55 protein-coding genes (2 of these 55 cut by a window edge) are annotated in these 57671 nt (G+C 37.4%); 38 read left to right on the forward strand and 17 right to left on the reverse strand.

Annotation, left to right across the window (positions count from 1 at the left end):
• Nucleotides 1–272, reverse strand: partial view of a YfbR-like 5'-deoxynucleotidase gene (locus M3627_RS05805; RefSeq protein ID WP_169358459.1) — the 5' end (the start) only. 355 nt of this gene lie to the left of the window's left edge; only the first 272 of its 627 coding nucleotides appear in the window; the start codon lies at nucleotides 270–272; the stop codon falls past the left edge of the window.
• A gap of 129 nt (nucleotides 273–401) precedes the next feature.
• Here M3627_RS05805 and M3627_RS05810 point away from each other — a divergent pair, with 129 nt between their 5' ends.
• From M3627_RS05810 to M3627_RS05820, 3 genes are all read left to right on the forward strand, one after another.
• Nucleotides 402–881 (forward strand): TraR/DksA C4-type zinc finger protein, encoded by a 480-nt coding sequence (locus tag M3627_RS05810; protein WP_251553289.1) that lies wholly within the window; start codon nucleotides 402–404, stop codon nucleotides 879–881.
• Nucleotides 882–1037: 156 nt separating this feature from the next.
• Complete coding sequence (locus M3627_RS05815) at nucleotides 1038–1427, forward strand: thiol-disulfide oxidoreductase DCC family protein (RefSeq protein WP_251553290.1); 390 nt, start codon at nucleotides 1038–1040, stop codon at nucleotides 1425–1427.
• 34 nt (nucleotides 1428–1461) lie between these two features.
• Nucleotides 1462–2454: an NAD(P)/FAD-dependent oxidoreductase gene (locus M3627_RS05820; protein ID WP_251553291.1), complete on the forward strand. Its 993-nt coding sequence runs from the start codon at nucleotides 1462–1464 to the stop codon at nucleotides 2452–2454.
• Nucleotides 2455–2489: 35 nt separating this feature from the next.
• Here the strand turns inward: M3627_RS05820 and M3627_RS05825 are convergent, their stop codons facing one another.
• On the reverse strand, nucleotides 2490–2864 hold the full coding sequence (locus tag M3627_RS05825; protein ID WP_169358463.1) for a nucleotide excision repair endonuclease: 375 nt from the start codon (nucleotides 2862–2864) through the stop codon (nucleotides 2490–2492).
• Nucleotides 2865–3249: 385 nt separating this feature from the next.
• Here M3627_RS05825 and M3627_RS05830 point away from each other — a divergent pair, with 385 nt between their 5' ends.
• Nucleotides 3250–3720, forward strand: coding sequence for a hypothetical protein (locus M3627_RS05830; RefSeq protein WP_169358464.1), 471 nt, complete (start codon nucleotides 3250–3252; stop codon nucleotides 3718–3720).
• 12 nt (nucleotides 3721–3732) lie between these two features.
• A complete protein-coding gene (locus M3627_RS05835; protein WP_169358465.1) occupies nucleotides 3733–4107 on the forward strand; it encodes a DUF3221 domain-containing protein in 375 nt (124 codons plus the stop codon).
• Nucleotides 4108–4573: 466 nt separating this feature from the next.
• On the opposite strand, the gene ade is transcribed toward M3627_RS05835, so the two are convergent.
• A complete protein-coding gene (ade, locus tag M3627_RS05840) occupies nucleotides 4574–6322 on the reverse strand; it encodes an adenine deaminase (protein ID WP_251553292.1) in 1749 nt (582 codons plus the stop codon).
• Between the two features lie 98 nt (nucleotides 6323–6420).
• Between ade and M3627_RS05845 the strand changes: the two genes are divergently transcribed.
• The gene (locus M3627_RS05845; RefSeq protein WP_251553293.1) at nucleotides 6421–7440 is read left to right on the forward strand and encodes a beta-carotene 15,15'-monooxygenase; all 1020 of its coding nucleotides are present in this window, start codon (nucleotides 6421–6423) and stop codon (nucleotides 7438–7440) included.
• Between the two features lie 72 nt (nucleotides 7441–7512).
• On the forward strand, nucleotides 7513–8121 hold the full coding sequence (locus M3627_RS05850) for an alpha/beta hydrolase (protein WP_251553294.1): 609 nt from the start codon (nucleotides 7513–7515) through the stop codon (nucleotides 8119–8121).
• A 385-nt stretch (nucleotides 8122–8506) separates the two neighbouring features.
• On the opposite strand, the gene M3627_RS05855 is transcribed toward M3627_RS05850, so the two are convergent.
• Entirely contained in the window at nucleotides 8507–10639 is a 2133-nt protein-coding gene (locus tag M3627_RS05855) for an MMPL family transporter (RefSeq protein WP_251553295.1), read from the reverse strand.
• 155 nt (nucleotides 10640–10794) lie between these two features.
• Here M3627_RS05855 and M3627_RS05860 point away from each other — a divergent pair, with 155 nt between their 5' ends.
• Nucleotides 10795–11427, forward strand: a complete 633-nt coding sequence (locus M3627_RS05860) for a pentapeptide repeat-containing protein (RefSeq protein WP_169358469.1) — start codon at nucleotides 10795–10797, stop codon at nucleotides 11425–11427.
• A 39-nt stretch (nucleotides 11428–11466) separates the two neighbouring features.
• Here the strand turns inward: M3627_RS05860 and M3627_RS05865 are convergent, their stop codons facing one another.
• A complete protein-coding gene (locus M3627_RS05865) occupies nucleotides 11467–12465 on the reverse strand; it encodes an inorganic phosphate transporter (RefSeq protein WP_251553296.1) in 999 nt (332 codons plus the stop codon).
• Between the two features lie 11 nt (nucleotides 12466–12476).
• Entirely contained in the window at nucleotides 12477–13097 is a 621-nt protein-coding gene (locus tag M3627_RS05870; protein ID WP_169358471.1) for a DUF47 domain-containing protein, read from the reverse strand.
• Between the two features lie 269 nt (nucleotides 13098–13366).
• On the opposite strand from M3627_RS05870, the gene M3627_RS05875 reads away from it, so the two are divergent.
• From M3627_RS05875 to M3627_RS05895, 5 genes are all read left to right on the forward strand, one after another.
• On the forward strand, nucleotides 13367–13879 hold the full coding sequence (locus M3627_RS05875; RefSeq protein ID WP_251553297.1) for an NfeD family membrane protein: 513 nt from the start codon (nucleotides 13367–13369) through the stop codon (nucleotides 13877–13879).
• A gap of 15 nt (nucleotides 13880–13894) precedes the next feature.
• Nucleotides 13895–15436, forward strand: a complete 1542-nt coding sequence (locus M3627_RS05880; protein ID WP_169358473.1) for a flotillin lipid rafts scaffold protein FloT — start codon at nucleotides 13895–13897, stop codon at nucleotides 15434–15436.
• 382 nt (nucleotides 15437–15818) lie between these two features.
• Nucleotides 15819–16754 carry an HD-GYP domain-containing protein gene (locus tag M3627_RS05885; RefSeq protein ID WP_251553298.1) on the forward strand — a complete coding sequence of 312 codons (936 nt, stop codon included), beginning with the start codon at nucleotides 15819–15821 and terminating at the stop codon, nucleotides 16752–16754.
• 19 nt (nucleotides 16755–16773) lie between these two features.
• Nucleotides 16774–18150 (forward strand): class II fumarate hydratase, encoded by a 1377-nt coding sequence (gene fumC / locus M3627_RS05890; protein WP_169358475.1) that lies wholly within the window; start codon nucleotides 16774–16776, stop codon nucleotides 18148–18150.
• Between the two features lie 11 nt (nucleotides 18151–18161).
• On the forward strand, nucleotides 18162–18674 hold the full coding sequence (locus tag M3627_RS05895) for a PCYCGC motif-containing (lipo)protein (RefSeq protein ID WP_169358476.1): 513 nt from the start codon (nucleotides 18162–18164) through the stop codon (nucleotides 18672–18674).
• A 121-nt stretch (nucleotides 18675–18795) separates the two neighbouring features.
• On the opposite strand, the gene M3627_RS05900 is transcribed toward M3627_RS05895, so the two are convergent.
• The gene (locus M3627_RS05900; RefSeq protein ID WP_251553299.1) at nucleotides 18796–18936 is read right to left on the reverse strand and encodes a hypothetical protein; all 141 of its coding nucleotides are present in this window, start codon (nucleotides 18934–18936) and stop codon (nucleotides 18796–18798) included.
• 69 nt (nucleotides 18937–19005) lie between these two features.
• Between M3627_RS05900 and M3627_RS05905 the strand changes: the two genes are divergently transcribed.
• The 3 genes from M3627_RS05905 (at nucleotide 19006) to M3627_RS05915 (ending at nucleotide 21668) form a co-directional block, all read left to right on the forward strand.
• A complete protein-coding gene (locus M3627_RS05905; protein ID WP_251553300.1) occupies nucleotides 19006–19704 on the forward strand; it encodes an ABC transporter ATP-binding protein in 699 nt (232 codons plus the stop codon).
• A complete protein-coding gene (locus tag M3627_RS05910) occupies nucleotides 19694–20986 on the forward strand; it encodes an ABC transporter permease (RefSeq protein ID WP_251553301.1) in 1293 nt (430 codons plus the stop codon). Before M3627_RS05905 ends, M3627_RS05910 begins: the two co-directional genes overlap by 11 nt.
• Nucleotides 20987–21287: 301 nt before the next feature.
• Nucleotides 21288–21668 carry a PH domain-containing protein gene (locus M3627_RS05915; protein ID WP_169358479.1) on the forward strand — a complete coding sequence of 127 codons (381 nt, stop codon included), beginning with the start codon at nucleotides 21288–21290 and terminating at the stop codon, nucleotides 21666–21668.
• A gap of 226 nt (nucleotides 21669–21894) precedes the next feature.
• On the opposite strand, the gene M3627_RS05920 is transcribed toward M3627_RS05915, so the two are convergent.
• Both M3627_RS05920 and M3627_RS05925 read right to left on the reverse strand, forming a co-directional pair.
• The gene (locus tag M3627_RS05920; protein WP_251553302.1) at nucleotides 21895–22161 is read right to left on the reverse strand and encodes a hypothetical protein; all 267 of its coding nucleotides are present in this window, start codon (nucleotides 22159–22161) and stop codon (nucleotides 21895–21897) included.
• Nucleotides 22162–22186: 25 nt separating this feature from the next.
• Nucleotides 22187–23356, reverse strand: coding sequence for a class I SAM-dependent methyltransferase (locus tag M3627_RS05925; RefSeq protein WP_169358482.1), 1170 nt, complete (start codon nucleotides 23354–23356; stop codon nucleotides 22187–22189).
• Nucleotides 23357–23482: 126 nt separating this feature from the next.
• Here M3627_RS05925 and M3627_RS05930 point away from each other — a divergent pair, with 126 nt between their 5' ends.
• From M3627_RS05930 to hflX, 4 genes are all read left to right on the forward strand, one after another.
• Nucleotides 23483–25159, forward strand: coding sequence for an AMP-binding protein (locus M3627_RS05930; protein ID WP_483315278.1), 1677 nt, complete (start codon nucleotides 23483–23485; stop codon nucleotides 25157–25159).
• A 365-nt stretch (nucleotides 25160–25524) separates the two neighbouring features.
• Nucleotides 25525–25647: a hypothetical protein gene (locus tag M3627_RS20770; protein ID WP_285841648.1), complete on the forward strand. Its 123-nt coding sequence runs from the start codon at nucleotides 25525–25527 to the stop codon at nucleotides 25645–25647.
• Between the two features lie 105 nt (nucleotides 25648–25752).
• On the forward strand, nucleotides 25753–26493 hold the full coding sequence (locus M3627_RS05935; RefSeq protein WP_251553303.1) for a VOC family protein: 741 nt from the start codon (nucleotides 25753–25755) through the stop codon (nucleotides 26491–26493).
• Nucleotides 26494–26508: 15 nt separating this feature from the next.
• Nucleotides 26509–27780, forward strand: a complete 1272-nt coding sequence (gene hflX / locus M3627_RS05940) for a GTPase HflX (protein ID WP_169358484.1) — start codon at nucleotides 26509–26511, stop codon at nucleotides 27778–27780.
• Between the two features lie 79 nt (nucleotides 27781–27859).
• On the opposite strand, the gene M3627_RS05945 is transcribed toward hflX, so the two are convergent.
• Nucleotides 27860–29578 carry an ABC transporter ATP-binding protein gene (locus M3627_RS05945; RefSeq protein WP_169358485.1) on the reverse strand — a complete coding sequence of 573 codons (1719 nt, stop codon included), beginning with the start codon at nucleotides 29576–29578 and terminating at the stop codon, nucleotides 27860–27862.
• Between the two features lie 133 nt (nucleotides 29579–29711).
• Here M3627_RS05945 and M3627_RS05950 point away from each other — a divergent pair, with 133 nt between their 5' ends.
• From M3627_RS05950 to zupT, 6 genes are all read left to right on the forward strand, one after another.
• A complete protein-coding gene (locus M3627_RS05950) occupies nucleotides 29712–31199 on the forward strand; it encodes a peptide MFS transporter (RefSeq protein ID WP_251553304.1) in 1488 nt (495 codons plus the stop codon).
• Between the two features lie 74 nt (nucleotides 31200–31273).
• A complete protein-coding gene (locus tag M3627_RS05955) occupies nucleotides 31274–32116 on the forward strand; it encodes a DUF6612 family protein (RefSeq protein ID WP_251553305.1) in 843 nt (280 codons plus the stop codon).
• Nucleotides 32117–32328: 212 nt separating this feature from the next.
• The gene (locus tag M3627_RS05960) at nucleotides 32329–33234 is read left to right on the forward strand and encodes an NAD(P)/FAD-dependent oxidoreductase (protein WP_251553351.1); all 906 of its coding nucleotides are present in this window, start codon (nucleotides 32329–32331) and stop codon (nucleotides 33232–33234) included.
• A 190-nt stretch (nucleotides 33235–33424) separates the two neighbouring features.
• Nucleotides 33425–34042 (forward strand): phosphatase PAP2 family protein, encoded by a 618-nt coding sequence (locus M3627_RS05965; RefSeq protein ID WP_251553306.1) that lies wholly within the window; start codon nucleotides 33425–33427, stop codon nucleotides 34040–34042.
• Nucleotides 34043–34112: 70 nt separating this feature from the next.
• Complete coding sequence (locus M3627_RS05970; protein WP_285841654.1) at nucleotides 34113–34739, forward strand: uracil-DNA glycosylase; 627 nt, start codon at nucleotides 34113–34115, stop codon at nucleotides 34737–34739.
• A gap of 83 nt (nucleotides 34740–34822) precedes the next feature.
• On the forward strand, nucleotides 34823–35632 hold the full coding sequence (gene zupT, locus M3627_RS05975) for a zinc transporter ZupT (RefSeq protein WP_169358489.1): 810 nt from the start codon (nucleotides 34823–34825) through the stop codon (nucleotides 35630–35632).
• 68 nt (nucleotides 35633–35700) lie between these two features.
• On the opposite strand, the gene thrB is transcribed toward zupT, so the two are convergent.
• Nucleotides 35701–36642, reverse strand: coding sequence for a homoserine kinase (thrB, locus tag M3627_RS05980; RefSeq protein ID WP_251553308.1), 942 nt, complete (start codon nucleotides 36640–36642; stop codon nucleotides 35701–35703).
• Nucleotides 36642–37700 carry a threonine synthase gene (gene thrC, locus M3627_RS05985; protein WP_251553309.1) on the reverse strand — a complete coding sequence of 353 codons (1059 nt, stop codon included), beginning with the start codon at nucleotides 37698–37700 and terminating at the stop codon, nucleotides 36642–36644. The genes thrB and thrC overlap by 1 nt, the downstream gene beginning before the upstream one ends.
• 174 nt (nucleotides 37701–37874) lie before the next feature.
• On the opposite strand from thrC, the gene M3627_RS05990 reads away from it, so the two are divergent.
• The 4 genes from M3627_RS05990 to M3627_RS06005 all read left to right on the forward strand — a co-directional run bounded on the left by M3627_RS05990 (nucleotide 37875) and on the right by M3627_RS06005 (nucleotide 41741).
• Nucleotides 37875–39101 carry an MFS transporter gene (locus tag M3627_RS05990; RefSeq protein ID WP_251553310.1) on the forward strand — a complete coding sequence of 409 codons (1227 nt, stop codon included), beginning with the start codon at nucleotides 37875–37877 and terminating at the stop codon, nucleotides 39099–39101.
• 229 nt (nucleotides 39102–39330) lie between these two features.
• A complete protein-coding gene (locus tag M3627_RS05995; RefSeq protein ID WP_251553311.1) occupies nucleotides 39331–39861 on the forward strand; it encodes a DNA topology modulation protein in 531 nt (176 codons plus the stop codon).
• Nucleotides 39862–39882: 21 nt separating this feature from the next.
• Entirely contained in the window at nucleotides 39883–41157 is a 1275-nt protein-coding gene (locus M3627_RS06000; RefSeq protein WP_251553312.1) for an acetyl-CoA hydrolase/transferase family protein, read from the forward strand.
• Complete coding sequence (locus M3627_RS06005; RefSeq protein ID WP_483315281.1) at nucleotides 41154–41741, forward strand: DNA-3-methyladenine glycosylase; 588 nt, start codon at nucleotides 41154–41156, stop codon at nucleotides 41739–41741. Before M3627_RS06000 ends, M3627_RS06005 begins: the two co-directional genes overlap by 4 nt.
• Nucleotides 41742–41970: 229 nt before the next feature.
• On the opposite strand, the gene M3627_RS06010 is transcribed toward M3627_RS06005, so the two are convergent.
• Both M3627_RS06010 and hmpA read right to left on the reverse strand, forming a co-directional pair.
• The gene (locus M3627_RS06010; protein ID WP_251553315.1) at nucleotides 41971–42792 is read right to left on the reverse strand and encodes a GNAT family N-acetyltransferase; all 822 of its coding nucleotides are present in this window, start codon (nucleotides 42790–42792) and stop codon (nucleotides 41971–41973) included.
• Between the two features lie 140 nt (nucleotides 42793–42932).
• A complete protein-coding gene (gene hmpA, locus M3627_RS06015; RefSeq protein WP_251553353.1) occupies nucleotides 42933–44120 on the reverse strand; it encodes an NO-inducible flavohemoprotein in 1188 nt (395 codons plus the stop codon).
• Nucleotides 44121–44345: 225 nt separating this feature from the next.
• Between hmpA and M3627_RS06020 the strand changes: the two genes are divergently transcribed.
• The 8 genes from M3627_RS06020 to M3627_RS06055 all read left to right on the forward strand — a co-directional run bounded on the left by M3627_RS06020 (nucleotide 44346) and on the right by M3627_RS06055 (nucleotide 54229).
• A complete protein-coding gene (locus tag M3627_RS06020) occupies nucleotides 44346–44795 on the forward strand; it encodes an RrF2 family transcriptional regulator (RefSeq protein ID WP_251553316.1) in 450 nt (149 codons plus the stop codon).
• Between the two features lie 39 nt (nucleotides 44796–44834).
• The gene (locus M3627_RS06025; RefSeq protein WP_251553317.1) at nucleotides 44835–45764 is read left to right on the forward strand and encodes a manganese-dependent inorganic pyrophosphatase; all 930 of its coding nucleotides are present in this window, start codon (nucleotides 44835–44837) and stop codon (nucleotides 45762–45764) included.
• 269 nt (nucleotides 45765–46033) lie between these two features.
• Nucleotides 46034–47431, forward strand: a complete 1398-nt coding sequence (locus tag M3627_RS06030; protein WP_251553318.1) for an alanine/glycine:cation symporter family protein — start codon at nucleotides 46034–46036, stop codon at nucleotides 47429–47431.
• A 496-nt stretch (nucleotides 47432–47927) separates the two neighbouring features.
• Nucleotides 47928–49454: an FAD-dependent oxidoreductase gene (locus M3627_RS06035; protein WP_251553319.1), complete on the forward strand. Its 1527-nt coding sequence runs from the start codon at nucleotides 47928–47930 to the stop codon at nucleotides 49452–49454.
• Nucleotides 49455–49612: 158 nt separating this feature from the next.
• The gene (locus M3627_RS06040; protein ID WP_251553320.1) at nucleotides 49613–50083 is read left to right on the forward strand and encodes a PadR family transcriptional regulator; all 471 of its coding nucleotides are present in this window, start codon (nucleotides 49613–49615) and stop codon (nucleotides 50081–50083) included.
• A gap of 16 nt (nucleotides 50084–50099) precedes the next feature.
• A complete protein-coding gene (locus M3627_RS06045) occupies nucleotides 50100–51842 on the forward strand; it encodes an ABC transporter ATP-binding protein (RefSeq protein ID WP_169358503.1) in 1743 nt (580 codons plus the stop codon).
• Nucleotides 51835–53649, forward strand: coding sequence for an ABC transporter ATP-binding protein (locus M3627_RS06050; protein ID WP_251553321.1), 1815 nt, complete (start codon nucleotides 51835–51837; stop codon nucleotides 53647–53649). The genes M3627_RS06045 and M3627_RS06050 overlap by 8 nt, the downstream gene beginning before the upstream one ends.
• A gap of 265 nt (nucleotides 53650–53914) precedes the next feature.
• Nucleotides 53915–54229: a DUF4288 domain-containing protein gene (locus tag M3627_RS06055; protein WP_169358504.1), complete on the forward strand. Its 315-nt coding sequence runs from the start codon at nucleotides 53915–53917 to the stop codon at nucleotides 54227–54229.
• 426 nt (nucleotides 54230–54655) lie between these two features.
• Here the strand turns inward: M3627_RS06055 and M3627_RS20775 are convergent, their stop codons facing one another.
• The 3 genes from M3627_RS20775 to M3627_RS06065 form a co-directional block, all read right to left on the reverse strand.
• Nucleotides 54656–54784, reverse strand: coding sequence for a hypothetical protein (locus M3627_RS20775; RefSeq protein WP_277347066.1), 129 nt, complete (start codon nucleotides 54782–54784; stop codon nucleotides 54656–54658).
• Nucleotides 54781–56070, reverse strand: coding sequence for a helix-turn-helix domain-containing protein (locus M3627_RS06060; protein WP_169358505.1), 1290 nt, complete (start codon nucleotides 56068–56070; stop codon nucleotides 54781–54783). The genes M3627_RS20775 and M3627_RS06060 overlap by 4 nt, the downstream gene beginning before the upstream one ends.
• Nucleotides 56071–56461: 391 nt before the next feature.
• A protein-coding gene (locus tag M3627_RS06065) for an ABC transporter ATP-binding protein (RefSeq protein WP_251553322.1) crosses the window boundary here: on the reverse strand, nucleotides 56462–57671 show its 3' portion. Its footprint extends 533 nt past the window's final position; only the last 1210 of its 1743 coding nucleotides appear in the window; its start codon lies off the right edge, out of view — the gene reads right to left on this strand; its stop codon occupies nucleotides 56462–56464.

The following is a 57671-nucleotide window of genomic DNA, read 5'->3' on the forward strand; positions in this document are numbered from 1 at the left end:
ATTTGTTTTAACTCAGGAGAAGCATGTTTTACTGGTGTTTTAATATCACCTATAAAAATCTCTGCAAAGTCATGGTTAATAGTTTTCTCATACAAAGATTTCCAGTTAATTGTCGCTCCATGATTTTCCTCTATAGTTCCAAAGAACATTGCATATTGAGCGACCTTCCAAGAATGGGCTGCTACATTATGCTCTTCATATTTGAACCTTCCTGGTGCTCGTATAATTCTCTCCAACTCATTCATGCTCATAAAAAAACGGTGAATTCCCATTTACAATCACTCCTTCTCTATATATTACTAACATATCCGTATTTTATGTAAGAGAAACTCTAGCGAATCGATTTAGTTTTATTTTCCCGACTTTCGGGTAATCCTATACTAACCTAAGGAGGAATTGACATGGCCAAATATGAAAAACTAAAAGAGGAATTACTTAACCGATTTAAAGAATTAGAGGAAAGTTTAAATAGCGATGAAGAATTTGAAACAACGGAGTTATCCCAATACGATAATCATCCTGCAGATAATGCAACGGATTTAACTGACCAGCATACGAGATTAGCCATACGAAAGCATAATGAAGAGGAAATAGAAGATATAAAGGCTGCGCTTCAGGCTATGGATGAGGGAACTTACGGAAAATGTATGGTATGTAACAAGCAAATCCCTATTGAACGGTTAGAAGCTAAACCAACAGCATTAACCTGTATTGAGGACGCCCAACAGGAGATAGAAGACTTCCGTCCAGTCGAAGAAGATATATTAAAACCTGATACAGACCGTCCAGTAGAACAGGAAGAAAAAGAACTTAGAGACTACAGTAATATCTTCGAGGATGTAGAATCCTATGGCTCATCAGATACTCCGCAAGACAAATAAACTAATTAAAAGATGCCATTTCCAAAGTTATTGGGCATCTTTTTTTTCTATTTTATGCGCTCTATTCTCTCCGCCAAAAGTATTAAGGGAATTTAGCCCCTGTCATTTAACAGTCCAAATTCTTTCTGATACACTAGAAGCAAGGGGGAAGATTAAATGGCAGCTATCGTTATGTTTGATGGAGAATGTAATTTTTGTGATTCCAGTGTTCAATTTATAATAAAACGAGACACACGTGGTTATTTTAAGTTTGCTGCACTTCAAAGTGATGCGGGAGTGGAATTGAAAGAAAAATATGGTATCTCGAATCACATCGATAGTTTCATCTTGATAGAAGATGAAAAAGTCTACAAATTTTCCGATGGAGCGTTAAGAGTGTGTAGAAATTTAAGTGGTTTATGGAGGTATCTTTATATTTTTATACTTGTTCCTAAACCAATTAGAAACAGTGTTTACAAATTCATCGCAAAAAATCGTTATCGTTGGTTTGGTAAAAAGGAGAGCTGTATGATACCCTCTCCAGAAGTACGAAGCCGTTTCTTATAAAGTAAATAATAGATTAATGAGGTGATTGTTCAACATGAAACATGAAGTGTATGACGTAACAATTATAGGGGGAGGTCCAACTGGATTGTTTGCATCCTTTTATGCGGGGCTCCGTGATTTAAAGGTGAAAATAATTGATAGCCTTCCAGAGCTAGGTGGACAGCTAATGGAGCTTTACCCAGATAAGTATATATATGATATTGGTGGCTTGCCCAAAATATTGGCAAAGGATTTGGTGGCAAATTTAGTTGAACAGGCTTCCTATAGTGATCCAACCATATGTTTAGAGGAAACGGCAAACGAGCTAGAAAAACACGATGAATATTTTATATTGAAAACTGACAAGGATATTCACTATTCCAAAACTATCCTTCTCACATCTGGTGTAGGTTCATTTCAACCACGTAAATTAACTGTTCCGGGAGCTAAGGAATATGAGGGTAAAAATTTATATTATAAAGTAAAGGACTTAAATGACTTTCAAAATTCTAATGTATTAGTACTAGGCGGCGGAGATTCTGCCCTAGACTGGTCGTTAATGTTAGAGAATATTGCTTCAAAAGTAACCCTCTGCCATCGTCGTGAGCAATTCACGGCTCATGAAAAATCCGTACAACAGCTTCAAGATTCAAAAGTACATGTTAAAACTTCCTATGCGGTCAAAGAACTAGTTGGTGATGGAGAACATATCCAAGAAGTTGTTGTAGTGAGCAAGGATAAAGTAGAGGAAAGAATTCCTGTAGACCATGTGCTAGTCAACTATGGCAACGTAGCATCTCTTGGACCGCTTAAAAGCTGGGGTCTAGAAATGGAAAAGAATTCGGTAATAGTGAATGAAAAAATGGAAACAAGTATAGAAGGCATATATGCTGCTGGTGATGTGTGTACACACGCAGGTAAAGTAAAGCTAATTGCAGTTGGATTTGGTGAAGTTCCTAATGCAATCAGTCATATAAAAGCATCATTAGATCCGAAAGCAAGAGTGCAGCCAAAGCACAGTACGAGTATTTTTGAAGAAACAAAATAAAAAACTCATGCCTCTATCATGAGGCATGAGATATCTTACTTATAAAATACTTTATCAATATTGTATTTAGCCTTTAAGGTATTAATCGCATATGTTTCATATATTTCACGATCCATAGCCTCTTCCACTATACACACGCTAATTTTGTATACTTCGTCGCGATGTTTAATCATCGGGGAAACATTATCTTCAAAATGCTTTTTAATGCGCTGACGAATTTTACGGGCTTTTCCTACAAATAATAGCTCATCATTTTTGTTATAAAACATAAAGATGCCGCCTTTATCACGAGGGATTTGGTGGAAATCGATAAACCCATAGATAGATGGGATTTCAACTTCTCCTTCTTTAAGTGCTTGCGTGCGTTGTGTAATAGTAACGGTTGGTTTTGGTAATTCAATTTTAATCATTTCTCTCACGTCCTCTTATTGTCTGTCCTTTAGTTTATCACAATTTAGCAGTAATATCTATTCGCAAGAGACAGGATTAAATTTGAAGTAAGATAAAGTGAATATAATCAATAGGAACAAGTATAGTAATTTTAAGGATAATAAGGTAGAGCCCAGCTAGAATGGAAGGAGAGATGTGTCTCCTGAACAGAATAAATATATATTTGCCTTAGTTAGTACGGGTTTGTTAGGAGGATATAATATTGGGAAGCATACCTGATTGGTTTTTTGCTGTGGCAATTGCGGTTGTCATTTGTTTTATAATAGTAGCAGAGTGGTGGACGCGAAGAGGGTAGAATTTATGCTATAATAATAAACTAAAGATAAGAAAAGAAAGAGGAATCATATGCTAACATTTGAAGAGAAAGAAGCAATTATTCAAGAGTTTCCTGAATTAACTCGTAAGGAAGTATCGATGAAGCGAGTTAACTACCATTATGAAGAAAGCTTATATGATAAAACAACTGTAATCTACCATCTTCATCCTAATGGCAATGGCTTTGTGTATGTTGGAGATCTTCCACAATATGAAGCAAAAGAAAAAGGATTAGTTAATATTAGAGAAGTATCAGCGGATGAGCTACGCCAAATGATTAAAGATTCTATTGCCTATTTAGCGACTGAGGAAGAAGAATTGATTGACGAAGAAGTAGAGGAGGAGTGGACAAACAAAGAAAGCTCTAAGCTAACTCTTTTACAAGAGGATACTCTTTGGAATGTCTACCATGGTTATAACCTAGAGGAGAGCTTTGGCACCTACAATGAAGCAAAAGCATATCTTTTAGAAGAAGGCTTCCGTCTTACTGCAAAAAGATAAGGAGGTTTTTGTATGAAAGGTAAAACAACGGTAGTAATTATTATTGGGATTTTACTCATCGCAATTGGAACGACCTTTTACTTCATCATGAACTTCTTTGAGAATAATCCTACTCAAGCACAGCCAATTGGCTATATCACTGGGATTATTATAGACACGAAGGATAGTGGTATTCTTGTTGTAGAAGATTTAAGTGAAGATGAAGCGCGCACTTTATCGGTAGAAGAAGCACTAGAAGCTGGGAAAAGTGCTACTTGGTTTAATATTTCGATGGCTCAGCGCAATGAGTTAGAATTGTATGATCTAGTCAAAGTCGGATATGAATCCCTGAAGGAATCTCATCCAGCATCAGGTGAAGCTAAAACGATTGAAAAAGTAGAAGAATAATCTAAAGTTCTCCATAGCGCCAATTGCTATGGGGAATTTTTTTTATTAGTTTGTTAAAGTTATTGGTTGATTTTGACTAACAATTCTTTTTTTATAGTGACTGTAAACCATAAACCGCTTTATCAATACATTAAATATATTTCTACTTATTGCTCACCCCGAGGAAAGCGTCCGGCTGGTGCGAAAAATCAATTCTACTCTCTAATCTAAGATTTCCTTACATTATAAATCAACCCTACCCTTTTTATTTAAAAAATGAAGTGAGGTATGCAAGAGCGTTAAGGATTTTAGTAGTAAACTTTAGACAATTAAAACAAGAGGGAGGGACTAGCTAATCCATAAAACACAATAGTGGGATGTGGTCATTAAGATAGTGACGACCACGCCCTTTTATATGGAGATGATATTGAATAAGTCTGCTCAAAGCCTATAGGAAACGAGTTGACTCCTCTAGGGGAGAATGAACCTATGCCTGAATTGGAATGTGCTTGTAGGCAACTACATCAAAAAGCCCGGTATCAGTTAATTTTAGTTCAGGTATAACTGGTAAGCTTACAAATGACAAAGTTAATAATAAGTGGAAATCTAAGTTCGGATGAATGGAGATTAATGATTCATGTAAAATTTTTAACTCTTTAGCAGTTTGCGTTGCAGGTTTATCGGACATTAAACCTGCTATAGGTAAGGAGAGGGAAGCTAATACCTTTCCATCATTTATGATTACAACCCCACCCTGTATACTCTCTAAATGTTTACAGGCTGCAAGCATATCCTCATCATTTGTCCCAAGTACAACCATGTTATGTGAATCATGAGCGATAGTAGTTGCTATTGCACCCATCTTAATACCAAACCCGTGCACAATTCCAAGACCAATGTTCCCTGAGGCCTGGTGTCTCTCAATTACTGCTAGCTTAAGTAAATCATGTTCTGTACAAGGAGTGAAGAAACCTTCTATTACAGGAACCTTTAGCACTTTTTTACGAGTTGTAATTTGATTGGGCATTATTTCAATAACATTTGCGGTTCCATCATTGGTTAAGGGGATGGAAAAGTCAGCTACTGAAAGCGTTGGTAATGAAACAGTATTTGCAATATGCTGTGGTAAGTAATCTTCGGAAGCATTTACTTTTAGCATTTTGTTATCTTCAGCAATCTTTAGTCCATTCTTCCAAACGGAAATGGCACGAAAGGATTCCAGGCTATCAATCATAAAAAAGTCTGCAATGAAACCTGGAGCTATGGCACCTTTGTTATACAATTTGTAGCATTCAGCGGCATTTAATGTTGCTAATTGAATTGCTTGTAATGGCTCCATTCCTTCCTTGATAGCTAGACGTATGGCATGGTCGATGCTTCCTTCCTCTATCAATTCATCCAAATGCTTATCGTCCGTACAAAACATAAATCTACGTGCATTTTGTGTATTTACAGCGGGCAGTACATCTCTTAAATTTTTGGCTGCAGATCCTTCCCGAACTAAAACATACATACCTTGTGCTACTCGATCTAATGCTTCTTCTGCCGTTATACATTCATGATCAGTATGGATACCTGCCACTCGGTAGCCTGTAATTTGATTTGGCTTAAGTCCAGCACCGTGACCATCTATAGGAACATTAGCTTCAAGGGCCATTGCAATCTTGTCTAACATATCAGAATCTCCCGAAAGGACAGCAGGGAAGTCCATTACTTCAGCCAACCCAAGGACCTTCTCCTTAGTTAAGAAAGGTTGTAGCTCCTTAGCTTTTAGGACGGCTCCGGCATGTTCAAAAGGTGTGGCTGGGACGCTAGAGGGTAGCATAATATGAATATCCATCTCACTTTTTAAAGAATCATCTATCATAAATTGAATCCCGTCAGCTCCGGAGACATTGGCTATCTCGTGAGGATCTGTAATAACTGTTGTGACACCATGTGGAAGGAGGATTCGACTAAATGCTAATGGGGTTACCATTGAAGATTCAATATGTATATGAGCGTCAATTAGACCGGGGACGACATACTTACCTTCAGCGTCTTGCTCAGCCTTTGCTATAAATGCTCCAGTTGTATCCACTGCAACGATGTGACCGTTTGTCACAACAATGTCTGCTAATTTCCATTCTAATGAAAATACATCTGCTATCTTCGCATTGCGAAGAATGAAATCAGCTTGTTCTTTCCCTTGAGAGGCTAAAATTCTTTCTTTTAGTTGTTCTACACGAATGTTCACAAATTTGTGCTCCTTTTTTGAATATTTTATTAATTATAGTAGTGCTGGGATTATAAGGAAAGTTATAATTAAAATATAATCGTACAGGGGGGATTGAAATGGTTTATCGAAAAACACAGACTGCGAATATAGCCTTAGCTTTTTTGCTGCTAGTACTTCTTTCTAATTTTCTAGTGTATCGACCACAAGTGCAGGATTTCTTTTCACTTCAGCTTAATAGTGGAGTTGCTATTGGGTCTCTTATAGATTTAGCAATTGTTGCACCTTTACTCGTTTATGCAATCTTTAAGATTTCCTTCAAACAAGTAATAGGTCTTATGGTTGGAGGATTAGTTATTGCTAGATTTTTTATACCTTCTGAATTGTTTTCCCCGTTTAAAGGAATTCTATATCTGGGAATTGTTTTTGAAGCACTTTTGATTTTGGCAGAGTTAAGTTTAATAGTTTTAGTCATTTATAAAACCCCAAAAATTAAAGCTTCCATGACGGATATGAAAACTTCGCCATTGTTTAGCCTCATACCTTCTATTAAACAGGTAGTTACAAAAAATATTCTTATACGTATTATCGTTTCTGAATTTTTAATGTTTTATTATGCAATTTTTACATGGAAAAAGAAGGCCCCTAGTCATCCAAATATAGTTACTTTACACAAAAAAACAAGCTACATTGCTTTTAATGTAATGATTATACATGCAATTATTATAGAAACAATTGGGCTTCATTGGTGGCTACACGACAAATCGATTCTCCTGTCATTCGTGTTATTGGTCTTTAATATTTATAGTGTTTTCTATTTCCTAGCTGATATTCAAGTAACACGTTTACACCCCGCAGAGATAAAAAACGGTAACCTGTATGTGACACAAGGACTTAGTGCTCGAATTGTTGTCCCGCTACATCTGATTAAGAATGTAGAATGGGGTGTGGCTGTTCCGGATAAGCACACACTTCAATTTATGTATCGTGATTTTGAACCATTAGAACCCCAAGCCTTAATCCACTTGCATGAACCTATAGAGGCGACAATGTTCATGGGGAAGGAAAAAGTAGTTACGCAGTTTGCCATCCGAGTAGATGAACCACAAAGGCTGAGGGAAATATTAGAAACAACGTAAAGCGCATCATTTGACGAGAAAATATATGTTGGCTATAATTATCTCAAATTCGAGATAAAAGAGGAGCTTTTAATGATGAAGCATTTATTTTTTCCAGGGGAGAATTCTTCGAGACCGACCTTATTGTTATTGCATGGTACAGGTGGTAATGAGCATGATTTAGTTGGACTAGGGAAAGAGATAGACAGCTCAGCTAATATTCTGAGTGTGCGAGGGAATGTGCTAGAAAACGGAATGCCTCGGTTTTTTAAACGTCTTGCGGAAGGGGTTTTTGATCTCGAGGACCTGCAGGCTCGTACAGAGGAATTAAAAAGCTTCCTAGATGAAGCAGCTCAAACCTATAAATTTGATCGTGATCAAGTAGTAGCGATTGGTTATTCTAATGGAGCTAACATTGCAGGGAACCTTTTATTTGAATATAAGGATGTCGTAAAAGGTGCGATTCTCCATCATCCGATGGTGCCGAGGCGTGGAGTAGAGATACCAGTCATGTCAGGTACTTCGGTGTTCATAGGAGCAGGAAAGAACGACTTTATGTGCCCGGCAGCTGAATCTGAAGAACTGAAGGACTTATTGCAAAATGCAGGCGCTAGTGTGGAGATGCACTGGCATGAATACGGTCATCAGTTAACACAAAGCGAAGTACAAGCTGCAAAGGAATGGTATAAAGCAAATTTCTAGAGGAACTGACCTGTGAACTAACTATTTTATAAAATACAAAGAGGCTGGGACATAACTAGTCTCTCAATAAAAAACGTGAAACCGGAAAACTCGATTTCACGTTTTTACTTTATTATTAGGCCGATCCGTTTCCTGTATGAAAAACTTTCTACTTTAGTTGTTTGAAGAGGAAGCGGCGACTCCTGGGGGAACAGCGCGAGCTGAAAGCCCCGCAGGAGCAAAGCGACGAGGAGATTGAAGCCGTGCCCCCGGAAAGCGTCGCTGTAACGGAAAACAACTACTGATAATTCGAATAGATGGCCCCTTGTAAAATTTTTGAGGCTGTTAATTTGGAGTAGAGTTTTGTCCCGGTCTCTTTGTTGTGTTTAAGTTTTGACTTTCAATTTTAATGGAAGTTTTTCGCTTTGTAAGGTCCCTTTCTAAAAGGTAGCCACCAGTTCCATTTACCAAAAAGTTTCATCAAGCTTGGAACTAATAGTAAGCGGATAATTGAAGCATCGATAGCCACGGCTATAGCTATTCCGATACCAATTTGCTTGACTGGCATAACCTCTGTGAAGGCAAATGCACCGGTGATAACAATCATAATTAATGCTGCAGAGGTAATTATTTTACTAGTGGAGGTTAATCCATCTACAGTTGCTTTCGTATTATTGTGATGTTTCATATACTCCTCTTGAATACGGGAGATGAGGAATACCTCATAGTCCATACTTAGCCCAAAGACTAAACTGAAAACAATGACTGGAATTATTAAGGCAATGGTCGTTTCCTCTAAACCAAAATGGCCATACTGAAATATATAAACAAGTATGCCAAACGTGGAGGCTAAACCAATTACATTCATAATAATTGCTTTTAAAGGTATAAGCACGGAACGGAAGGCGATGGTTAAAATGATAAAGGTAGAGCCCAATATTATTCCTAGCAATATCCCGACCTTATCAAAAATTTCATCAAATATTTCTTGATTAAACTTAGGTTGACCACCTAATAAAATATCTGTGCCAACGTCTTTATCTGCCCATTCTCTTGCCCAATCCTGTGCTTCATCAGATGAGCCATTAAGTCCTAATGTAACAGGAATCATTAATTTGTCACCTTGGACAAAGGTATCCAATAGTGGGGTGAGCTGACCTGAAACCTCTGGAATCAACATGCTTTGCTCCCACTGTTCGACGGTAGGTATTTCACTAGCCGAAAAGACAGTATCTACTGATTTAACATCAGGATCCTTCAAAAGCTGCTCTTCTAAATTTTTCATAGTGTTTAGGCCATCTGTATTTTCCCAGCCACCTGGTCGATCAGCCACCACGTAAATCGTAGACTGGTCCCCCATATTAAACTCATCCTCCATCACTTCATAAGCTTGACGGGAATCATAGTCCTTAGGTAGAGATTCTACTGATGGGATGGTTAATGTCATTTCTTTTACCGGGATTATACCTATCCCGAGCAACACAAAAGCTACAATGATTAAAGTAACAGGTCGCTTCATCACAAAGGAGGCAAAGTTTCTCCACTTGGTAGAGGCACCAGGCTTCACACGCAAGATAGTCCATTTATTAATACGATCACCTAATACCATCAGTAAGGCTGGTAATAGGGTAATGGATCCCAATACTGCCATAGCGACGACAAGCATACCACCAAGAGCTATATTTTGAAAGATCTCTACTTCTAATACAAACATGGCTCCAAGTCCAATAAATACACAAAGTGCAGAGAAAATAATAGAGCGACCAGCTGTTTTTATAGAGACTTGGACAGCCTCTACAACGGACTTTTCGGTAAGCTCTTCTTTATAACGATTAATTAGTAATAAAGCAAAGTCAATACTTAACGCAAGCCCGAGCATTGGAACTATGTTAAGGACGAAAATAGATAAATCCATGGCTTCGCCAAAGAATGTCATGACTCCAAGTGCTGAAACTACTGTGACAATACCCACAGCAATTGGTACCAAAGCGGCAACTACACTTCCAAATGCAAGGAGCAGAACGACCAATGCTATTGGAAGACCGATTGCTTCTGCACTAGCCAAGTCCTTTTGGCTTGCCGTGTTAATATCTTTATTGATGGCGGCAGCCCCAGTTAAAGTGACACCCTTTTCGTTTCCGATAGATTGACGAATGTCATCAACTACCTCTGACATGTTCTCGGTATCCGTGTTAAAGTGCAACATTGCGTATGATACATTTTCCTTATAGAGAGTAGAATCCTCCAAGGGTGATTGGATATCTTTCACTATTTTTAAGTTTTCTATATCATCTAACGTATCTTGTATTGTTTGATCGGATGTTTGATCGAATACGATGAAGAGTGTCTCGGCTGGTAAATCAAAGGTTTCAGTTAGCTCATCCATTACTTGCTGGTGTTCTCCGTCCATTTTAAAGCCGTCACCCTCCAATAAAGATGGAAGACGTAATGCAAAAAAAGCAAGAGCCACAAACAGGATGATCCAAACTCCCAAAGTGACTTTATAATGGCGTGTCACCAGGTTAGCTAAAAATTTCATATATTTCCTCCTTAGATAAAGCCAAGTAGTAATATAGCTCTTATGTTAAACCTACCCGTTTCAGTGGTAGAGTTTCCTTTTTATTGTAATGGAAAGCAAGTTTAACTGCTAATATAATGCTATGATAAAAGAAAGTTTTTGAAGGAGGAATATAAGTGAAAATTACATCTCCAAAACTCAATGAGAACCCAGAACAAATTAATTTAAACGAAGCTTTACAAGAGGATTATTATATTTCCAACTCCACTGTTTGTTCGCTTGAAGGTATTGAGGAATCAGAAGGAAAGATAATCTTTGATCAAGTACTTTTCAAACAAGCTTCCTTTGTGGATTTACATTTATACCAAGTGGAATTTATAGATTGTATTTTTGAAAAATGTGATCTTTCTAATGTAGTAATGGAACAGGCAGTATTTCATCGAGTGGAATTCTTAGCGTGTAAGCTCTTTGGAGCAAATTTTGCGGATGCGAGGCTAACTGATGTGAGAGTTTGTGAAAACCATGCGAACTACCTGAATCTAAGTTTTTCTAAGTTGAAAAAGGTATCCTTTAATAACTGTACATTAAATCATGCAGACTTTATTGATGCCACCTTACAGCATATTGAATTCGAAACATGTGAAATAGATGAGGCTAACTTTACGGATACATCTTTAGATGGGGTTGACTTGAGCAGCACTACATATGAAAACCTATTAGTATCCCTTGAGGATTTAAAAGGCTGCACAGTTTCCATGGAACAAGCTATAGGATTTGCCAAATCGTTAGGAGTGATTATAAAAGAGTAAAAGAAAAAACCTCGTATTCAATTACGAGGTTTTAATTATTTAAAAGAATAAATTTAAGACTTGGAAGATGATAGCTGCTACTACGGCTGATATCGGTAAAGTAATAATCCAAGTTAATACAATTTTTTTAGCGACTCCCCATTTTACCCCTTTCACACGCTGAGCTGCCCCAACCCCCATAATAGCGGATGAAATAACGTGTGTTGTAGAAACTGGTAAATGAATAGTTGTAGCACCAAAAATAATCATAGCAGACGATAAGTCAGCTGCTGCCCCATTAATAGGGCGGATCTTCATGATTTTACCACCAACAGTTTTAATGATTTTATAGCCACCGATAGATGTACCAAGACCCATCGCAGTTGCTGCTGCAATACGAACCCACAGCTGGATGTCATCTGTAGCTTGCCATTGTGCTGCAATAAGGGCCATCGTGATAATCCCCATTGCTTTTTGGGCATCATTTGTACCGTGGGTAAACGATTGAAGTGCTGCTGTTCCTATTTGGAAGATACGAAATCTTTTGTTTGTCCCATAAAGGCTTCCTCGTTTAAAAATCACCTTAAATAGTGACATCATTAAAAATCCAACTGCTAAAGCAAGAAATGGTGATACGACTAAAGCTATCAAGATATTAGTGAACCCATCATAATTTAAAACTCCAAACCCTGCCGCAGAGATAGCTGCCCCTGCAATAGAACCAATTAGGGTATGAGATGAGCTAGATGGAATTCCGTAATACCAGGTAACTAAGTTCCAAATAATCGCTGAAAGTAAAGCTGCCAAAATAATTAATGATCCGTTTTGAAGTGTAAAAGGATCGACAATATCCTTCGTAATTGTTTTAGCAACCCCTGTAAAAGTTAGAGCACCCACAAAGTTCATAATAGCGGCCATGTAAACTGCAACTTTTGGTTTTAAAGCTCTTGTTGAAACAGAAGTGGCAATTGCGTTTGCGGTATCATGGAAACCATTGATAAAGTCAAAGGCAAGGGCAAAAAACACAACTAGGATCGTTAATATAAAAATAGTATCCATAATGAAAGCTCCTACGCGTTACGCATAATAATTGTTTCAAGCGTATTTGCTACGTTTTGACAATAATCTGCGATATCTTCTAATTGCTCGTAAATATCCTTAAATTGAATAATACGAATCGGATCTTTTTCGTTTAAGAAAAGCTGCTTAATGGAAGTACGAAGCACCTCATCACATTTACGTTCATAATCCTTGATTAGAATGGAATGTTCATGCATCTTAAGCAATTTCTTCTGAGCTAATAGCTCCATCGCTTTTACAATCTCGTCCGTACTTTTAACAATATAGCCTAGGAATGTACGCATTGACTCATCAATTTCAACTAATGTGAACATTTCAAGATGTGCCGTAAAATTGTCAATTCCGTCTAGAATGTCATCCATTCGGATAGCTAGTTCCAGAATATCCTCACGTTCAATTGGAGTCATAAATGATTTGTTTAACATAACAATCAACTCATGGATTAATGTATCCCCAGCTGTTTCGTAATTCTTAAGGTGTAAGCTAATTTCTTTTAAATCTGAAGCGTTATTAATACGGAAATCATCTGCATAATGAGTGGCTTCACGTACGTTTTCAGCTATCTTTAAAAGGGATAGGAAAAAAGGATCTTGTTTTTTTGAGCTAATCATAAAAGCCTCCTAGACTTTAAAATGGTGTAGTTAGTATGAATTTTCCTCAAATAGCATACCAAAAAACTTACAAAATCAACACACTTTTTACTTTAAAATCGATAAATTTACAATCCTGTAACAATTCAAGCGTCTAAAAAAGATTAAAATTTGACAATAAAAGCTACTTTATATAGAAAAAAATGATAGTGTACTAATTATTAAAAATATTGAAACCTTCTGAATTTAGATACGTATAACTACTAAAGAAGTTATTAAATGGAAAAGTGGTGAGAAAAATAGAACAAATTTTCTTGTATGGTTTAATTGTAATTGGTCTTATTACTATTCTTTATGTGTTATTTGCAGATGCAATAGACGGCATGGAAGCAGGGATTTTTAATCCGACTACAATTCTCTCCTTTCTATTATTCATTTGTGCAGCGGGTTTTATTCTCCTTAAAGTTACTAATTGGAGTGAAACCGTTATAATTACCGTGGCTGTAGGGATATCCATCTTTTTAACCTTTTTACTGTACTTCTTTGTACTTTTACCTCTCTCCTCAGCCGAAGTCTCTACAGCTTACACAAACGAGTCATTACTAGGGCAAGTCGGAAAGGTTATTGTTCCTATACCCTCAAACGGGTATGGTGAAATCACTATTGAGACAGTAAATGGACTCATCGCTAAAAGAGCTACTGGTTTAGACAATGAAGAGATTGAATATGAAAAACAGGTCTTAATAATTGAAGTGAAAGACGGCACTTTTTTAGTAAAAGAATATGTGCCTTTTATAAAATAAAAAGGGGGATTTTAAATGGGCTTGGAAATGTTAGTTGTAATAGGGGTTGTTGTATTCGTAGTTTTAATCATGCTGGCTGTCTATATAACCAAATATAAAACGGTTGGTCCTGATGAAGCCTTAATCGTTACAGGGAGCTACTTAGGCTCTAAAAATGTTCATACAGATGACTCGGGCAATCGCATTAAGATTATTAGAGGTGGCGGTACATTCGTATTTCCTGTATTCCAGCAAAGTGAACCTCTTAGTCTATTATCAAGTAAACTAGAAGTTACAACACCTGAAGTGTATACCGAGCAGGGTGTTCCAGTTATGGCGGATGGGACCGCTATTATTAAAATCGGAGGTTCCATTTCAGAAATTGCAACTGCAGCTGAGCAGTTTTTAGGGAAATCTAAACAGGACAGAGAAAATGAAGCAAAAGAAGTATTAGAAGGTCATCTTCGCTCCATTTTAGGGTCAATGACAGTTGAGGAAATATATAAAAATAGAGATAAGTTCTCGCAAGAGGTACAACGTGTTGCGTCGCAGGATTTAGCAAAAATGGGTCTTATTATAGTTTCTTTTACAATCAAAGATGTTCGAGATAAAAATGGTTATTTAGATTCTCTAGGTAAGCCAAGAATCGCACAAGTTAAGCGTGATGCGGATATAGCTACAGCAGAAGCAGAAAAGGAAACACGTATTAAACGTGCAATGGCTTCGAAGGAAGCTCAAAAAGCTGAAATTGAACGAGCAACGGAAATCGCAGAAGCAGAAAAAGACAATCTGTTAAAGGTTGCAGAATACCGACGAGAGCAAGACATTGCTAAGGCACGTGCCGACCAAGCCTATGAGTTGGAGACGGCAAGGTCTAAGCAAGAAGTAACAGAGCAGGAAATGCAAATTCAAATTATTGAACGTCAAAAGCAAATTGAGCTTGAAGAGAAAGAGATATTGCGTCGTGAAAAGCAATATGATTCAGAGGTAAAGAAAAAGGCAGATGCAGACCGTTATGCTATTGAACAAAATGCTGCTGCATCCAAGTCTCGTGAAATGGCAGAGGCAGATGCAGAAAAATATCGCATTGAGGCAAAAGCGAAAGCAGATGCAGAAAAAGTACGTTTAGACGGTTTAGCAAAAGCTGACTCGCAACGTGCGCAAGGTGAATCAGAAGCAGATATAATTCGACTGAAGGGACTTGCAGAAGCTGAAGCTAAACAAAAAATTGCTGAAGCGTTTGATCTGTATGGGCAAGCTGCAGTTCTAGATATGGTTGTTAAAATGCTACCAGAATATGCTAAACAAATTGCTAGTCCACTTTCAAATATCGATAAGATAACTGTAGTAGATACTGGTGGAGGAGAAGGCGGAGGTGCCAATAAGGTTACCTCATACGCTACAAATCTTATGTCTACCCTACAAGAAACTTTAAAGGCTTCCTCAGGAATTGATGTGAAGAATATGCTAGAAAACTATGCTGGAAAGGGTAATATAAGACCGAGCATTGAGCAATTGACACAGGAAGTGAAAAAAGCGAACGAAGAAACAAAAGTACGCGAGGTACAAGAGGTATAACATTTAAAAAAACGGACTTTCCTAAGTTGGAAGTCCGTTTTTTATATTTCCTTTCATAAAGAACCCTATCATGATTAAACACGAACGTTATTTCTTTTATAAATTGGTAGTGACCGGCTGACACTCAAAAGTGATCTCTTACACAAATAGTTATTTCATACATACTCCATAGAGATAGGGAAGACCTATCATAAGACCCGGTAGGCAATTAATTGGAAAACTCATTTCTAATCATTTTTTAATAAAAGCATATAAATGCCTTTATTATTTTTTTGATTGTTCGTGTTTCATAAAAACTTCAGAATTATGAAATTGATTCTACTATTAACTAAATGTATAATTAAGGTTAGATTGTCGAATGTTGTAGAATTGTGGAGGGACAATGATACTTACAAAAGAACAAATTCACGATATTAGAGAAAAGCAGAGTCTACCTAGGGTAGTTACTGATAAAACAATTACAACTTATATTGGAAGCTCAGACGATATTTCTTATGCGCTTTATACACTCACCCCTGCAAGCACTACCTGGATTTATTCTAACCCATGTAATGAAAGCAATTACGTAGAAAAATATTATATTATAGCTGGCAGTTTAAAAATAGTGTACTGGAACGAACATAAAATACTTCGGCCAGGTGATTTACTAGATTTAGTCATGCTAAATACGCTAATTACTTGTCATGCAAAGGAAGAAGTGCACATTTTAATAGAAATGACTAAAAAATATTTTACCCAAAACTTCCTTGAGAGAGGTATTATTCATCGGGATGCTCTCCGTATTCAAGAAGTGGATGGTTATACTTATCATCATTGTGCGCGGATTAGAGACTATTCAATTGAACTTTGGAAAAGGTTGAATCCAAACAAAGTAGGAGTCCGTAGATTGTTCCTGGGCTCTTATTTCCATGATATAGGGAAACTAGCTATCCCTATTGAAATTCTTAATAAGCCAGGGAAGCTAACAGAGGATGAATGGAAAATTGTGAAAATGCATACAACGTTAGGCGCTGAAATGATGAGGAATCATGAAATTTCCTGCATCAGGGAAGCTGCTTTTATTGTCGAACAGCATCATGAAAGGTATGATGGAAAAGGATATCCTTTTGGACTTATGGGAGAGGAAATTTCCTTAGAAGCTTCTATTGTCTCTGTGGTGGATGCATTTGATGCAATGACTACTAATCGGGTTTACCGTGGGGCTATGACCTTTGAAGAAGCTATACTCGAAATAAAGAGAGGCAGAGGAACTCAATTTAATCCAAAGGTTCTAGATGAATTTCTCGAAATGTTGCAAGAAAAAAATAATCAGTGGTAAATGAAAAGGAGAGAAAAAAATGTCTTATCGTATTGAACGTGATTCTATGGGAGAAATTAAAGTTCCACAAGATAGTCTTTGGGGAGCTCAAACACAAAGATCTAAAGAAAACTTTAAAATTGGTACAGAAAAAATGCCTATTGGAGTAGTACATGGATTAGCTCTATTAAAGAAATCAGCGGCAATCGTTAGTCATTCTCTTGGTAATCTATCAGAAGTAAAAAAAGATGCTATCGCAGCTGCAGCTGATGAAATACTAGCAGGAAGGCTAGATCATCATTTTCCATTAGTAGTATGGCAAACTGGTAGTGGTACGCAGTCTAATATGAATGTTAACGAAGTCATTGCCAATAGAGGTAATCAACTATTAGAGGAAAAAGGTAGTGAAGAGAGACTTCACCCAAATGATGATGTAAACAAATCCCAAAGCTCTAACGATACTTTCCCCACTGCACTTCATATTGCTGGAGTACTCGCAGTCGAAAAAGAGTTATTGCCTGCAATTGACGTTTTAAAAGAGACGTTGGGTAAAAAATCTGAACAGTTTATGGATATCATTAAAATTGGACGTACGCATCTACAAGATGCAACGCCACTGTCTCTTGGCCAAGAATTCAGTGGGTGGCATAGAATGCTTGAAAAGTCTTCTAAAATGATTAATACAGCAGTGGAAGATATGAAAGAGCTTGCAGTTGGAGGTACAGCTGTAGGTACCGGTTTGAATGCTCCAAAAGGTTTTGGAGATTTAGTAGCAGCAGAAATTTCTAAAGAGCTAGGAATAGAATTTACTTCAGCTAAGAACAAATTCCATGCTTTGACAAGCTATGATGACGTTGTTTATGTACACGGTGCTGTGAAGGCACTTGCAGCTGATTTAATGAAGATTGCTAATGATGTACGTTTACTTGCAAGTGGTCCTCGTTCTGGTATCGGAGAGATCTCTATTCCGGAAAATGAACCAGGAAGCTCTATTATGCCTGGTAAAGTAAATCCTACTCAAAGTGAAGCAATGACGATGGTAGTAGCCCAAGTGATGGGGAATGATACTTCAATCAGTTTTGCAGCGAGTCAAGGGAACTATCAATTAAATGTCTTCAAGCCTGTAATTATTCATAACTTCTTACAATCCGTTCGCTTATTAAGTGATGCAATTATTAGCTTCAATAATAACTGTGCAGTAGGGATTGAACCAAACTTAGAAACAATTAAACATCATGTTAATAATTCTCTAATGCTTGTAACTGCTTTGAATCCATACATTGGCTATGAGAATGCTGCAAAAATTGCTAAGCATGCACACAAAAATGGTACAACTTTAAAAGAAGCAGCTATCGAATTAGAGCTGTTAACTGCTGACAAGTTTGATGAAATTGTTAGACCAGAAAAAATGATTTAAATGAGGTATATATGAAAAAAATTCTATTTTTATTATTTTGTTTAATGTTGGTGCTTGCTGCCTGTGGTCAAAAAGAAGAAAGTCACAAGACTGCAGAAGAAGTGGATCATCAGGAACATAATCACGACCATACGACTCATTTAGCTAATGGGGATATTCAGGAAACTACTTCTTCAACTGATGTGCTTCCGAAGTTTCTAGAAAAACAACCTGAAAATATGCAGCTGATTTATCAAGCTGCAGCAAAAGCTAATGAGGTACTCAAGTGGATGCCTTGTTACTGTGGTTGCGGCGATAGTGCGGGCCATAGAAGTAACTTCAACTGTTTTGTACAGGAAATTAAAGAAAATGGTGAAGTAGTATGGGATGACCATGGTACTCGCTGTGCAGCGTGCTTAGAAACTGCCGTTGCCTCTATTAACATGGTTCAAGAAGGTAAGTCACTTATAGAAATTCGCCAGGCCATAGACGAGGCTTATCAAGAAGGCTACTCTAAACCAACTGACACACCAATGCCCTCTTAAAATATAACTGCTCCTTCTCGCTTATAAGTGAGGGGAGCAGTTTTTTTATTGTTTAGGAAATTATAGAATTCTGAACCTGTGGGTAAATTGATGTCTAGCTTCATCGCCTTGCCCCTCGGGGTCAAATGGATAAAAGCTCCGGTGGCTGAGGAACTGCCTCCTCGCTTTTCTCCATTTGCCTGTCGGGGCAGACATAGGCGCTTGCGCTTTTCTTGTGCACCAAATTCATGAATTTAGTTGTCTTTCTTAAGAATTTCTTCATTTTTATCCTTCCTGAATGTTAAGAAACGTTAACTATAATGAATAGAAGGTAACGAGGAAGGGGTATTGCATGATACATGTAAAGAATGTCAATCATACATTTTTAATTGGAAAGAAAGGAAAAGAGAAGAAGGTGCCTGTACTAAAGAATCTCTCCTTTGACGTACAACAAGGAGAAATTGTGGCCGTAGTTGGGAAAAGTGGTTCGGGTAAGTCTACTTTATTGAACACGCTTGCAGGCTTTATGAGTCCAGAGCAAGGGTCTATTCTTATAAATGGCCAAGAGACTGTTAAGTTAAATGAAACCGAAAGAGCAGCCTTTCGTTTAAATAATTTCGGCTTTATCTTTCAAAACTTTCAGCTGATGCCTGGTTTAACTGCTTTTGAAAATGTGGAGCTACCATTAAAGCTGAAAGGAATTTCTTCTAAAAAACGTAAAGTAACCGTCCTTCAAATTATGAAAAAGGTAGGCCTAGATTCTGTGTCCGATCATTACCCAAATGAATTGTCTGGTGGGCAACAACAGCGGGTTAGTATAGCTCGTGCATTAATCACGAGTCCCCCTATTTTATTAGCAGATGAGCCAACCGGTAGCCTAGACTCAGAGACAGAGCAGGACATTCTACTTCTCATTCAAGAACTCAATCAGACTATGGGAATTACTTTTGTTATTATCACTCATGATGAAGAGGTAGCTAGCATCGCACACCGCAAGCTAAAGATGCACGACGGAGAACTTAGGAAGGAGGATATGTCTCATGTTATTTAAGGATCAGCTAGAATTTGTATCCCAGCATATTAAGAAAAATAAACTACGAGTATTTATGACAGTGCTTGCCGCAACAATGGGTTGTGCATTTTTAATCGTTCTAGCTTCTATAGGGTTTGGTGTACAAGATATGATGCGTTCTGAAATCTTAGAGGACCAAGCTATTACAGAGGTAGAAGTGTATGGTAACGAAGGCGTAATCGATTATGAGGAAATAAAAAATATAGATTCGGTCGGAGCAGTTGTTCAACGTGCTAGCATAGACGTCGAAACTATTTTTAAATTAGAGGATAGAACAATTTTCGGAAACTCCAAGCTAACGAATTTTAAAGAAGAAACAAATTCAAACCTTTCATTATCCGAGGGTAGAATGCCTAAAGATAGTAATGAAATTATTGTTGGCTATCACTTCGCAGAAAACTTGTGGACAGAACAAGAGCGTACAACTTGGGAAGATGGAGCAGCAGAGGATGGAGAAATACCAAAAGGGTATGAAGAATCCATACTAGGTAAAGAGGTTACTCTAGCCATGAAGCCATATGGTCAAGAGGATACTTTTCCAGAACAATGGACGTTTACAATTGTAGGGGTTACTAAGCAACCAGCAAAAGACTGGATAGTCGATAAAATTGTCCTAATGGATGAATCTTGGACGGAAACATTAATGGCATCCTATACAGCGAATGTAGCGGAGGTACCAGAAGAGGTTCTATACACAGAAACGAAAGTTTTTACTGCTAGTCTAGAGGACGTCAAGGCTACAACAGATGAACTTAAAGAGATGGGTTACAGTGTTTACTCTGTTTCCGAGCAATTGGAGCAGTTAGATGTATTTTTTATGGCTTTTAAAATAGGACTTATATTTGTAGGCACGATTGCAGTTTTAATTTCATCTATAGGTATCTTTAATACAATGACAATGGCGGTTACAGAGAGAACAAGAGAAATTGGAGTGATGAAAGCAATTGGGGCTAGCCCAAAATTGATCAGACGACTGTTTCTCATGGAAAGTGCATGGATTGGTATTATTGGAACTGTGCTTGCAGTAATTATTTCTTATGTAGTAAGTTATTTAGCTAATCTAGTCTTGCCAATTGTTGTGGGCATGGCATTAGAGGAGGAGAGTATTGCTGGAATGAATTTAACGTTTTCGTTAATCCCTTGGCAACTTGTAGCTATTGCGTCTTGCATAAGTATCGGAGTAGCTATGATCTCTGGATGGAGACCAGCTAAGAAAGCAACTAAAATAGATGTAATTCAGGCTTTGCGACAAGAGCTATAACATAAAAGAGTGAACGGATGCGTTTAAGCATCGGTTCACTCTTTTTATGCAAAAGCTTTATTAAAGAAAAAGTTGATGCATAGCGAAATGGTATGGTGACAAGACCCTATATCTGATGGTAGTAGAACTTGCGTTAACGAATTAAAAGTGGAGATTAAGCGTTTACCATTAAATCAATTTAATGACAACATAATAGTGGGATAAGATGTGATACAATCATACATGTTCTTCATACAAAGATATTGAAATGTCATAAAGACACTTGTTAAATAAATAACATACCATGAAAAGAGGGAATAAATTGTCTATTTTAAACGGATTACTTGGAAATGCTTCCGAAACAAATGTAGATACAGTAGAAAAAGAGTTAAGTGAAATCCTGATTCAAGGTGAAAAGGTAGAACATGCTTATAAATTAGTGCGTGATCTAATTGTATTTACATCCAAAAGACTGCTTTTGGTAGATAAGCAAGGGATGTCAGGAAAAAAAGTAGAATATCATTCTATACCTTATTCATCCATTTTACATTTTAGTGTGGAAACAGCAGGCAGTATGATGGATTTAGATGCGGAGTTAAAAATCTTTATCTCCGGAAGTGCTGAGCCTATCCAAAAACGTTTTAATAAGAGTCTAAACATCTTTAAAGTGCAGCAAGTATTAGCTACTTATACGTTAAAATAATTTCAGTATAAAGACCAAAAAACTTGAAGGGATCGAACCCTTCAAGTTTTTTTGCTATCCAAAATATTAATTCGGGGCAGAGATAGGCGATGAAGCTTTTCTAGTTGTCTAGCTTCATCGCCTTGCCCCTCGGGTCAAATGGTAAAAAGCTCCGGTGGCTGAAGAGCTGCCTCCTCGCTTTTCCCCATTTGCCTGTCGGGGCAGGGCAGGCGATGAAGCTTTTCTTCTAAGATGGGTCAATTGTAAAGTATGCGATAAATAGTATAAAGACTACCACCAGGTTTAGTAAGTTATATTTCATCCTTGAGATTGTCTGTTCAAATTTCCCTGACTTTTTTACAGCAGTAATGCCTACATAAATTATTAATATAGCGATGAGTATAGAGAAAATAGGTTGCAGGGGATATACTCTTACATTTAAAAAATGAACAATTATCACTGCAATAGCCATTACTATGCCATATACCACTTTTTGATAAGTTGGATCTTTCATATGTTCTCTCCTTGGATTGTCATGATTAGTCTATATTCAAGTATTCCTTAAGTTCATTTTCTAGAAACGGTTGAGCTTTTAGCATCTGTTTAAATTGTTTATAAGCTTCTATTTGCTCGTTGGTTGGTTTACCATCTGTTTTATAGGCACGGATTAAAATATTTTTGGGTGTATTTTCCATATCTATAAACTCCACTAATTGAGCCTCGTAGCCTACCATATTCAATATTTCAGCGCGAATTGAATCTGTAGCAAGTGCTGAAAAGCGTTCTTTTATTAGTCCATGCTTGAGCATAATGTTTAACTCAGGGGCATCAAGCTGTCTATTTAACTCGTGCTGACAGCAAGGTACACTTAAAATGACGTTAGCATTCCACTTAACCGCTCGGGCAAGTGCCATATCAGTTGCAACATCACAAGCATGTAAGGTAACAACCATGTCTACGGCAGTTTCATCGTTATAATCGTTAATATCTCCTACCAAAAATTCCAAATGGTCATAATCTAGATCTTTAGCTATTTGTGAACATTCTTCAATTACTTCCTTTTTTAAGTCAAGGCCGGTAACACGAATGTCTAATCCCTTTTCAATTTTTAAATAGTGATAAAGGGCAAACGTTAAATAGGATTTACCAGAGCCAAAATCTAGAATACGAACGGTTTTATCCTTTGGTAAATAAGCCAAAGTATCATCTATAAATTCAATAAAACGATTAATTTGTTTAAATTTATCGTACTTTTGTTTTTTTACTTTTCCTTCAGAGGTTTGAACTCCTAATCGGATTAAAAAAGGATAAGCTGTATGCTCGTCTAACAAGTAGTTTTTTTTACGATTATGAGATAAATCCACTTGTTTCAATGATGTGTTTTTTTCAGTTTTATACATCACTTTATTTTTCTTAGAAAGTTGTATTTGAATTTTTTCCTCAAGAAAATCACCGTGAATTTGGCGGAAATCCTCCAGTAACTTTTCCCATGTTGAAGAGAATTCTTCTATTCGAATATTTTCGTGCTTTAAAATACGTTCGTATTGGTATTCTAATTGGATGTGGTACATATTTTTTATTTCAATAGGCTTTAGTTTGATGCGCTTTATTTCATTAGATTTAGCCCTTGGTTGGCTTATTGTTGCTTGAATCAGCTGTTTAGATAAGATTTGCTTTAATACGTTGTCTTTCATTTCGTTGAATTCCATATAATCGCCTTCTTTTTCGTAAGATACTTGAAATTAGTGTATCACAACGACATATTTCATAGATAGATTAGCTATCGTATAAGAAGAGTTAAAACGTCTATATACCTTTTATAATATCAGAATTTTATGATAATATTAGTGGTGAGTAGTCAATCGAAAGGGGAGATTGGGTTGTTAAATGAAAAAACAATTGGGGAGATAGTAAAGGAAGCCGCAAGTAAGTTTCCTGACAAAGAGGCTTATGTGTACCCTGAGCATGGGATTCGTAAAACTTATAAAGAGTTTGATATGGAAACTGACGAGCTTGCTAAAGCATTTATTGGCATGGGTGTTCAAAAAGGAGAACATATTGCCATTTGGTCAGACAATAAAAGAGAATGGCTATTAAGCCAATTTGCAACTGGAAAAATGGGAGCAGTTTTAGTAACGGTTAATACAAACTATCAGGAAAAAGAACTGGAATATCTATTACAGCAATCAGATGCTACTACTCTTATATTATGTGAATCCTTTAAAACTACTTCTTATCTCGACATTATTCGTGCAATTTGCCCTCAAATAAATACAGCAGAAAAAGGGAATATTCAAACTGAAAAACTTCCCTATTTAAAACGAGTGATTGTAATGAGTGAAAATGACTACCCAGGAATTTATAAATGGTCGGAGTTCGTTGAATTTGCAAAGCAAGTATCGAATGAGACTTTAGAGGATGCAATGAGAGCGACTCATAATGATGAAGTCATTAATATTCAATATACTTCTGGAACGACTGGATTTCCAAAGGGAGTAATGCTTTCCCATAAAAATATAGTTAACAATGGTCAGCTTGTAGGTGACTACATTCATCTAACTGAACATGATCGTCTTTGTATACCTGTACCCTTCTTTCATTGCTTCGGTTGTGTCATGGGAACAATTGCTTCAGTAACACATGGAACCACTATGGTAATCATTGAACAATTTGATGCAGGGAAAGTGTTGAAAATAGTGCAGGATGAGAAATGTACTGCTTTACACGGAGTACCAACCATGTTCATCGCTGAATTAAATCATCCAGACTTTAAGCAATTTGATTTATCTACCTTACGTACTGGAATAATGGCGGGTTCTATTTGTCCGATAGAAGTTATGAAGAAGGTGATGGAAGACATGGGTGCAACTGAAATTACCATTGCCTATGGACAAACTGAATCCTCACCAGTTATTACGCAAACTAAAACAGATGATTCAATTGAAAAAAGAGTGTCCTCAGTTGGGAAAGCTCATCCAGGAGTAGAAGTGAAAATAATAGATCCGGCAACAGGAGAGGATACCCCTGCAGGAGTACCTGGGGAACTATGTACAAGAGGATATTTAGTGATGAAAGGTTACTATAAAAATGAAGAAGCAACAAAATCGACAATTGATGACAACGGCTGGCTCCACACTGGCGATATTGCCGTAATGGATGACGAAGGTTATATCGACATAACCGGGAGAATCAAGGATATGGTAATTCGAGGTGGCGAGAATATTTATCCGAAGGAAGTAGAAGAATTTCTTTATCAGCATCCAGCCATTCAAGACGTACAGGTTGTGGGTGTACCAGACCCGAAATATGGAGAAGAGCTAATGGCTTGGGTAATTCTAAAAACAGGAGAAAGCCTAACGTCAGATGATTTGAAGCAATTCTGTAAAGGGAAAATATCTTATCATAAAATACCAAGATATATTGAATTCATCGATGCATACCCAATGACAGCATCAGGGAAGATCCAGAAATTCTTACTGAGAGAAATGTCAAAAGAGAAAATAGAAGCATAGCCACCAAGAAAAGCGCAACCGCCTATGTCTGCCCCGACAGGCAAATGGGAAAAAGCGAGGAGGCAGTTCCTCAGCCACCGGAGCTTTTACCCATTTGACCCCGAGGGGCAAGGCGGTGCAGCTAGCCACCAAGAAAAGCGAAACCGCCTATGTCTGCCCCGACAGGCAAATGGGGGAAAGTGAGGAGGCAGTTCCTCAGCCACCGGAGCTTTTACCCATTTGACCCCGAGGGGCAAGGCGGTGCAGCTAGCCACCAAGAAAAGCGCAACCGCCTATGTCTGCCCCGACAGGCAAATGGGGGAAAGTGAGGAGGCAGTTCCTCAGCCACCGGAGCTTTTACCCATTTGACCCCGAGGGGCAAGGCGGTGCAGCTAGCCACCAATAAAAGCGAAACCGCCTATGTCTGCCCCGACAGGCAAATGGGGGAAAGTGAGGAGGCAGTTCCTCGCAGTTCATGTTCTCTAGAGTTAGTATTAGCTGTGATCTGAGCTTACACTTAGGATTTAAGCACCGAGGTTATAATCGGTGCTTTTTTCAGTTTTCCTGTATACTTAATTTTATAAAAGGATAATTTTGAGATAAGAGGTGAATGTATGTTTTTAGACCATATTGTTCATTTTGTAAATAAAAAACCTACAGAAGTGACCGGAGATTGGCAACAGCAAGGAATTCATGCCGTGGTTGGTGGACAGCATTTAAACTGGGGGACGTATAATGCGCTTCTTTATACGAAAAATAGTTATGTAGAATGGTTAGCGATGGAAGAGGAACAGGTAGCTAGGCGTGTAGTACACCCTTTAGTAGAATTAATGCTCCATGATTTAAAAGAAGGTCCAGGTTTTGGAACGATTTGCATTAGGGCAAACGATTTGGAAGTACTTAGAAAAGACTTAGAAAATAAAGGTATAGAAACAACAGGAGTATTTTATGCTGAAAGAAAGACAGCTGCTGGATCTTTACGTAAATGGAAAATGCTATTTATTAAAGAAGAAGTTAGTGACAGCTTACCTGCGCCATTTTTTATAGAGTGGGAAGAAACGGATGATGAAAGATATGAGGTGCTTCAGAAGGAGGGAACAGTGAACAATAGTAATCTCCAACTTACCATTGAGAGCTGTGAGTTTCATGTAGAAAATCCAAGGGAAGTAATAGAGAAATGGACTAGCTATCTGAATGTTACTTACGATCACCAAACGTTATTCTTACCCAATACAAATTTAATATTTAAACAGCTGAAACAAGGGACTAAAGAAAGGCTTGTTAGTGTGCAAATTAAAGGCCTCCCTAACCAAGAAGCTATAATTTACGAACAAGGAGTATATCGTTTCGATTAAGAGGAGGATTTTATAATGGAACAGTTAGATGAAAGAGCAATTGTAGTTGCAGTTAAGCTACAAAAAGATGAGCATTTCGAATACGAATTAGAGGAGCTTATTAATTTAGCTGCAGCTTTAGATGTGGAGGTTGTTGGTGAAATCACTCAAAATTTAGAGCGAGTGACATCTTCTCATTATGTAGGAACAGGTAAAGTAGAGGAGATAAAAAATCTCTTCGATGCTACAGATGCAAATCTCGTTATATTTAACGATGAACTTTCTCCATCCCAAATAAGAAATCTAGAGCGGGATTTAGAATGCAAGGTAATAGATCGTACTATGCTAATTTTAGACATTTTTGCAAGACGTGCAAAATCTAATGAGGCACAAATGCAAGTGGAACTAGCACAACTTCAATATATGCTACCGAGACTTGTCGGTCTGCGAGCCTCCCTTGGTCGTCAGGGTGGTAGTACGGGCGGAGGAGTTAGTAACCGTGGTGCTGGGGAAACAAAGCTAGAGCTGGATCGTCGTAAAATCGAAGACCAAATAGCAAAGCTGAAGAGAGAGCTAGAACTAGTTAAGGATCAAAGGGAAACGCAAAGAAAGCAACGTAAAAAAAATAATATACCTGTTGTTTCTCTAGTTGGCTATACCAACGCCGGAAAGTCTACGATTATGAACCAACTGCTTCAAAAGATTGGACAAGAACAATCGAAGCAAGTATTTGAGAAAGACATGCTATTTGCTACATTGGAAACTTCCGTCCGTCAAATTAAACTACCAGACCAAAAGGAATTCCTATTAACTGATACAGTAGGATTCGTCAGTAAACTACCCCATCATCTAGTGAAGGCATTCCGATCAACACTTGAGGAAGCAAGGGACGCTAATCTACTATTACACGTGGTCGATGTTTCTAATGATGAACACCGATATATGATGGATGTGACGAATGAAACGCTACTTGAAGTAGGAGTAAAGGACGTTCCAACAATTTTTGTTTACAATAAATCCGATTTAGCAGACATGATGTACCCACACGTTGCAGGAAGTAATATCTGGATATCTGCAAAAGATGGGAAAGGTTTAGATGAACTACTAGATATTATAAAAAAATATATATTCTCTGACTATGTTCAGTGCGATCTGCTAATTCCATTTGATCGAGGAGATATCGTTTCATATCTGAATGAGAAAGCCACGGTTAAGTCGACCTCATATGAGGAAGAAGGAACGCTAGTACACGTGGAATTAAAAAAATCAGATTATGATCGTTTAGAGGAATTTGTGTATCAACCATAAAAAGAAGAAGCTCCGAATAATTTTCGGAGCTTCTTCTTTTTTTATGCTGTTTTTTCAAATTAGCTCAGTATATTGTAGTTTAAACTTGTTGAAACTGTATGTTATGAAGTCTTGCAAAAATACCTTCTTTAGCCACAAGCTCGTTATATGATCCATCTTCAGCAATTCCATCCTCAGTTACTACAATTACCCGGTCCGCGTCTCTAATTGTTGCTAAGCGGTGGGCAATTATAAGAGTTGTACGATCCTCTGCCAACTCCATTAGTGATTGCTGGATAATTTTTTCTGTTTCTGTATCGAGAGCAGAAGTTGCCTCATCCAAAATGAGAATAGGCGGATTCTTTAAAAACATTCGAGCTATTGCCAGTCTTTGTTTTTGTCCACCTGACAATTTTAGCCCACGCTCTCCTATTTGTGTATCATACCCAGCTGGTAAGGAAGCGATTAAGCTTTCTAAATGTGCTTTCTTAGCTGCGCTACGAATTTCCTCTTCCGTAGCATCCTTTTTTCCATAAGCAATATTTTCTCGAATGGTGCCGGTAAACAAAAATACATCCTGTTGGACTATTCCGATTTGTGAACGGAGTGATTGAAGCGATAAATCTTGTATATTGATTCCATCAACAGAAATTGCCCCATCACTAACATCGTAAAAACGAGGTATTAAGGAACAAATGGTTGTTTTACCTGCCCCGGAAGGGCCAACAAACGCTACTGTTTCACCAGCACGTATGGAAAGGTTAATATCCTTTAACACAGTTTTGTGCTCATCGTATTGGAAGCTAACATTACTAAAGGAAATATTACCGTTTAAATGATTTACTTGAATTGCATTCGGTTTATCTTCGATTTCAGGCTCTTGCTCCACTAATTCTAAGAAGCGCTTAAATCCAGCCATTCCTTTTGGATATAATTCCAATAAAGCGGTAATTTTATCCACTGGCTTAATTAGTACATTTACATATAAAATAAAACTTACTAGCTCTCCATAAGTTATGTAGTTTTGAAAAGAGAACCATGCTCCTACTACCAGGACAACTAAAGTTACTAGCCTTGTCATCATATAGATGGTAGAATGAGTACCTGCCATGACTTTGTAAGCTTTTAGTTTCGCTATTCGGAATTGTGAATTATCTTCCTTGAATCTTGAAATTTCAAAATTTTCATTTGTAAAGGATTGGACAACTCGTACTCCGGAAACGCTGTCTTCTACTCTTGCATTGACGTCAGCGATTTTCCCGTACATATTTTTCCAAGCTTTATTCATCATGATATTCCCATAGGTTGCTACAATAGATAAAAATGGAACCATTATAATAGCAATAATAGCCAACTCGGGATTAATGTTGAACATAATAGTGAAGGTACCTATAATAGTCATTATGGCAATAAATAGGTCCTCGGGTCCATGATGTGCTAGTTCTCCGATATCAAACAGGTCATTTGTGATTCTACTCATAATGTGGCCCGTTTTCGTGTTATCAAAAAAACGAAATGATTGTCGTTGGACATGGTTAAATAGTTTTTGTCTCATATCTGTCTCAATGTTAATACCTAACTTGTGCCCCAAGTAGCTCACGATATATTGGAGTACAGTACTAATAATATAGACGAATAAGAGAACTATACCTACACGAACGATTGTCTCCCAATTTCCTGAGGGCAGAAGGTCATCGATAAACCATTGCACAGCTACTGGGAATGCTAGTTCTAAAATTGCAACAAAAACGGCACTGCTAAAATCAATAATAAATAATCGTTTATGTGGTTTGTAAAATGAAAAAAATTTCTTGAGCATTTCGTATCCCCTTTTCATTATCATAACGACTATTATAACGAATAATTTCAGTTGTCGAAATATTATAATGTTTCTTTTTTGAAAGAATAGGAAATATTTTAATTATTATTTTGTAGAAATGAGGCGTAATTAGATGTTATCGAAAGAAGAAATAGTAAAATCCGTACCGCAAACAGGATTTTTTGGACAGCCGAAAGGGCTTCTATCTTTGTTCTTTACGGAGTTTTGGGAGCGTTTTTCATACTACGGTATGCGCGCAATTTTAATCTATTATATGTATTACGAAGTGACTCAAGGCGGTTTAGGGCTAGAACGATCAACAGCTAACTCTATTATGGCTGTTTATGGTTCCTTAGTTTATATGTCTGGGATTATTGGTGGTTGGATAGCCGATAGACTATTCGGTACTACTAGAACAGTGTTCTATGGCGGAGTATTAATTATGATCGGTCATATTGTACTGGCATTCCCAGGTGGTTTAACTACCTTATTCATATCCATGGCATTTATCATTATTGGTACTGGTTTATTAAAGTCTAATATTTCTACTATTGTCGGTGATTTATATTCCGCTGAGGATGCTCGTAGAGATTCAGGTTTCAGTATTTTCTATATGGGTATTAATATGGGAGCTTTCATTGCACCATTAATTGTTGGGACAATCGGCTTAGAGTATAACTTCCATTTAGGATTTGGTTTGGCAGCTGTAGGTATGGCAATCGGATTAGTAGTCTTTTTACTAACTAAGAAAAAATATTTAGGCTTGGCAGGATCTTATGTACCAAATCCGCTTACTAAAGAAGGAAAGAAAAAATTCTTTACGAGATTAGCAATAGCTGTAGTAATTATTGTTGCACTTGGTTATTATCTGATTCAAGCTGGTATTATGACGATTAACGTTTTCACTATGACTATCTCCATACTTGGTATTTTAATCCCAACTCTATACTTCATTATTATGTATAGAAGTGATAAGTCAACGGAAGATGAAAAGTCTCGTTTACTTGCTTACATTCCACTTTTCGTAGCAGCTATGATGTTCTGGGCAATTCAAGAACAAGGTTCTAACATTTTAGCTCAATATGCAGATGAGCGTGTAGATCTAACTCTTGGGTCATTTGAAATTTCACCTGCGTGGTTCCAATCGTTGAATCCATTATTTATCATCGCCCTTGCTCCAGTCTTTGCGTGGCTATGGGTGAAACTTGGGAATAGACAACCGTCAACCCCTCGTAAATTTGCATATGGGTTATTCTTTGCGGGTCTGTCCTTTGTCGTAATGATTTTCCCTGCTTACTTTAATGGTACTGATACGTTAGCTAATCCTATGTGGCTTGTTCTAAGCTTTTTCTTAGTAGTACTTGGTGAGTTGCTTCTTTCACCAGTTGGTTTGTCTGCAACTACAAAGCTAGCTCCAGCTGCTTTTGCTGCACAAACGATGAGTTTATGGTTTATGACAAATGCCTCTGCACAAGCAATTAATGCGCAGGTTGTAAAATTGTACAAGCCAGAAACAGAAATTATGTACTTTGGAGTAATAGGTGCAATTGCAATAGGGTTAGGGGTAATTCTTTATCTAATGACACCGGTCATCCAAAAATACATGCGTGGTATTCGTTAATTTGTAAAAAAAGTGAAACCTTTCAATAATTTGTTCGTATGTTAAGTGTGAAACAAAGAAGGGATGGGACTAACATGAAGAAATGGAAAATGCTATTAGCGGCTACTACGATGACTTTTGCATTAGCTGCTTGTAACGACACTGCTACACCGGCTAATAAGGAAGTAAAAGAAACTACTGATATGACTTTGGAAGAAGTATATAACAAGTCAATGGAAGTATCTGAGGAACTGAAAAGTGTTTCTGCTAAAGTGAATCTACACCAAAAAATGAATATACCAAGTGAAGAAGCAAACGTAGAGCTTAAGGCTGACATGGATATGGATGTAGTTATTGAACCAATGCAAATGCACCAAAAAGGAACAACTTCTATGAAAACAGAAGACGGATCAATGGACGAGTCGATGGAAACAGAGATGTACTTCAATGGAACTGAGTTCTATATGTATGAGGGAACAGGGAAGCAGTGGATGAAGCTACCAACAGATGCACTGGGTGACATCATGGCACAAACTAACTCAGCTAATCCTGCTAGCTCGCTTGCTGAACTTGAAGATTATATTAAAGACTTTAAATTTGAACAAGATGATAAAAATTATATTTTGACACTTGATGCATCAGGTGACAAATTTAATGAATTAGTACAAGCTCAAATAGATGAAACGCTTCAAAGCATGGCACAGGCTGGAGAAGACGTACAGCTAGATGTAAAAATTAATTCAATCAGCTATTTAATTCATATTGATAAAGAGAGCTTCCAAACTACTAAGGTTGATGTTACTGTAGATATGGATATGGAGGCAGAAGGCGAATCTATTAATATGAATCAAGATATGAAGACAGATTTCTCTAACTTTAATGGAGTAGAAAAAATTGAAATTCCTCAAGAAGTTATTGATAGTGCGATAACTATATAAAACTGAGTAAAGCCTGCCTATAATTGTTGGATAATTCAACATTTATAGGCAGGCTTTTTATATTTCCTTCAAGCCCTTTAGTTTTTTAAAAGTTTTCTTAATAAAGTAATGTTAGGAAACATTAAATTTAGGGAACACTAAAAGGGGAAAATTATTTAATAAAAGGAAGGTTAGCATGCTAACCTCTTTGACTTGGCTTATGTAAGGAGGCAATATCAATGTATGACTGTATTATTATCGGAGGCGGCCCCGCAGGCCTGGGTGCTAGTTTAACTTTAGGAAGAGCACGAAGAAAAATTGCCTTATTCGACGATGGGACAAATCGTAATAGAGTAACTCATGAATCACACGGCTTTATAACAAGAGATGGCATAAAACCACATGAATTCAAAGGGATTGGGCTAAGTGAATTAAAAAATTACCCGAATGTAAGTTACTTTAATAAGACCATTATTGAAGTAAGGAGAGAGAAAGAGGAAGGTAATTTTATCGTAAAAACAAGAGACAATAATGAATATGTTTCCGAAAAATTATTGCTTGCAACAGGTATTCAAGAAGTGTTTCCGATTGAAAGTATTCGGAAGTTCTATGGAAAAAGCCTCTTTAGTTGTCCTTATTGTGATGGGTGGGAGTTACGGGATAAGCCACTTCTGATTCTAGCTGAAAAGGAAGAACACATCCTACATATGGTTAAACTCATTTATAATTGGTCAAATGACCTGTTGGTGCTAACTAATGGAAATAACTTATCAGAGGAAGGTATGCGCGAGCTTGCCAAGCATAATATTGAAATAAAAAATGATCGAATAGAGGAACTTGTGGGTGAAGAGGGTTATCTCAAAGAGGTAAAGTTGGCGTCCGGTGAGATTATTAATAGAACTCTTGGATTTGTTGCTCCCACGTATTATCGCCCAAACTACTTTGCTGAGAAATTAGGGTGTGAAATAGATGAGAAAGGAAGAGTGATGACTGATCCACGTTGTCGAACAACACAAAAAAATGTATATGTTGCTGGAGAATCTAGAAAGCCTATACCTTCATCTCTTTTGATTGCAGCTGCAGATGGAAATAAGGCGGCAGTCTCCATTAACACAGATTTGACGGAGGAACGATTCTAGTATTTTTATAAATGCATCTTTGACTCATTAAAATCTGTCTATTCTCCTAATCGATTACCCTTGAAAGCAGAGGTTGCTTAGAACCTCTGTCCCCTCTCTAAAATTAGCTTATGAATCTATATCATTCGCTAATTCTTTGTACTTGTAAGCTATCTGGCTTATAATTCTTATAATAAATAGGAGGGATTCTGTGAAAAAATGGTTTTATCCACTAGGACTTGTTACATTACTAGGGTTTACAATGCTGTTTTTGAATATAGCTAAAGATGAAGTAGTGTCGTTAGATCAAAAAATGGGCAACCTTCTTGAAGGTAATTCATTTATCACAGCATTTCACTATTTTGGTGATACCAAATTTATTTTACTTATCGCGTTATTAATTATTTTATTATTATGGATACGTTCTCATAATTATCGAGGCATGCTATTTGTTTTATTTACGGTTGGGGTAGGGAATGCCTTGAACCAGCTCCTTAAAAGAGTAATCCAACGAGAACGTCCCGACGTCCCTTCCCAATTAGAAACTTATAGTTTCCCCTCTGGTCATGCGATGGTTGGCCTGCTCTATTTGTTTACAATTGCTTATTTAGCTACTGAGCATCAGACTAATAGAAAAATCACCGTAACCATTTGGTTGGGGGCCATATTCATGTCCGTCATGATAGGACTTTCTCGAATAGCAGAATCTCGACACTATGCATCCGATGTGTTTGCTGGGTGGATGGTAGGGTATACATGGTTTGTAATGGTGGCTCTTTGGTACGAATATAGAAAGCGTAAGAGAAAAAATAAAAAGAATAGATTATAAATCCTTTCCGATTCGTGGAGAGGATTTTTTGTAAGGAGGAAAGAAAGTGTTTGAGATACCGAACCATTTAATGGATATATGCATAAAAAGAATAGAGGGATCACCGGTTGAAGGTTTTGTAAAAGGTAAAGGACCGAGAAAGCCTACTCTTATGCTGGTGGGAGAAGCACCAGGAGAGAACGAGGCTATACAAGGTCTCCCTTTTGTAGGGAGAGCAGGGGAGGAACTAAAAAAATCGTTAGCTAGTATAGGACTAACAAGAGAAGATGTATATATGACAAGTGCTGTAAGAAGCCGTCCATTCATATGGAAAGATAAAAAAGAAAGAAACGGCGAGACAGTAAAAAAGAAGTATAATCGCCCACCCACTCAAAGTGAGATCCTTGCTCATGCTCCAATATTAGATTTTGAACTATTAAATATTTCTCCATTACTAATCGTTACGTTAGGAAATGTGGGATTACAACGCTTACTTGGAAAAAGTGCGACAGTTTCTAAATTACACGGTCAATTATTGCAAAGACCAGTTCAAATTTTAGAGTCTTTAAACTCCACCCAATATACTTGGTCTAGTGAAACCTATACAATTATTCCAACCTATCATCCTGCTTCTGTATTCTATCGCCCTTCCAACAGAGAATTTCTAGAAGACGATTGGAAAACGATAGGGGATTACATTAAAACGCAAAGATTTTGACACTTTCTTAGGTTGAAGAAAGTTGCTTAAAGGAAACTTTTTAAGTATAATAAGCTTAAATTAGAGAGAAAGAAGATGGGTCAATGGATGGAAATGTAGTTTTTGCATTATTACTTACTTTATTTGCTGGCCTAGCTACTGGAATAGGGAGCTTATTGTCTTTACTTACTACTAGAACAAACAAAAAGTTTCTATCTGTAGCACTTGGGTTTTCAGCTGGAGTGATGATTTATGTTTCCCTCGTAGAGATATTTGTTAAGGCCAAAGATTCATTAGTAGAAGAGCTAGGTTCTACTAATGGCTATTGGGTTACTTTAGCTGGTTTCTTCGGCGGGATGTTTTTCATCGCTTTAATAGATAGGTTGATTCCTTCACATGAAAATCCGCATGAAGTAAAAGGTGTTGAGGATATGAAACTCAAACCAGCGAATGCAGAAGATGCTCGTTTAATGAAAATGGGTATGTTTACTGCTCTTGCTATTGGTATTCATAATTTCCCAGAGGGGATTGCAACCTTTGCTTCAGCATTACAGGATCCTAACCTTGGTATAGCAATAGCTATTGCAGTAGCTATTCATAATATTCCAGAGGGGATTGCGGTAGCGGTTCCTATATTTTATGCTACGGGTAGTCGAATGAAAGCATTTAAACTTTCATTCCTATCCGGGCTAGCAGAACCAGTAGGTGCTTTAGTTGCCTTTCTAATATTGATGCCATTTTTAAATGGTGTAATGTTCGGGATAATTTTTGCGGCAGTTGCCGGTATTATGGTATTTATTTCGTTAGATGAGCTATTGCCTGCTGCGAAGAAGTATGATGAAACTCATTCTTCAATGTATGGGGTTGTAGCTGGGATGCTTGTGATGGCTTTAAGTTTAGTATTAATGGCATAAAAAAGGCAGTGAAGGTCTCCTCGTGATGAGAGACTTTCACTGCTTTTTATATGAACGGAGACTCCTATTTAAATAGAGGAAAGCTGAGGTGGCCGTTGTGATTCCCCTTTGCTTGGTTTTTGCTTTAAAGAAACAATTCCTGTTTTATTGATAGAGGTTGGTACAAATTCAAAGCTAGGAAAAGAGTCTTTCATTTGAGAGATGAACTCCATCTCCTTTCCTTTTTGTACAAGAGACAACAGGGTAGGGCCAGCACCACTAATACAAGTACCGAAAGCACCTGCTTTTTTTGCTGCAATTTTTAGAGCTCTACTATGTGGGATTAGGTCTAATCGATAAGGCTCATGAAACAAATCCTCTTCCATGTATATACCTGCCTGCTCAAAGGACTGAGAGAGGAAAGCAGCTACCAATAAATTTGCAGAAGCACTAGCCTGTGTCGCGATTGGTCGTGTGTAATGCTCAGGTAAGACATTTCTAGCTAGTTCTGTTTTAAGTTCAAATGAAGGAATAGCTAATACAAAACTAGCATTTATATGGTATGAATGAAAAACGTGAATTTCTCCATAATCAGTACTAGAAGATATAGTAAAACCTCCAAAAATAGAGGCAGCCGCATTATCAGGATGGCCTTCTATCATTGTAGCTATTTTTAGCTTGTCATGAGCAGTCAGCTGAAGCTCTAGCAATTGATTGGCTACCTCAATTCCAGCAACTACTGCAGACGCACTACTTCCCATACCGCGGGCTAGAGGGATTTCGCTTTTTAATCGTAATGCACAAGCTGGTAGTTCCAGTCCATGCATAGCTGCTGTTTTAGAAGCAGCCTGGACAATCAGATGATCAGCTGGGTCGGAGACGACTGGTAGATTCTCAGTCAAATTTTCGATAGAAAGCTGGGGAGCAAGTTCTACCTCAACTTCTAAATACTTGTCTAATGCAATACCTATTGAGTCAAAACCAGGACCTAAGTTTGCTGTGCTTGCTGGTATTGAAATAGTCCATGACATTATGCGAGCACCCCCTCTATAAATGCACTTAGTGCAGTTGCGTTACTTTCAATTTTATGTGGTGGTTCCACTTTTACATCAATTGCAGTTTGCGGATCCTTTAACCCATTTCCAGTTAGAATGGCAACGACCTTGCTGCCAGGTTTTATCTTACCTTCCTTGGCAGATCTTAAAACTCCAGCGATGGATGCACAGGATGCAGGTTCTGCAAAGATACCCTCTCTACTAGCAGTTAGCTTATATGCCGCAATCATCTCATCATCAGATACAGCCTCGATAAGTCCTCCTGATTCATCCCTTGCAGCAACGGCATATTCCCAGCTTGCTGGATTACCGATCCGAATGGCTGTGGCAATTGTCTCAGGAAATTCTATAGGTTTGCCTTGAACTATAGCGGCAGCACCCTCTGCTTCAAAACCAAATATTTTGGGTAGTCCAGTTTGCTTTTTGTCGTTATATTCCTTAAACCCCTTCCAATAGGCTGTAATATTCCCGGCATTGCCAACTGGTATTGCTAAATAATCTGGAGCAGCTCCAAGTACATCGCAAATCTCGAAAGATGCAGTTTTTTGTCCTTCTATTCTATAAGGATTTACAGAGTTTACTAGAGTAATCGGGGAAGATTCGCTAATAGTACGAACCATATCTAATGCCACATCAAAGTTACCTTCTATTTGAATAACTTCAGCTCCATACATATAAGCCTGAGCTAGTTTCCCAGCAGCGACCTTTCCCTCAGGTATGACAATTACTGCACGCATTCCGGCTCTTGCTGCATAGGCAGCTGCAGCAGCTGAGGTGTTACCAGTAGACGCACAAATAACTGCTTTGCTACCTTCCTCTTTCGCCTTAGCTACTGCAAATACCATTCCTCTATCTTTGAAGGATCCTGTTGGATTTGCTCCTTCTATTTTTGCGAATAACTCAATTCCTAATTCTTCTGATAAATTTTCTAATTTAATAAGAGGGGTATTCCCCTCTAATAATGTAAGTTTAGGTGTATTTTCTGTAACAGGTAAGAATTCTTTGTATTGTTCAATAAGTCCTTGCCAAGCCATGTAAATTTCCGCCCTTCTGTTCTTCTTGAGTAAACATTTGTATTTGTATAAAGGACATTTTACTCTAAATATTTCAAAAAAACAAGAAAAAATTTATATTGTAAGTTACCTAAACAATGAGTATACTAATCATGTAAACTAAAAACATTACAGGTGTAAAGACAGGGGAATAAAATGACTACAATTAATGAAGAAAAAGTTAGTAAACAAAAGCCATTATCTAAAAATAAATTGCTTGGTATAGCAGGGCTAGCATGGATGTTCGATGCAATGGACGTCGGGATTTTATCTTTCGTTATCGCAGCCTTAGCTACTGAGTGGGCACTAACCCCAAATGAAATGGGCTGGATTGGAAGTGTTAACTCCATTGGTATGGCAGTAGGTGCTCTAGTATTTGGGGTATTGGCCGATAAGGTTGGCAGAAAGAAAATATTTATGATAACGCTCATCTTGTTTTCCGTAGCAAGTGGTCTATCTGCTTTAACTACCACGTTATTTGCATTTTTAGCTCTACGCTTTCTTGTAGGTATGGGGCTTGGGGGAGAGCTACCTGTTGCGTCTACTTTAGTGTCAGAAAGTGTGGAGGCAAAGGAAAGAGGACGAGTAGTTGTCTTACTAGAAAGCTTCTGGGCAGCTGGTTGGATTATTTCCGCATTGATTGCTTACTTTATAATTCCTGACTATGGTTGGAGAGTAGCACTATTGATCACTGCGTTACCTGCGTTTTATGCGATCTATTTACGTTTAAAGCTACCTGACTCTCCAAAATATACTGAAAAAAATACTGAAACTAGATCTATCATCCAAAATATGAAGGGTGTATGGGCAAAGAAGTATGCAAAAGCAACACTCATGTTATGGATTGTCTGGTTTACTGTCGTGTTTTCTTATTACGGGATGTTTTTATGGCTACCGAGTGTGATGGTCATGAAAGGTTTCTCTCTTATCCAAAGCTTTGAGTATGTTCTCATTATGACCTTAGCCCAATTACCTGGTTATTTTTCTGCTGCTTGGCTAATTGAGAAAGCAGGACGTAAATTTGTTCTTGTTACCTATTTGTTAGGGACTGCGGCAAGTGCTTTTGTATTTGGGTCTGCAGAAACAACAGCGGTCTTGATCGTATCTGGTATGCTGCTGTCCTTCTTTAACTTGGGAGCGTGGGGAGCATTGTATGCATACTCACCAGAGCAGTATCCAACTGTTATTCGTGCAACAGGATCAGGTATGGCTGCATCTGTCGGACGTATTGGTGGAATACTTGGCCCATTATTAGTAGGTTCTCTAGTGACTGCTGGGTATGAAATTGGATGGATCTTTGGTATCTTCTGTATTGCCATTATCATAGGTGTAATAGCAATTATATTTTTAGGAACGGAAACTAAACAAGTGGAACTAGAATAAGAAGGTAAAAAGCTGCTTCCTATGAGGCAGTTTTTTTATTGTTTAGGAAATTCTTCCTCGCTTTTTCCCATTTGCCTGTCGGGTCAGAACAGGCGCTTGCGCTTTTCTTGATGTCTAGCTCCATCGCCTTGCCCCTCGGGTCAGAACAGGCGCCTGCGCTTTTCTTGTTTGTCTCTTGGTTAAAAAATAGTACAATGAAGTTATCTCATAATAAAGGGGGATATAAAAAATGCCAGGCTCAAAACACAAAAAGATATTAATAATTGGTTCGAGTGGAGCGGGTAAATCTACTTTTTCAAAGCAGCTCGCTAAAAAGTGGGATTTGCCATTGGTTCATTTAGATTCCCTCTATTGGAACGAGGGGTGGGTCCCGGTTTCAAAAGATGAGTTCATAGAAAAGGTAAAAAAGAAGCTAGAAGAGGATCAGTGGATTATAGATGGAAACTTCAACTCAACACTTGAGTGGAGAGTGAAGTATGCAGATTTAATCATATTTTTGGATTTCCGACGAACACTCTGTACATATAGAGTATTAAAACGGGTTTGGGCACACCATGGGAAGACTAGAGATGACATGGCTTCCGGCTGTAATGAGAAGTTGGATTGGGAATTTCTAAAGTTCGTTTGGGGATTTCCAAGTAAAGTCAGGCCTACCATACTTAAGGTGCTGTCTGAAGCTGGTAAGAGCAGGGACATATGCATATTAAGAAATCCTAAGGAACTAAAGACATTTTTAAATACTGCTCCACCAGTAAAATGAAATATATTAGGGGTGTAAAAAATGAAAGAAAAAATATTGAGTGACAGGCAAATAATCGAGTTAATACCTCCGAATGCAGATATCATTCTGCCTTTAACAAATGGCGAACCACATAAGCTTTTGGATATATTAGAAGAAAATGCTCATGACTTAACGAATGTAAAGGTACATCAGTTGTTGGCATTAAAGCATCGTCCTTATATGGAAGGTGCCTATCCTGGAAAGTTAAAGCATGTTTCTTACTTTCTAAGTGGAGCAACGCGAAAGGCATTCCATCAAGGTCTAGTCGACTTAGTGCCAAATCACTTTCATGAGATGCCTAGAATTCTACGGTCATCCACGAATCTTTCGATGGTTATGGCAGTTGCATCTCCTATGGATGAATTTGGGTACTTTTCCTTGGGGACACAGGCAGATATAGTGAGTGAGTTTATTGGAACAGTGCCATTCATATTAGAAGTGAATGAGCATATGCCAAGAACATTTGGTCAAAATCAAGTTCATATTAGTCAAATACTTGGTTATGTAGAAAATAATCGTCCTTTATTAGAAGATGTGGCGCCTCCGATCGGAGACAAAGACCTAAAAATAGCAGAGTATGTTACTGATATGATTGATAACGGAGATACGTTACAAATTGGAATAGGTTCTATTCCAAATGCGGTTGTAAGCCTACTAAAAAATCATAAGCATTTAGGAATCCACACGGAAATGTTTGTAGATGGAATTGTCGACTTAGTGGAGGCGGGTGCTATTGATGGTACACAGAAATTTACGAACAGAGGAAAAATAGTAGCTACTTTTGCGCATGGATCCAAGAAGTTGTATGACTTTCTAAACAATAATCCATCCGTAGAGTTTTTGCCGGTTAGTGTTGTAAATGACCCACGTGAAATTGCAAAGGAAGAACGAATTGTATCTATTAATGCAACTACTGAGGTAGATCTGTATGGACAATGTGCTTCTGAGACAGTTGCAGGTAAATATTATTCATCTTCAGGTGGACAAGCTGATTTTGCAAGGGGAGTAAGATTTTCTAAAAAAGGAAAAGGCTTTGTATGTATGACATCAACCGCCAAAAATGACGAGATTTCTCGCATTAAGCTTTCGTTAACACCTGGGTCTATAGTGACTACATCTAAAAATGACATTGATATGATTGTCACCGAATACGGCGTAGCTAGTATGTTCGGCAAGCCGATTTCCAAGCGGGCTGAGCAGCTGATTTCAATCGCTCATCCTAAGTTCCGAGAAGAGCTAACATTTGAAGCGAAAAAGATGGGGCTAATTTTATAATGAAACCAATCGAGCCTACTTTTTTTCATCAACCAACATTAGAGCTTGCAAGGGATTTAATAGGGAAGTACATAATCCATGAGCATACTAGTGGTCTGCTAATTGGGAAAATTGTTGAGACGGAAGCATATATGGGGGCAGAAGATCGAGCAGCTCATAGCTTTGGTAATCGCAGAACGAAGCGAACAGAAGTAATGTTCGGGGAGCCAGGACTAATTTATACGTATCAAATGCACACGCATACATTGATTAATGTAGTTGCAGCTCCAACGGGCATTCCTCAGGCTATTTTAATACGTGCTGTAGAGCCAATAGAAGGTTTGGAACAGATGAAAGTGAATAGACGTGAGCTTCCAATGAAGCAATGGACAAACGGTCCAGGAAAGCTGACGAAGGCAATGGCTATTACAATGGATTACTATGGGCATCATTGGAGTAAAAAACCTTTGTATATGTCAGAGGGTGAGGTAGCTCCATCCATCTCTACTGGACCGCGCATTGGGATAGAAAACAGTGGAGAAGCCGTTCATTATCCTTATCGTTTCTGGGAAACTGACAATCCATATGTATCGAAAATGCGATAGAACAACTAAAGTGCTGATTGATGGGTACTAAAAGTCCTCAAGGAATCTTAAGCTAATTTTGAAGCTAATAAACGAGGAAATAATGTAAAAAGAAAGAAGGCAATTCTGTTCTAAATCGAACAGAAAGTGCCTTCTTTTTTTGAACATGAAAACATTTTAAATATCGTAAGTTTTTTGTGCCTTCTTACAGCTAGTTAGATGCATGAAATACCGTTTGTATAGATATCTTTCAATTCTCTGACTCGATGACTCGGCCCATATAGTATTCGTCTACGTATTGACCATTAATGAGCAAGGAGTTTTTTCTTAGCCCTTCGTTTTCGAAGCCAGCTTTTTGGTAAAGTCTGTATGCCACCATATTCTCTTTTACAACGGTGAGCTCTAGCTTAGTGACACCATTTTGTTTTGCCCAGAGAAATGCTCGGTTAATAAGTGAAGAGGCAACACCTTTTCTAGAGAATTGCTTTTTTACTCCTATTACTAAAGAGGAGCGATGTCTTGCTCTAGGAGCAGAATGACCTTGAAGTAATATAAAGCCGGCAAACTGTCCATTCATAATGGCTAGGAAAAGGACCGAGTTAGGCGAGCTTTTCCAAACAGTCATCTGCTTTCTTATATGCTGAACGGTCATTTGAAAGTCAGACTCCCCATACAGCATAAAGTCCGTTTCTGAAAAAATAGTCTCCTGCAAAGTAATGAAGGGACGAGCATCGTCTAGCTCTGCTTCGCGGATAACTAATATATCTTGATCTATGTCGTTTTCCTCATCCTCTACTTCATTCATTGCCTGAAAGATAACCGTCTCTCCTAAAACTACATCCTTTACTGAATACCCATAATTTATCCACGCAAAGTAGTGTAAGGCAGGCGGTTTTGTTTTTTTCCACCAACTGCTGCTTAAGTAGGCTGCATTTGGTAGTGCTTGCCCTATGATAGCCTCAATTTCTTCATATGTAAGGATAAATTCTTTTTTAATGCACTTTTTAAAGTAGTTAGATAGGGGAATATACTTACTCTCAAATTGTTTAACCATTATGAATTTATCACTCATTTCTATCTTTAAAATGAAATATAGGCTAATTATAGCATTTCCTTTTAACTAATCATATATCTAAAAGCATATTAATTGGTAAAAAAATACCTAAAAAGGATGCTGTCCGTTAAAAGGCAGCATCCTAGCTTATAGATTTATTAAACTTCAGTTAAATTTAAATTCAGTGCCGGTCCGAAGAATTCATAGTGAATATGATTTTTTGCAAATCCCAGCTCCAACAAATGATTGATCATCGCTTCCATAAAGCTTACTGGACCACATACATATACATCTCCATCTTTGTGCGCATACTCTTTAATAATCTCTTTTGTTATAAATCCATCTCCTTCTTCGGAGTATAGAGATTTATATATGCCATTTTCCAAGGAATCAATTAAAGAGCGAATATCTTGGTCAAAGGGATGTAAATTCTTCTTACGTGTACTATATATAAAGGAAACAGAACGTTCAGGCTGATTGTTTGCTACTGTTTCAAGCATACTCATCATAGGTGTGATTCCTACTCCGCCGCTAATAAAAGTTACTGGAGCAGTTTCTTCCTTATTGAGCGTAAACTCCCCAGCAGGAGCACTTATCTCTACTTTATCACCTATATTCATTTGTTTATGAAGATGTACGGATACTTTTCCTTCAGGATTGCTTTCGTCTTCTTTCTTTACGGAGATTCGGAATGCGTCTAAATCAGAAGCTTTAGAAAGACTATATTGTCTGTTCATCAAATATTGTTCTCCTGGAATATTTACCCGTAAAGTAATATATTGACCTGGTTCATAGGAAGGTAAAGCTCCTCCGTCTCTAGGCTTAAAGTAAAATGAGGTAATATTATCGCTTTCCTTTACCTTATCAGTAATGATAAAGTCTTTAAAAAATCTCCAGCCTCCTTCTTGATTTTCGGCTGCAGCGTACATATCTTCTTCAATTCCTATAAAAGCATCTGCGATTACTCCATATGCTTCAGCCCATGCATTAATTATTTCGTCTGTTGCCGCATCGCCTAATACTTCTTTTATAGCTCCTAAAAGATGTTGACCGACAATCGGATAATGTTCAGGCTTAATCCCTAAACTTACATGCTTTTGCCCAATTTGTTTTACGACAGGAATAATAGCAGCTAAGTTATCAATATGAACAGCTGCAGCATAGACCGTATTAGCTAAAGCATTTTGCTGGCGACCTTTCTCTTGGTTAGCATGGTTGAAAATATTTAATAGCTCTGGATTAGCTTCAAAAAGATTTTGATAAAATGTAGTTGTGATTGCTACTCCGTGTACTTCTAAGACAGGAACAGTGGATTTTACTATATCAATTGTGTGTTGGGATAACATATGCATCTGCACATCCTTTTCATTTTTAGCGCTATCCGTATGTACCTGCATGACATCTTCACAAGAGCATAAATAATAGCGCTTTGTTTTTATAAGTTCAACATACCCCTCTTCAAAATTAAAAGCAATATCTAAAATACATCTTTTAATCTTTGTAAATAAACAGTCACATTTCTTTCACGAGTTTGTCATAGTAGGTATAATGGAATGAATGGCGGTGTTAGTATGAGAATGACAATGTATACAGACTTTTCGCTTCGAGTATTGATCTATCTAGGAGCAAAAAACAAAGGCGACCTATCAACTATTAAAGACATTTCAGAAGCATATGGTATTTCTAAAAATCATTTAATGAAAGTGACTTATGATTTAGGGAAACTGGGATATATTGAAACGATTCGTGGTAGAGGCGGCGGTATTCGTTTGGCTATGGAGCCAGGGGAGATTAACGTGGGACAAGTTGTACGGAAGACAGAGGATGACTTCCATTTAGTAGAATGCTTTGATTGTCAGGCAAATCGATGTGTAATAACTCCAGCTTGCGGGTTAAGGAGAGCTTTAAACAGAGCACTAAAAGCCTATTTAACGGTGCTAGACGAATATACACTTGCAGACTTTCTTAATAACAAGGATGTATTAGCAAATTTACTTTTCAATGATAGACAAGATATATGATAAAATAAGGTCGGAAAAAGATTTTTAGGAGGATTATTCATGGAAAAGGTACTAGTTTTTGGACATCAAAACCCTGATACAGATACAATTACTTCAGCTATTGTATATGCATATTTAAAAAATGCGATTGGCGTAGAGGCTGAGGCAGTTCGTTTAGGCGAATTAAACAATGAGACTAAATATGCACTTGAGAAATTTGGGTTTGAAGCTCCACGAATGATAAAAAATGTAGAAACTGAAGCGACAAAAGTAATTTTAGTAGATCACAATGAAAAACAACAAAGCGCAATTGGAATAGAAGAAGTACAAATTACAGAGGTTATTGACCATCACCGTATCGCTAACTTTGAAACGGCAGATCCTTTGTATTATCGCGCAGAGCCAGTAGGGTGTACTGCTACGATCATCAATAAAATATTTAAAGAAAAAGGTATCGAAATACCGTCTAACATTGCAGGCTTGATGCTATCCGCTATTGTTTCAGATACGTTATTATTTAAATCCCCAACGTGCACGGAAGAAGATATTACGGCTGCGCGTGAATTAGAAAAACTAGCTGGAGTAAATGTGGAAGAGTATGGCCTAGCTATGCTAAAAGCCGGAGCCGACCTTAGTGATAAGAGCCTAGAGGATTTACTTTCGTTAGATGCGAAAGAGTTTACTATGGGTGAACATAAGGTAATCATTGCTCAAGTGAATGCTGTTGATGTGAATGACGTGATGGGACGTCAAGAGCAATTAGAAGAATTGATTAACATGGAAATTCAAGAAAAAGAATTAGATCTATTCTTTTTTGTTGTAACAGATATCCTAAATAATGACTCCGTAGCTTTAGCGTTAGGGAAAATGGCATTAAAAGCGGAGGCTACATTTAATGTGGCGTTTGTTAATAATGTTGCATTATTAAAAGGTGTCGTTTCACGTAAGAAGCAAGTAGTACCAGCATTAACAGAAGCGTTAGCTGAATAAATATAAAACTTTCTAGTGTAGTTTTTAGGAAGTAACATTGGAAAGATACCCCAAGAGTAAAATCTCTTGGGGTATTTTTGTATAGTAGAAAACTTGAGAAACGGCCTTATGTCTTAGGCTGGGAGGTTACGATAACTGGCTTTATTAATCATTAAGAACTATTTAAAACAAATCTTTATCAGGAAAAAATAAAAAAGTTTACGATATCTTGTTATTTGTAGGACAAATAGGGTATATAGCAAAGAGTATAAAATTAGGAGGGAAATAATATGGGGTGGCTTGAGACCTTTGTTGATGGGTTCAATAATATTTTATGGACTTATATATTGATTGCCTTGCTCGTTGGAGCAGGTTTGTATTTTACGTTTAGTACAAAATTTGTTCAATTTCGTTTGTTTGGAGAGATGTTTCGTTTAATTACAGAGAAAAAAGAAGAAAAAGGTGGAGTCTCCCCCTTTCAGGCATTTACAATCAGTACTGCCTCTCGAGTAGGTACAGGTAATATAACGGGAGTGGCTTTAGCGATAGGTATTGGGGGGCCAGGGGCTGTATTTTGGATGTGGGTTATAGCTGTAATTGGTATGGCGACTGCATTTATAGAAAGTACTCTGGCACAAGTATATAAGGTAAGAGATGGGAAAAATTTTCGTGGCGGCCCTGCATATTATATGGAGAAAGCACTCGGGAGTAGAAAGCTTGGAATAGTATTTAGTATTCTTTTAATCTTGTGTTTTGGATTTATATTTAATGCTGTGCAATCCAATACAATCGCTGCTTCTGTAGGAGAGGTATTTGATATTCCTCCTTATTTAATTGGAATCGTTTTAGTTATATTAACAGCAATTATTATCTTTGGCGGTGTACATAGGATTGTCCGTGTTACTCAGATAGTTGTTCCTGTAATGGCCCTATTCTATTTGGCTATTACTCTTTTTGTAGTTATTACAAATATTTCTGAAGTTCCAGGAGTGTTCAAGTTAATTGTTACACATGCTTTCGGTCTAGAGGAAGCTGTAGGAGGGACAATTGGAGCGGCTATTATGCAAGGAGTTAGACGTGGATTATTCTCTAATGAGGCAGGGATGGGGAGTGTTCCAAATGCTGCAGCAACGGCAAGTGTATCTCATCCAGCGAAACAAGGTCTTGTTCAAAGTTTAGGTGTATTTTTTGATACAATTATCATTTGTTCAGCAACCGCATTTATTATTATTTTGGCAGGCCTTTATAGCACAGGTGAGGATGATGGGGTTGTTCTTACCCAGAACTCATTAGCTGTTCATGTTGGTGAATGGGCTCCTTACTTTGTAGCAATAGCTATTCTTTTCTTCGCATTTAGTTCTGTTATGGGTAATTATTATTACGGGGAAACGAATATAGAATTTATGAATGCAAGCAAGGGATGGCTTACGGCTTATCGTTTTGTAGTATTAGGTATGGTAATGTTTGGTTCTATTGCACATGTTCAGCTTGTTTGGAACTTGGCCGATCTCTTCATGGGATTAATGGCTACGCTGAATATAGCGGTTATAATCCTCTTGGGTAAAGTAGCCTTTAAGGTATTAGATGATTTTACAAGGCAACGAAAAAAAGGGGAAGATCCGGTCTTTTATGCTAAATCAATACCAGGACTGAAAAATACAGAGTGCTGGGATGAAGAGGATAGATAATCAGTAAAGAAGCTATATAAATATTTTAAAGAAGGCTGCGAAAATTTTACGAGTCAGTAAAATTTCGCAGCTTTATTTTTATCTAATAATTATTCTGCCAGGAAGTCTTATTATAAGGTGTCCTAGCCGTACCAACCTATTATAAAAACTAGTTGTATTTTTATCTAATGCGTTTTGTAATAATATGGGGCGGGTATCAAAGGCTTAAGAGAGTTACTATCAATCCATTTACGTTCTGTGAAGCAATTTGCATAAATAGAGTTTCATTTTAAATGCAGAATTATAACAATCGACAAGCTTCAGACATACGCTAGCCCTATGAAAAAGCATCCTCTAAATCAAAAATCCATTCTACTCTCTTGTTAAAAACAAATAAATTTTATTATTCTCTTTGAATTGTTCGTGTTTATCCATAAAAAAGGAATTATGAAATGGATTCTGTTGAATAAACTTTCATGAATAGATAGACACTAGTATAAATAAAGGAGGAAACATAATGACAGAAAAGATATTACCGGGAAACTTAGAGTCTTATTGGTTAGCTAATAATGAACTCCCATTGTTTCCTAAGTTAAATGAAAATATAGAGGTTGACGTATTAGTAGTTGGAGCAGGTTTAACAGGAATAACTGCGGCATATTTACTAAGTAAAAGTGGAAAATCAGTGGCCGTTATTGAGGGAAGTAAAATTTTAAGTGGAACAACTGGTTTTACAACAGCAAAGGTAACCGCCCAGCATGGACATGTATACCAGCAACTGATCAATACCTTTAATGAAGAAAAAGCAAAGTTATACTATGAGGCACAGGCAGACGCTCTTAACTTCGTGGAACGTACCGTCTCAGATTTAGGTATTAAATGTGATTTTGAAAAAGTACCTGCCTACATATATGCAGATACGGAAGCGGGAGTAGATACTGTTACAAAAGAAATGGACGCCTATCAGAAATTAGGTATTGGACCTGCTACTCTAACGGAAGAAACAGAGCTTCCATATCAGGTGAAAAAAGCACTTAGGTTAGAAAACCAAGGACAGTTTCATCCTGTAAAATATGCCAAAGCTTTAGTTGATCACTCAGTACAAAATGGGGTACATTTCTTTGAAGAGACTCGAGCTAAAGATCTTCTATCAGACAATATCGTTAAAACAGTAGACGGCCACAAGATAAAAGCGAAGAAAATTCTCGTTTGCAGCCATTATCCTTTTAATGATGAAAATGGTTTATATTTTACACGGTTAGAACCACACCGTTCTTATGTCATAGCCGCTCCTGCAGAAAAAAGCTCTCCGAAGGGTATGTACATTAATGTAGAGCAACCCACAAGGTCAATTCGTTCAGCCTTAGGATCAGACGGGAAAAGATATATTTTGTTGGGCGGAGAAGGTCATGTGACAGGAAGGCAGGAGGGAGATACCACTGCTAAGTATGAAACTTTAGCTGCCTATGGTCGGGAAAAGTTTAACTTTCAATCGTATAACTATCGATGGTCTGCACAAGATTTAGAAACATTAGATAAAGTCCCTTATATTGGTGTAATGACCTCTGACAAACCAGATGTATTAGTGGCCACTGGTTACCGAAAATGGGGTATGACTAACAGTGTAGTTGCTGCTCAAATTATGGTAGACAATGTATTAGGGAAAGAAAACCGGTTCGCAGAATTCTTTGCACCTACAAGATCAAAAATGAAAAAAGAAGATATTACTAAATTCACAAAAGCTAACGCGAGTGTTGCTAAGGAATTCGTTAAAGGTAAGACTGAAAAAGTAGATCTCCAACTTGAGGATTTAAAAGTAGGTACAGGTGATATTGTAAAAGTAGAAGGAAAAAAGGTAGGCGCATACAAGGACCAGGATGGAAAAGTGTATTTAGTTAAACCAGTATGCACCCATTTGGGTTGCGATGTTGCGTTTAATAATGCAGAGAGCTCTTGGGATTGTCCATGTCATGGTTCGCGCTTTAACTATAAAGGTGAGGTGCTGGAGGGACCAGCGTTCGAACCATTAAAAAGATTAAACTAAGAAGGCTAATGTTATTAGCCGTTATATAAGAGCCAAGAAAGTTATTTATACCTTCTTGGCTCTTTTTTTGTGTTGTTTTTCTTATTCCGGCTTTCAGATATCATTAGTATTGTCTTTCTAAAGTATATCGATTAAAATTATCGATATACATAAAGGAAGTGATCGATATAAAAAGGAGAAGAGGGTTTGTTCAGCTAGCGATACTACATTTGTTGGAGGAAGGTCCAAAGCATGGTTATCAGCTGATGAAGGAATTAGAAAGGCGAGCTGGAGGATTTTATTCAGCCAGTGCGGGGACCGTGTATCCAGCTTTGCAGGAATTGCTGGAGCAGGAAATGATTGATTTGTTACTTGAATCAGAGAAGAAGATTTACTCTCTAGGTGACAAGGGGCAGTCTCGACTTAATGAATACTCTAAACAAAAAACAGAAGATTTTTGGGACAATTGGCAAGCGAGATGGGAATGGCAAAATTCGTCGGAGGCCATTCAGCTTAAAGAGACACTCGATCTATGGGAGGATGAGCTAAGGAAAGCAGTTAAAGCCTCTAGAAAAGATAAGGAAAATACAATTCAGTTAACAGCTTTCATCCAATCTATTACAAAGCAGTTGCAAAAAGAAAATCTATAGAAGGGGGAGATAATATATGAAATCCCTACAAAAGCTGCTTCGTTATTTAAAACCATATACGGTTTTTGCTATATTAGCTCCTTTACTCATGTGTTTAGAAGTGGCAATGGATTTACTCCAGCCAACGATTATGCAGCATATTATCGATAATGGTATTGCGGAAAATGATAATGCCTATGTTATCCAGATGAGTATATTAATGCTCGTCACTGCATTTATCGGTTTAATAGGAGGAGCTGGTTGTACGGTTTATAGTTCCAAGGCTGCAGTCAATTTTGCTGCTGACATTCGGAGAGATGTCTTTCAAAAGACACAGCAATTTTCTAGTGGTAACACAGATACCTATGGAACGGGAAAACTTATCACGATTGTGACAAATGATGTCACTTCAGTACAGCAGGCATTAATGATGACATTACGTATTTTCGTACGAGGACCATTGTTGTTTATAGGCTCAGTTATTATCGTATGGGTCACTGCAAGAGAGTTATTTCCAGTATTATTAGTGACTATACCTATTTTAATGGCATTTATTTATTTCTTCTCATCAAGAACAGGCAAGCTTTTCGTCAAGGTACAGAAGGCAATGGATAAAGTAAATACGAAGTTACAAGAGACATTTTCTGGTATTCGAGTTATAAAAGCATTTAATCGAAAGCATCATGAAATAGAATCTTTTAAAAATGTGAATGACACTTTGACTAAAAGGAATATGGCTGCAGAACAAGTCATCTTATCGCTAATGCCTGTCATGTTATTTATCGTAAACGTAGGTGTTGTTTTTGGGATGTGGATGGGTGCCATCAAAGTAGATGAAGGGACTATGCAGGTTGGAGTTATTCTAGCTTTTATTAATTATCTTAATATTATTATGAATGGTCTTATCTCAAGTAGTCATGTATTAATGCAAATTACTCGTTCCTTTACCTCAGCAAACCGTATTCAGCAAGTTTTAGATACGAATATTGAAATACAAGAGCCAGTAAATCCGATACATCAAACTTATGTAACTGGAGAAGTAGAATTTAACCAAGTTAACTTTAGCTATAGTAAAAACGGTGAATATGTCTTAAAGGACATCTCATTTCAAGCGAATCCTGGTGATACAATTGGCATAATTGGATCAACAGGAAGCGGTAAGTCTACCCTAGTAAAGTTAATCTCTCGGTTATATGACCCAGACACGGGAATGATTCGAATAGGTGGTAAAGATATTAAGGAATATCCTTTAAGAGAGTTACGAAGCCTAATCGGATTTGTCCCTCAAAAGGCTACCTTGTTCTCTGGTACCATCGAGGAAAACTTACGCTATGGAAATGAAAATGCAGATATAAGACAGATGGAAAATGCAGCTCGCTCCGCAGTAGCCTACGAGTTTATCGAGAAACTGGAGCAAGAATTTGAACATGAGCTGATGCAGGGTGCAACCAATTTATCCGGAGGGCAGAAGCAACGCTTATCTATGGCGCGGGCCTTTATTCGCCAGCCTAAGATTCTAGTTTTTGATGATTCTACATCTGCCGTAGATGCGTTGTCTGAAGCAGCAATACAAAAGACTTTAAAAGAACAGTACGGAGAAGCAACAGTGTTTATCATTTCTTCTAAAGTATCTTCTATCATTAATGCTGATCAAATATTAGTCATTGACGATGGTCGTATAGAAGCTACTGGGTCACATGATGAGCTTCTGCAGACTAGTAAGGTATATAGAGAGATTTATGAAACGCAAAGTGGGAAGGGGGTCCTTTCAGATGAATAAAGCATCCACTCAACCACCCAATGCCATGGGAAGGGCTCGAGGTCCAAGAGGGTTCGGAGGCCCTGTGGTCAAGGCAAAGGATAGTAAAGGCACCATTAAAAGAATATGGGGTTACTTAGAGAAACAAAAAATAGCTCTCATTGCAGCAAGCGGCTTTGTTATTGTGTCCACCTTGCTAAATTTACTTGCACCATACCTTATCGGAGTCATAATTGATGACTATATTATTCCTAAGGATTTAAATGGAACTCTTCGTTTCTTAATATTTTTAGCATTAGTATATACAGCATCTTCGATATTCACTTGGCTACAAACATTTTTAATGGTGCGAGTGTCGCTAAAAACCATCCAAACACTGCGCCAGGAATTGTTTATTAAATTCCAAACCTTATCATTACGATTTTTTGATAAACGGACCCATGGAGATCTTATGAGTCGTGTGACGAATGATATAGAGAGCTTAAATAATGCATTGAGTCAAAGCGTTATCCAAATATTTTCTTCCATTCTGATGGTAAGTGGAGTGGCTATCGCAATGTTTGCATTAAACTGGATATTAGCGATCGTATCACTGCTAATCATTCCGCTTATCATTTTTACTACGAAAAAAATTATCAAATATAGCAGCAGTAACTTTATAAAAAGACAGCGAGATTTAGGAGAGTTAAATGGTTTTATAGAGGAAGCAATCTCAGGTAATGAGGTTATTACTCTTTTTGGTCAAGAAGAGAATACGTTTAATAAATTTTCAAGTGTAAATGAAAGGCTGCGAGGCTCTGCCATGGCTGCTGATACAGTATCCGGATTTTTAGGCCCAATCAATAACTTCATCAATAATCTTGGACTTGCGCTAATTATCGGAGTAGGGGCAGTGATGACAGTACAAGAGATGGCGACAGTTGGAATTATTGCTGCTTTTGTTACCTATTCTCGTCAATTCTTCCGTCCGATTAACCAACTATCTAACCTGCTTAACACTTTTCAATCTGCGATAGCAGGGGCTGAAAGGGTATTTGAGATTATGGATGAATCACCAGACATGCAAGATAAGGATAATGCTTTAGATATAAAATCCTTCAAGGGGGATGTACAATTTTCTCATGTAAACTTCTCATATGAAAAGGAAGCCTCTATCCTAAAGGACATAACCTTTCAAGTAAAGGCAGGAGAGAAGGTTGCATTAGTTGGTCCCACTGGATCCGGCAAAACGACGATTATAAATCTACTTATGCGCTTTTATGATATTGATTCTGGAAATATTCAAATAGATGGAGTTAACATTCAAAACTATAAAATTAGCCAGCTTCGAGAAAAAATTGGAATCGTGCTTCAAGATACGTTCTTGTTTTCTGGAACAATTATGGAGAATATTCGCTATGGACGTTTAAATGCTTCAGATGAGGAAGTTGTAGCTGCAGCCAAAATGGCATCTGCTCATAGTTTCATCAAGCACTTACCAGATCAGTATGAGACCATCATCACCTCCGGCGGCTCAAGTCTTAGTCAGGGTCAGAGACAGCTCCTAGCGATTGCTAGAGTAATATTGGCGGATTCGGACATTCTCATATTAGATGAAGCTACTTCTAGTATAGATACGAAGACAGAAATAGAGATTCAGCGAGGATTAAATAGGCTATCAGAAGGAAGAACAAGCTTTGTGATTGCACATCGACTAAAAACAATAGAAAACGCTGATCGAATATTGGTTATCCATCATGGGACACTAATTGAATCTGGAACACATCAGGAGTTGCTACAGAAAAAAGGGTTCTATTCTGACCTATATGAAAGTCAATTTAATATTTAAAATAGAAACTTTGTGGGGCTTGTCAATGGCCTCACAGAGTTTTTTAAAATTAAAAGTATTTTAGAACTAATAACTTTAGGAGGCTAAAGTGAAATATAAGTCGAATTATACAACAAAAGATATAAACCTTAGTATGAAAGTAGCTAATTTTTTTTGCGTTTTAGAGCTATTTTCAATAGAGACTTTCACAACTTAAAGAAGTAGCTTTTAGTACAAGAATGTTCAATAATTAAGATAAGAAAAAAAAGGAATTGAGGTGAAAAGAATGGAGAGAACGTTTTCGGTCAAACTATTATTTGAACATATTTCCTCGCCTGAATCTATGCCTAATAAAACATTTGAAGAAACCATCAACATCGTTCGAGCACCTAGATTTGAAGATGTAGATCGTTTAGTAAAGGAACATTTTAAAGACGTCACTTATACCAATGCCTTTGGAGAAAAGACAATAATAAAATTAGTGATGATTCTTGATGTTTTCGAAATGGTTGACAAAATTGAAGAATCATTAGAATTTGCAGAAGTCTACAGCCACCATATAATCCTCGATGAAGCAGCTCACCTAGATAGAACTTATTGAATGTGCTTCAGTTTTAATAGTAGGTCACTTAGATCTCCAAATAGATAAAGGCGAGTAACTGGGACGGACATGTTCGGGTACTCGCTTTTTTTATAATGTTGATTTCCATTGTGGCGGACGCTTTTCGCGGGCACGGCTCCAGCCTTCTCCCTCGCTTTGCTCAGTCCGGGTGCTTCCGCTCGTGCTGTTCCCGTAGAAGTCGCCGCCTCCATTTCAATCAACTTTTCCCCCTAAAAGTAGAAAACAGTAACCAAAACCTCAAGTTCATTAATGACCTTTTTAGTAACTTCAAGCACAATTGACTTAACATTTCACATCCCGACAACTCAAGTATAAAATAATAGGAAGTTGCTTAGGAAAATCAATACAAATAGAACCAATAAAAAGACCCTCAGTTTTGAACTGAGGGTCTTTTTACCTTAACTATTAAAGAAATTTAGATTCAGGCTTGATTGAAGTGATTGAAGGTTTGTCTTCAATTGCTAATGTAATTCCGCCTGTTGTTGCTACCAATAAAGCAGCTACGCAAAATAATCCCACTAAAAACTTTTTCATAGTAATTCCTCCCAGTTAGATACTTTTAATTGTTTTATATGATAATTAAAACCTTGTTCATAATAAATTGTTGACTGCTTATACTGTTTATCACTAGATAGCTTTTTAGCTAAAACATTTGAATAAATAGAGCAATGTTTATACTCCTGTTTACTTTCAAAATAATCCAATGCTTCTTTGAAGGTAGCTATTAGATCTTTCTCTTCAAATAATATAGCTTTAAAAATGCTTAAGTGGTGTGTATACAACAATTTATTGTTTTCATTTAATGAATCTAGTAATTCTAATCCTTTATTTAACCAAACTTTGGCATTAACAAAATCACTAATTTTATAATAGGATTTTATTATAGAAAAGATAGTGATTATGCTATCGTTTGGACTGGATTTTACACTTAAGCTATTTTGAAAATGATTTAATGCTTGCTTTTGGTTTTTGAGCAGTGAATGACAGGCACCTAAATTATGCTCAATCATGCCAATGAATTTTGATGATTCTATTTTTGAACTAATCTCCATCGCTTTTTCATACGTAGCTACTGCATCTTTTAAAACACCTGTATTTTTTTGTGCTATTCCTAAAATAACTAAGCATTCTATGGACCGTTCAATCAGAATCTCTTGATTGAAGTAGGATAGCGCCACTTTAACGTAGTCGATAGCAAGGATATACCTTGACTCTGAAAGAAGAGATAAGCTGGATATATAGTAAAGTTCTGCCATTTCCCAATCTTCCATGCGATAGCTTTTAATTAAAGAAAAGACTTGCATAAAAATTTCAGTTGCTTGCCTAAATTCATTGTTTTGATAAGCTATAATGCCTTGTATGGTAGAGAGATAAAATAGCTGCTCAGTAGTCATTTCTTTCTTGAATTCTTCCAAGATTGCTAAATTTGTTTGTACTTCACTTGTATAATTTGGAAGCATAAGAGTAAGTCTTGTCTCCATTACTAGAAGTGTTAGCCGATTAGGCTCGAAAGGATGCTCTTCTATGTAGACGTGGAGGTCTTGATATAGACTTTTTGCTTTCAATTTATCTCGAGAATTAATAACGCTTTTAAATTGGCTTTTAAACTGTGATAATTTTACTTCATTGCCATTGCTGTTCAATGCATCGACCGGGATATTTAACCTTTTTACTAGATGTTGTTGTATATCCTCACTAGGGATAACTAACCCATTTTCTATTCTACTTAGATAAGAAGGAACGCAAATACCTGAAGCTAAATATTCCTGCTTCATATTTTGTCTCTGGCGTTCTAATTTGATTAGCTGCCCTATATTCACCTAATTCAACCCCCCTCGAGTAGGATCTAAATAGGAAACAAAATCAGATACTATAATAAAGATAGCATAAAAAAACTGAAAAAAGTATAGAATTGGATTATTATGAAAGTGAATGTTAAAAACTATAGAAAAAATGGTGTTTTTGTATATCACTTTCCTAAAATGGTTATGAATATTTTAAAAGTTGTAATTTAATGGTACCGATATGAATTTATTTTACTATGAAAATAAAGTGATAAAATAGTCTTTTGGGAACCTTAAAGTTAAAATTTTACATTCAAAACCTGTTGAATAAGCAAATAACTACGCTTGGCGTTTACACTTTCTTAGGTGAATTTAGAGGGTTAAAGTTATCTTATTCTACATTAGAAAGAAATATGACAGATAGATTCTAAGATAATCCTTGTCCTTGTGTAAACTCTTTATATAATTCATGACTACTTAGTAATTCTTCATGTGTACCGGTGCCTGTAATTTCTCCCTGCTCTATAAAGAAGATTTGGTCTGCATGCATGATGGTTGCCAATCGATGGGCGATGATTAAGGTAGTACGACCATTCATTAATCGTTCTAGTGCTTCTTGAACAAAAGATTCTGATCCACTATCTAAGTTTGAGGTAGCCTCATCTAATAACAATATTTTAGGGTCATGTAAAAGTGCTCTTGCAATTGCTATTCGTTGTCTTTGCCCGCCAGATAGCTTCATTCCTCGTTCGCCCACAAGCGTATCGTATTTGTCAGGAAGCTCTTCTATAAAGGACGAGGCATTTGCAGCTTTTGCAGCCTCTATAATCTTTTCCATCGAAGGGATTTTTGTCATACCATAAGTCATATTAGACAAGATAGTACCGCTCATCAAAGGGCTTTCCTGTGATACATACCCCATTTTAGAGCGCCAATCCCTTAAAGGTAGTTCGTGAATAGGAGATCCGTTAAAATAAATTTCACCATGGTCAGGCTCGTAAAACCTCTCGAGTAACGAAAAGATAGTAGTTTTTCCTCCACCACTTGGTCCTACAAAAGCGGTAACTGTACCAGGCTTTGCTTCAAACGTAATTCCATTTATAATTTTTTTGTTTTCTCCATAAGAAAAATGAACGTCTTTAAAAGTAATTATCCCATCTTCCAACGCTATTGATGCTTGATCCTCAACAGGTTCACTGTCCATTGCAAATATCTCTTGAATTCGTTCCGTTGCTCCCACAGCCTTTTGGAAGGAGGTAAAGAACGTTGCCATTTGAGCGAAGGGAAAAATTATTTGAACTAAATAGAAGATAATTGCCACAAGGTCTCCAGCAGAGAGTGTGCCATTAGAAACCTGTAATCCTCCATAACCTAAAATGACAACTAGGATAGCCATCATAATAAGGGTCATAAAAGGGGATATGAATGATTGAATCTTGGCTTCCTTCAGTCCATACCGATAAAGTCTTTGGATTGCCTCTCCGCCACTAACGGTTTCATTTTCTTCTGCCCGGTAAGATTTTACTAGTCTTATCTCAGATAGAACTCTACCTAGCAATCCAGAAAATGAGGCCATTTCTTTTTGGGTTGCCTTCGCGACCTTATGCATCATAGAACCTAAAGGCATCATAATAGCC

Origin of the sequence: Psychrobacillus sp. MER TA 171, from assembly GCF_023713305.1 — a bacterium.
Lineage (GTDB): Bacteria > Bacillota > Bacilli > Bacillales_A > Planococcaceae > Psychrobacillus.

Bases quoted from the DNA above. Each gene is read 5' to 3' on its own strand.
- M3627_RS05810 (WP_251553289.1), top strand. From the start codon at position 402: ATGGCCAAATATGAAAAACTAAAAGAGGAATTACTTAACCGATTTAAA.
- M3627_RS05815 (WP_251553290.1), top strand. From the start codon at position 1,038: ATGGCAGCTATCGTTATGTTTGATGGAGAATGTAATTTTTGTGATTCC.
- M3627_RS05820 (WP_251553291.1), top strand. From the start codon at position 1,462: ATGAAACATGAAGTGTATGACGTAACAATTATAGGGGGAGGTCCAACT.
- M3627_RS05825 (WP_169358463.1), bottom strand. From the start codon at position 2,864: ATGATTAAAATTGAATTACCAAAACCAACCGTTACTATTACACAACGC.
- M3627_RS05830 (WP_169358464.1), top strand. From the start codon at position 3,250: ATGCTAACATTTGAAGAGAAAGAAGCAATTATTCAAGAGTTTCCTGAA.
- M3627_RS05835 (WP_169358465.1), top strand. From the start codon at position 3,733: ATGAAAGGTAAAACAACGGTAGTAATTATTATTGGGATTTTACTCATC.
- M3627_RS05845 (WP_251553293.1), top strand. From the start codon at position 6,421: ATGGTTTATCGAAAAACACAGACTGCGAATATAGCCTTAGCTTTTTTG.
- M3627_RS05850 (WP_251553294.1), top strand. From the start codon at position 7,513: ATGATGAAGCATTTATTTTTTCCAGGGGAGAATTCTTCGAGACCGACC.
- M3627_RS05855 (WP_251553295.1), bottom strand. From the start codon at position 10,639: ATGAAATTTTTAGCTAACCTGGTGACACGCCATTATAAAGTCACTTTG.
- M3627_RS05865 (WP_251553296.1), bottom strand. From the start codon at position 12,465: ATGGATACTATTTTTATATTAACGATCCTAGTTGTGTTTTTTGCCCTT.
- M3627_RS05870 (WP_169358471.1), bottom strand. From the start codon at position 13,097: ATGATTAGCTCAAAAAAACAAGATCCTTTTTTCCTATCCCTTTTAAAG.
- M3627_RS05880 (WP_169358473.1), top strand. From the start codon at position 13,895: ATGGGCTTGGAAATGTTAGTTGTAATAGGGGTTGTTGTATTCGTAGTT.
- M3627_RS05885 (WP_251553298.1), top strand. From the start codon at position 15,819: ATGATACTTACAAAAGAACAAATTCACGATATTAGAGAAAAGCAGAGT.
- fumC (WP_169358475.1), top strand. From the start codon at position 16,774: ATGTCTTATCGTATTGAACGTGATTCTATGGGAGAAATTAAAGTTCCA.
- M3627_RS05895 (WP_169358476.1), top strand. From the start codon at position 18,162: ATGAAAAAAATTCTATTTTTATTATTTTGTTTAATGTTGGTGCTTGCT.
- M3627_RS05900 (WP_251553299.1), bottom strand. From the start codon at position 18,936: ATGAAGAAATTCTTAAGAAAGACAACTAAATTCATGAATTTGGTGCAC.
- M3627_RS05905 (WP_251553300.1), top strand. From the start codon at position 19,006: ATGATACATGTAAAGAATGTCAATCATACATTTTTAATTGGAAAGAAA.
- M3627_RS05910 (WP_251553301.1), top strand. From the start codon at position 19,694: ATGTTATTTAAGGATCAGCTAGAATTTGTATCCCAGCATATTAAGAAA.
- M3627_RS05920 (WP_251553302.1), bottom strand. From the start codon at position 22,161: ATGAAAGATCCAACTTATCAAAAAGTGGTATATGGCATAGTAATGGCT.
- M3627_RS05925 (WP_169358482.1), bottom strand. From the start codon at position 23,356: ATGGAATTCAACGAAATGAAAGACAACGTATTAAAGCAAATCTTATCT.
- M3627_RS05930 (WP_483315278.1), top strand. From the start codon at position 23,483: ATGATAATATTAGTGGTGAGTAGTCAATCGAAAGGGGAGATTGGGTTG.
- M3627_RS05935 (WP_251553303.1), top strand. From the start codon at position 25,753: ATGTTTTTAGACCATATTGTTCATTTTGTAAATAAAAAACCTACAGAA.
- hflX (WP_169358484.1), top strand. From the start codon at position 26,509: ATGGAACAGTTAGATGAAAGAGCAATTGTAGTTGCAGTTAAGCTACAA.
- M3627_RS05945 (WP_169358485.1), bottom strand. From the start codon at position 29,578: ATGCTCAAGAAATTTTTTTCATTTTACAAACCACATAAACGATTATTT.
- M3627_RS05950 (WP_251553304.1), top strand. From the start codon at position 29,712: ATGTTATCGAAAGAAGAAATAGTAAAATCCGTACCGCAAACAGGATTT.
- M3627_RS05955 (WP_251553305.1), top strand. From the start codon at position 31,274: ATGAAGAAATGGAAAATGCTATTAGCGGCTACTACGATGACTTTTGCA.
- M3627_RS05970 (WP_285841654.1), top strand. From the start codon at position 34,113: ATGGATATATGCATAAAAAGAATAGAGGGATCACCGGTTGAAGGTTTT.
- zupT (WP_169358489.1), top strand. From the start codon at position 34,823: ATGGATGGAAATGTAGTTTTTGCATTATTACTTACTTTATTTGCTGGC.
- thrB (WP_251553308.1), bottom strand. From the start codon at position 36,642: ATGTCATGGACTATTTCAATACCAGCAAGCACAGCAAACTTAGGTCCT.
- thrC (WP_251553309.1), bottom strand. From the start codon at position 37,700: ATGGCTTGGCAAGGACTTATTGAACAATACAAAGAATTCTTACCTGTT.
- M3627_RS05990 (WP_251553310.1), top strand. From the start codon at position 37,875: ATGACTACAATTAATGAAGAAAAAGTTAGTAAACAAAAGCCATTATCT.
- M3627_RS05995 (WP_251553311.1), top strand. From the start codon at position 39,331: ATGCCAGGCTCAAAACACAAAAAGATATTAATAATTGGTTCGAGTGGA.
- M3627_RS06000 (WP_251553312.1), top strand. From the start codon at position 39,883: ATGAAAGAAAAAATATTGAGTGACAGGCAAATAATCGAGTTAATACCT.
- M3627_RS06010 (WP_251553315.1), bottom strand. From the start codon at position 42,792: ATGAGTGATAAATTCATAATGGTTAAACAATTTGAGAGTAAGTATATT.
- hmpA (WP_251553353.1), bottom strand. From the start codon at position 44,120: ATGTTATCCCAACACACAATTGATATAGTAAAATCCACTGTTCCTGTC.
- M3627_RS06020 (WP_251553316.1), top strand. From the start codon at position 44,346: ATGAGAATGACAATGTATACAGACTTTTCGCTTCGAGTATTGATCTAT.
- M3627_RS06025 (WP_251553317.1), top strand. From the start codon at position 44,835: ATGGAAAAGGTACTAGTTTTTGGACATCAAAACCCTGATACAGATACA.
- M3627_RS06030 (WP_251553318.1), top strand. From the start codon at position 46,034: ATGGGGTGGCTTGAGACCTTTGTTGATGGGTTCAATAATATTTTATGG.
- M3627_RS06035 (WP_251553319.1), top strand. From the start codon at position 47,928: ATGACAGAAAAGATATTACCGGGAAACTTAGAGTCTTATTGGTTAGCT.
- M3627_RS06045 (WP_169358503.1), top strand. From the start codon at position 50,100: ATGAAATCCCTACAAAAGCTGCTTCGTTATTTAAAACCATATACGGTT.
- M3627_RS06050 (WP_251553321.1), top strand. From the start codon at position 51,835: ATGAATAAAGCATCCACTCAACCACCCAATGCCATGGGAAGGGCTCGA.
- M3627_RS06055 (WP_169358504.1), top strand. From the start codon at position 53,915: ATGGAGAGAACGTTTTCGGTCAAACTATTATTTGAACATATTTCCTCG.
- M3627_RS20775 (WP_277347066.1), bottom strand. From the start codon at position 54,784: ATGAAAAAGTTTTTAGTGGGATTATTTTGCGTAGCTGCTTTATTGGTA.